At 52.6% G+C, this 56,324-nt stretch carries 58 protein-coding genes and 1 pseudogene (2 of these 59 only partly in view); 36 read left to right on the top strand and 23 right to left on the bottom strand.

Annotated elements, in window-relative coordinates; all coding sequences use genetic code 11:
- The 3 genes from FHW04_RS19390 to FHW04_RS19380 all read right to left on the bottom strand — a co-directional run.
- Positions 1–268 carry the start of an AAA family ATPase gene (locus tag FHW04_RS19390; protein WP_227021963.1) on the bottom strand. The gene continues 341 nt to the left of window position 1, outside the view, so the window shows 268 of its 609 coding nt (coding positions 1–268); its start codon is at positions 266–268; its stop codon lies off the left edge, out of view.
- A 366-nt stretch (positions 269–634) separates the two neighbouring features.
- Positions 635–913, bottom strand: coding sequence for a hypothetical protein (locus FHW04_RS19385; protein ID WP_227021964.1), 279 nt, complete (start codon positions 911–913; stop codon positions 635–637).
- Between the two features lie 613 nt (positions 914–1,526).
- Positions 1,527–2,393, bottom strand: coding sequence for a RepB family plasmid replication initiator protein (locus FHW04_RS19380; RefSeq protein WP_089562146.1), 867 nt, complete (start codon positions 2,391–2,393; stop codon positions 1,527–1,529).
- A 461-nt stretch (positions 2,394–2,854) separates the two neighbouring features.
- Between FHW04_RS19380 and FHW04_RS19375 the strand changes: the two genes are divergently transcribed.
- A protein-coding gene (locus tag FHW04_RS19375; RefSeq protein ID WP_089562147.1) for an IS3 family transposase occupies positions 2,855–3,975 on the top strand; the annotation gives its coding sequence in 2 pieces (ribosomal slippage) (positions 2,855–3,113 and positions 3,113–3,975; 1,122 coding nt in all).
- A 175-nt stretch (positions 3,976–4,150) separates the two neighbouring features.
- On the opposite strand, the gene FHW04_RS19370 is transcribed toward FHW04_RS19375, so the two are convergent.
- The 3 genes from FHW04_RS19370 to vapB are packed head-to-tail and all read right to left on the bottom strand — an operon-like array spanning position 4,151 to position 5,569.
- On the bottom strand, positions 4,151–4,894 hold the full coding sequence (locus FHW04_RS19370) for a hypothetical protein (protein ID WP_089562148.1): 744 nt from the start codon (positions 4,892–4,894) through the stop codon (positions 4,151–4,153).
- A gap of 34 nt (positions 4,895–4,928) precedes the next feature.
- A complete protein-coding gene (locus FHW04_RS19365) occupies positions 4,929–5,342 on the bottom strand; it encodes a type II toxin-antitoxin system VapC family toxin (protein WP_089562149.1) in 414 nt (137 codons plus the stop codon).
- Positions 5,339–5,569, bottom strand: a complete 231-nt coding sequence (gene vapB / locus FHW04_RS19360) for a type II toxin-antitoxin system VapB family antitoxin (protein ID WP_089562150.1) — start codon at positions 5,567–5,569, stop codon at positions 5,339–5,341. The genes FHW04_RS19365 and vapB overlap by 4 nt, the downstream gene beginning before the upstream one ends.
- A gap of 558 nt (positions 5,570–6,127) precedes the next feature.
- Between vapB and FHW04_RS19355 the strand changes: the two genes are divergently transcribed.
- The 4 genes from FHW04_RS19355 (at position 6,128) to FHW04_RS19340 (ending at position 9,067) form a co-directional block, all read left to right on the top strand.
- Entirely contained in the window at positions 6,128–7,087 is a 960-nt protein-coding gene (locus tag FHW04_RS19355) for a FitA-like ribbon-helix-helix domain-containing protein (RefSeq protein WP_089562152.1), read from the top strand.
- Positions 7,084–7,866 carry a site-specific integrase gene (locus FHW04_RS19350; protein WP_089562153.1) on the top strand — a complete coding sequence of 261 codons (783 nt, stop codon included), beginning with the start codon at positions 7,084–7,086 and terminating at the stop codon, positions 7,864–7,866. Before FHW04_RS19355 ends, FHW04_RS19350 begins: the two co-directional genes overlap by 4 nt.
- A gap of 306 nt (positions 7,867–8,172) precedes the next feature.
- Positions 8,173–8,793, top strand: coding sequence for a ParA family protein (locus FHW04_RS19345; protein ID WP_089562154.1), 621 nt, complete (start codon positions 8,173–8,175; stop codon positions 8,791–8,793).
- Between the two features lie 37 nt (positions 8,794–8,830).
- A complete protein-coding gene (locus FHW04_RS19340) occupies positions 8,831–9,067 on the top strand; it encodes a plasmid partition protein ParG (RefSeq protein ID WP_089562155.1) in 237 nt (78 codons plus the stop codon).
- Between the two features lie 379 nt (positions 9,068–9,446).
- Here the strand turns inward: FHW04_RS19340 and umuC (FHW04_RS19335) are convergent, their stop codons facing one another.
- Genes umuC (FHW04_RS19335) through umuD (FHW04_RS19325) form a run of 3 tightly spaced genes read right to left on the bottom strand, consistent with a single transcriptional unit; the run spans position 9,447 to position 12,266 of the window.
- Complete coding sequence (gene umuC / locus FHW04_RS19335) at positions 9,447–10,496, bottom strand: translesion error-prone DNA polymerase V subunit UmuC (protein ID WP_256387707.1); 1,050 nt, start codon at positions 10,494–10,496, stop codon at positions 9,447–9,449.
- Positions 10,497–10,533: 37 nt separating this feature from the next.
- Positions 10,534–11,808 carry a translesion error-prone DNA polymerase V subunit UmuC gene (gene umuC, locus FHW04_RS19330; protein WP_089562156.1) on the bottom strand — a complete coding sequence of 425 codons (1,275 nt, stop codon included), beginning with the start codon at positions 11,806–11,808 and terminating at the stop codon, positions 10,534–10,536.
- 8 nt (positions 11,809–11,816) lie between these two features.
- A complete protein-coding gene (gene umuD / locus FHW04_RS19325) occupies positions 11,817–12,266 on the bottom strand; it encodes a translesion error-prone DNA polymerase V autoproteolytic subunit (protein WP_089562067.1) in 450 nt (149 codons plus the stop codon).
- Positions 12,267–12,614: 348 nt separating this feature from the next.
- Between umuD (FHW04_RS19325) and FHW04_RS19320 the strand changes: the two genes are divergently transcribed.
- The gene (locus tag FHW04_RS19320; RefSeq protein WP_089562068.1) at positions 12,615–12,950 is read left to right on the top strand and encodes an ArsR/SmtB family transcription factor; all 336 of its coding nucleotides are present in this window, start codon (positions 12,615–12,617) and stop codon (positions 12,948–12,950) included.
- Positions 12,947–13,669 carry an arsenical resistance protein ArsH gene (gene arsH / locus FHW04_RS19315; RefSeq protein WP_094106415.1) on the top strand — a complete coding sequence of 241 codons (723 nt, stop codon included), beginning with the start codon at positions 12,947–12,949 and terminating at the stop codon, positions 13,667–13,669. The genes FHW04_RS19320 and arsH overlap by 4 nt, the downstream gene beginning before the upstream one ends.
- A gap of 57 nt (positions 13,670–13,726) precedes the next feature.
- Here the strand turns inward: arsH and arsC are convergent, their stop codons facing one another.
- The 4 genes from arsC to cadR all read right to left on the bottom strand — a co-directional run bounded on the left by arsC (position 13,727) and on the right by cadR (position 16,658).
- On the bottom strand, positions 13,727–14,155 hold the full coding sequence (arsC, locus tag FHW04_RS19310) for a glutaredoxin-dependent arsenate reductase (protein ID WP_089562069.1): 429 nt from the start codon (positions 14,153–14,155) through the stop codon (positions 13,727–13,729).
- Positions 14,156–14,204: 49 nt separating this feature from the next.
- Positions 14,205–15,488 (bottom strand): arsenic transporter, encoded by a 1,284-nt coding sequence (locus FHW04_RS19305; protein WP_006785992.1) that lies wholly within the window; start codon positions 15,486–15,488, stop codon positions 14,205–14,207.
- Positions 15,489–15,584: 96 nt separating this feature from the next.
- Entirely contained in the window at positions 15,585–15,938 is a 354-nt protein-coding gene (locus tag FHW04_RS19300) for a metalloregulator ArsR/SmtB family transcription factor (RefSeq protein ID WP_006785991.1), read from the bottom strand.
- A gap of 261 nt (positions 15,939–16,199) precedes the next feature.
- A complete protein-coding gene (gene cadR, locus FHW04_RS19295; RefSeq protein WP_006785990.1) occupies positions 16,200–16,658 on the bottom strand; it encodes a Cd(II)/Pb(II)-responsive transcriptional regulator in 459 nt (152 codons plus the stop codon).
- A 259-nt stretch (positions 16,659–16,917) separates the two neighbouring features.
- Here cadR and FHW04_RS19290 point away from each other — a divergent pair, with 259 nt between their 5' ends.
- Positions 16,918–19,368 (top strand): heavy metal translocating P-type ATPase, encoded by a 2,451-nt coding sequence (locus tag FHW04_RS19290; protein WP_061704436.1) that lies wholly within the window; start codon positions 16,918–16,920, stop codon positions 19,366–19,368.
- A 199-nt stretch (positions 19,369–19,567) separates the two neighbouring features.
- Here FHW04_RS19290 and silA read toward each other — a convergent pair whose 3' ends face one another.
- The 4 genes from silA to silC form a co-directional block, all read right to left on the bottom strand.
- On the bottom strand, positions 19,568–22,714 hold the full coding sequence (gene silA / locus FHW04_RS19285) for a Cu(+)/Ag(+) efflux RND transporter permease subunit SilA (RefSeq protein WP_094106414.1): 3,147 nt from the start codon (positions 22,712–22,714) through the stop codon (positions 19,568–19,570).
- A gap of 10 nt (positions 22,715–22,724) precedes the next feature.
- Positions 22,725–24,017, bottom strand: coding sequence for an efflux RND transporter periplasmic adaptor subunit (locus FHW04_RS19280; protein WP_039389862.1), 1,293 nt, complete (start codon positions 24,015–24,017; stop codon positions 22,725–22,727).
- Positions 24,018–24,130: 113 nt separating this feature from the next.
- Complete coding sequence (gene cusF / locus FHW04_RS19275) at positions 24,131–24,484, bottom strand: cation efflux system protein CusF (protein ID WP_039389861.1); 354 nt, start codon at positions 24,482–24,484, stop codon at positions 24,131–24,133.
- A 28-nt stretch (positions 24,485–24,512) separates the two neighbouring features.
- On the bottom strand, positions 24,513–25,898 hold the full coding sequence (silC, locus tag FHW04_RS19270) for a Cu(+)/Ag(+) efflux RND transporter outer membrane channel SilC (RefSeq protein WP_039389859.1): 1,386 nt from the start codon (positions 25,896–25,898) through the stop codon (positions 24,513–24,515).
- A gap of 194 nt (positions 25,899–26,092) precedes the next feature.
- On the opposite strand from silC, the gene FHW04_RS19265 reads away from it, so the two are divergent.
- The 3 genes from FHW04_RS19265 (at position 26,093) to FHW04_RS19255 (ending at position 28,913) form a co-directional block, all read left to right on the top strand.
- Positions 26,093–26,776, top strand: coding sequence for a copper/silver response regulator transcription factor (locus FHW04_RS19265; RefSeq protein WP_039389857.1), 684 nt, complete (start codon positions 26,093–26,095; stop codon positions 26,774–26,776).
- Positions 26,766–28,220: a Cu(+)/Ag(+) sensor histidine kinase gene (locus tag FHW04_RS19260; RefSeq protein WP_039389855.1), complete on the top strand. Its 1,455-nt coding sequence runs from the start codon at positions 26,766–26,768 to the stop codon at positions 28,218–28,220. The genes FHW04_RS19265 and FHW04_RS19260 overlap by 11 nt, the downstream gene beginning before the upstream one ends.
- A 270-nt stretch (positions 28,221–28,490) precedes the next feature.
- A complete protein-coding gene (locus FHW04_RS19255) occupies positions 28,491–28,913 on the top strand; it encodes a copper-binding protein (RefSeq protein ID WP_089562070.1) in 423 nt (140 codons plus the stop codon).
- Between the two features lie 853 nt (positions 28,914–29,766).
- On the opposite strand, the gene FHW04_RS19250 is transcribed toward FHW04_RS19255, so the two are convergent.
- Positions 29,767–29,997 carry a hypothetical protein gene (locus tag FHW04_RS19250; RefSeq protein WP_039389851.1) on the bottom strand — a complete coding sequence of 77 codons (231 nt, stop codon included), beginning with the start codon at positions 29,995–29,997 and terminating at the stop codon, positions 29,767–29,769.
- Positions 29,998–30,293: 296 nt separating this feature from the next.
- On the opposite strand from FHW04_RS19250, the gene FHW04_RS19245 reads away from it, so the two are divergent.
- The 7 genes from FHW04_RS19245 to copM all read left to right on the top strand — a co-directional run bounded on the left by FHW04_RS19245 (position 30,294) and on the right by copM (position 37,069).
- Positions 30,294–32,135, top strand: a complete 1,842-nt coding sequence (locus tag FHW04_RS19245) for a copper resistance system multicopper oxidase (protein WP_039389849.1) — start codon at positions 30,294–30,296, stop codon at positions 32,133–32,135.
- Positions 32,136–32,238: 103 nt separating this feature from the next.
- Positions 32,239–33,123: a copper resistance protein B gene (locus FHW04_RS19240; RefSeq protein ID WP_089562158.1), complete on the top strand. Its 885-nt coding sequence runs from the start codon at positions 32,239–32,241 to the stop codon at positions 33,121–33,123.
- Between the two features lie 31 nt (positions 33,124–33,154).
- The gene (gene copC / locus FHW04_RS19235; protein WP_039389843.1) at positions 33,155–33,535 is read left to right on the top strand and encodes a copper homeostasis periplasmic binding protein CopC; all 381 of its coding nucleotides are present in this window, start codon (positions 33,155–33,157) and stop codon (positions 33,533–33,535) included.
- A 4-nt stretch (positions 33,536–33,539) separates the two neighbouring features.
- The gene (gene copD / locus FHW04_RS19230) at positions 33,540–34,472 is read left to right on the top strand and encodes a copper homeostasis membrane protein CopD (protein ID WP_061716749.1); all 933 of its coding nucleotides are present in this window, start codon (positions 33,540–33,542) and stop codon (positions 34,470–34,472) included.
- 31 nt (positions 34,473–34,503) lie between these two features.
- Positions 34,504–35,184, top strand: a complete 681-nt coding sequence (locus FHW04_RS19225) for a heavy metal response regulator transcription factor (protein WP_039389839.1) — start codon at positions 34,504–34,506, stop codon at positions 35,182–35,184.
- A complete protein-coding gene (locus tag FHW04_RS19220; RefSeq protein WP_089562071.1) occupies positions 35,181–36,590 on the top strand; it encodes a heavy metal sensor histidine kinase in 1,410 nt (469 codons plus the stop codon). The genes FHW04_RS19225 and FHW04_RS19220 overlap by 4 nt, the downstream gene beginning before the upstream one ends.
- 128 nt (positions 36,591–36,718) lie before the next feature.
- The gene (copM, locus tag FHW04_RS19215) at positions 36,719–37,069 is read left to right on the top strand and encodes a CopM family metallochaperone (protein WP_039389835.1); all 351 of its coding nucleotides are present in this window, start codon (positions 36,719–36,721) and stop codon (positions 37,067–37,069) included.
- 149 nt (positions 37,070–37,218) lie between these two features.
- On the opposite strand, the gene FHW04_RS19210 is transcribed toward copM, so the two are convergent.
- From FHW04_RS19210 to umuD (FHW04_RS19195), 4 genes and pseudogenes are all read right to left on the bottom strand, one after another.
- Positions 37,219–39,324 (bottom strand): tyrosine-type recombinase/integrase, encoded by a 2,106-nt coding sequence (locus FHW04_RS19210; protein ID WP_089562072.1) that lies wholly within the window; start codon positions 39,322–39,324, stop codon positions 37,219–37,221.
- On the bottom strand, positions 39,324–40,310 hold the full coding sequence (locus FHW04_RS19205; protein WP_064740974.1) for a tyrosine-type recombinase/integrase: 987 nt from the start codon (positions 40,308–40,310) through the stop codon (positions 39,324–39,326). The genes FHW04_RS19210 and FHW04_RS19205 overlap by 1 nt, the downstream gene beginning before the upstream one ends.
- 73 nt (positions 40,311–40,383) lie before the next feature.
- Positions 40,384–40,611, bottom strand: a pseudogene (locus FHW04_RS19200) (DNA polymerase V subunit UmuC); the annotation flags it as partial.
- Positions 40,611–41,045, bottom strand: a complete 435-nt coding sequence (gene umuD, locus FHW04_RS19195; protein WP_089562074.1) for a translesion error-prone DNA polymerase V autoproteolytic subunit — start codon at positions 41,043–41,045, stop codon at positions 40,611–40,613. The gene umuD (FHW04_RS19195) and the pseudogene FHW04_RS19200, both read right to left, overlap by 1 nt.
- Before the next feature lie 463 nt (positions 41,046–41,508).
- Here umuD (FHW04_RS19195) and FHW04_RS19190 point away from each other — a divergent pair, with 463 nt between their 5' ends.
- The 16 genes from FHW04_RS19190 to FHW04_RS19115 all read left to right on the top strand — a co-directional run bounded on the left by FHW04_RS19190 (position 41,509) and on the right by FHW04_RS19115 (position 54,646).
- Positions 41,509–41,781, top strand: coding sequence for an antitoxin (locus tag FHW04_RS19190; RefSeq protein WP_089562075.1), 273 nt, complete (start codon positions 41,509–41,511; stop codon positions 41,779–41,781).
- Positions 41,781–42,146, top strand: coding sequence for a type II toxin-antitoxin system PemK/MazF family toxin (locus tag FHW04_RS19185; RefSeq protein WP_089562076.1), 366 nt, complete (start codon positions 41,781–41,783; stop codon positions 42,144–42,146). Before FHW04_RS19190 ends, FHW04_RS19185 begins: the two co-directional genes overlap by 1 nt.
- A gap of 85 nt (positions 42,147–42,231) precedes the next feature.
- Positions 42,232–42,516: a hypothetical protein gene (locus FHW04_RS19180; protein WP_089562077.1), complete on the top strand. Its 285-nt coding sequence runs from the start codon at positions 42,232–42,234 to the stop codon at positions 42,514–42,516.
- Between the two features lie 397 nt (positions 42,517–42,913).
- On the top strand, positions 42,914–43,558 hold the full coding sequence (locus FHW04_RS19175) for a DNA methyltransferase (protein WP_089562078.1): 645 nt from the start codon (positions 42,914–42,916) through the stop codon (positions 43,556–43,558).
- A gap of 374 nt (positions 43,559–43,932) precedes the next feature.
- Entirely contained in the window at positions 43,933–44,433 is a 501-nt protein-coding gene (locus FHW04_RS19170) for an antirestriction protein ArdA (protein ID WP_089562079.1), read from the top strand.
- A 40-nt stretch (positions 44,434–44,473) separates the two neighbouring features.
- Complete coding sequence (locus FHW04_RS19165; RefSeq protein ID WP_089562080.1) at positions 44,474–44,656, top strand: hypothetical protein; 183 nt, start codon at positions 44,474–44,476, stop codon at positions 44,654–44,656.
- Positions 44,657–45,439: 783 nt separating this feature from the next.
- Positions 45,440–45,673 (top strand): DUF905 domain-containing protein, encoded by a 234-nt coding sequence (locus tag FHW04_RS19160; protein WP_094106453.1) that lies wholly within the window; start codon positions 45,440–45,442, stop codon positions 45,671–45,673.
- Between the two features lie 73 nt (positions 45,674–45,746).
- On the top strand, positions 45,747–47,783 hold the full coding sequence (locus FHW04_RS19155) for a ParB/RepB/Spo0J family partition protein (protein ID WP_089562081.1): 2,037 nt from the start codon (positions 45,747–45,749) through the stop codon (positions 47,781–47,783).
- A gap of 38 nt (positions 47,784–47,821) precedes the next feature.
- Complete coding sequence (gene psiB, locus FHW04_RS19150) at positions 47,822–48,259, top strand: conjugation system SOS inhibitor PsiB (RefSeq protein ID WP_158215719.1); 438 nt, start codon at positions 47,822–47,824, stop codon at positions 48,257–48,259.
- Positions 48,256–48,987, top strand: a complete 732-nt coding sequence (locus FHW04_RS19145; protein WP_089562083.1) for a plasmid SOS inhibition protein A — start codon at positions 48,256–48,258, stop codon at positions 48,985–48,987. Before psiB ends, FHW04_RS19145 begins: the two co-directional genes overlap by 4 nt.
- Before the next feature lie 506 nt (positions 48,988–49,493).
- On the top strand, positions 49,494–49,910 hold the full coding sequence (locus FHW04_RS19140) for a hypothetical protein (RefSeq protein WP_314919930.1): 417 nt from the start codon (positions 49,494–49,496) through the stop codon (positions 49,908–49,910).
- An 89-nt stretch (positions 49,911–49,999) separates the two neighbouring features.
- On the top strand, positions 50,000–50,146 hold the full coding sequence (locus tag FHW04_RS19135; RefSeq protein WP_033766153.1) for a hypothetical protein: 147 nt from the start codon (positions 50,000–50,002) through the stop codon (positions 50,144–50,146).
- A 47-nt stretch (positions 50,147–50,193) separates the two neighbouring features.
- Entirely contained in the window at positions 50,194–51,012 is an 819-nt protein-coding gene (locus FHW04_RS19130) for an N-6 DNA methylase (RefSeq protein WP_089562084.1), read from the top strand.
- Positions 51,013–51,713: 701 nt separating this feature from the next.
- Complete coding sequence (locus FHW04_RS19125) at positions 51,714–52,682, top strand: hypothetical protein (protein WP_089562085.1); 969 nt, start codon at positions 51,714–51,716, stop codon at positions 52,680–52,682.
- Between the two features lie 786 nt (positions 52,683–53,468).
- On the top strand, positions 53,469–53,774 hold the full coding sequence (locus FHW04_RS19120) for a hypothetical protein (RefSeq protein WP_089562086.1): 306 nt from the start codon (positions 53,469–53,471) through the stop codon (positions 53,772–53,774).
- 50 nt (positions 53,775–53,824) lie between these two features.
- Positions 53,825–54,646 carry a DUF932 domain-containing protein gene (locus FHW04_RS19115; protein WP_089562087.1) on the top strand — a complete coding sequence of 274 codons (822 nt, stop codon included), beginning with the start codon at positions 53,825–53,827 and terminating at the stop codon, positions 54,644–54,646.
- 23 nt (positions 54,647–54,669) lie between these two features.
- Here the strand turns inward: FHW04_RS19115 and FHW04_RS19110 are convergent, their stop codons facing one another.
- Entirely contained in the window at positions 54,670–55,143 is a 474-nt protein-coding gene (locus FHW04_RS19110; protein ID WP_227021969.1) for a lytic transglycosylase domain-containing protein, read from the bottom strand.
- On the opposite strand from FHW04_RS19110, the gene FHW04_RS19105 reads away from it, so the two are divergent.
- Positions 55,084–55,251, top strand: a complete 168-nt coding sequence (locus FHW04_RS19105; protein ID WP_227021974.1) for a hypothetical protein — start codon at positions 55,084–55,086, stop codon at positions 55,249–55,251. The genes FHW04_RS19110 and FHW04_RS19105 overlap by 60 nt on opposite strands.
- Before the next feature lie 776 nt (positions 55,252–56,027).
- Positions 56,028–56,324 carry the 5' portion of a relaxosome protein TraM gene (locus FHW04_RS19100; RefSeq protein ID WP_089562089.1) on the top strand. Its footprint extends 93 nt past the window's final position, so the window shows 297 of its 390 coding nt (coding positions 1–297); it begins with the start codon at positions 56,028–56,030; its stop codon lies off the right edge, out of view.

Raw genomic sequence — 56,324 nt, 5'->3', positions numbered from 1 at the left:
TGAGTGAATTCACAGGATCGTCGAAAATCACTGCTGACCGTCGGCCATCAGCGCGCATTTCCGCAAAGAATGATGCCAGGGCAATACAGCGCTGTTCCCCTTCGCTGGCCACTTTTGATACGACGGGCTCGCCTGACTGTTCGAGAGCAAGCTTAAACTGCTGGTGACCGCTGCGGTTGCGGGTATCAACTTTCACCGTGAAGCGGTTAAATCCCAGAGCGCTGAGTTCAGCCTCAAACGCCTTAATGAAAGGATCCACAACGTCCATCTGATTTATCTGCGCTGACAGCGTCCGCCAGATTGGTCAGCAGATGGAGGCCGGCAGGATTTAAGCTCAGCGTGTCTTCTTTATTGACATAGTGTGCCGCAGAGGAGGTATCAAACACACGGATGGATTTCAGCACTGCTTCGCTTGCATCGCCAGGCTTCCAGAGAAATTCTGACGGAACGCTATTGCTGAGAACGGTCAGAGTCGCCTCTGGGGCGGGGTTTTCCGTGCGGAATACGTTCCCTCTGACGGGCGGGCATTCGCCGCGCGTCAGGCAGGCATTTTCAGGATGCCGGTATAGCTGGATTTTCCACTACCGTTGTCACCATAAATGATGACCAGCCCCTGATGAGTGAACATCAGATGTTACCCCTCAGCCAGCGCGTTAACCCCTTTTACGGCAGAAATGGAGGTCAGGGAAACTTCATGCAGTTCTTGACGATAACCCGTAATATCCAGAGCCTCAGCCCATGTATCAAACATATCAGTATGGGCTAAAAGCTCATGTTCCATACGGGCAACGTCCGCAATCTGGTTCAGTTCTTCATCAGTGAAACGACCATTACTCAGTGCCAGCCTGATGGCATGGCGCCACCAGACAGGCTTACTGCTGACCCAGCCGACTATCTTTTCTACCGGTGTCATATTCACTCCTTTGATTGTTTGCGGCCAGAGATCCGTTCAGTCGGCAGGAGCTCCGCTTCATCTGATTCATTTCATTATTATTGTGCAGAACCCTCAGGGGGTTGAATGCGCGGTGTCAAAGCAGTATTCGTTCTGCGCGTCAACACACTGAAATATTTCTGAAAGGTAAAACGAAACGGCCTTGGATGGCAATCGGTGTCGTTTGGCGATAGTAGCTTCCGGGTGAACATGCGCTTATCACGCGGGCCCATACAAGTACACATGCACACTACAGTGAATAAATGTGTGCTGACGGGATAACTCAGTACTGCCTGATTTATGATGAGGAGGGATTCTGACTTCTCATCTCTGTTGTCTGGAAAGCAGAGTTGGATTATGTGTGTCAGCGGGATAGCGGTCACAGAGGATGTGTGCTGGCGGGATCATTCCGTCCGAAAATGTGTACTGCCGGGAAAAACTAGCGTCAAATCCCTCCAGCACCCACTTTTATTACACACAGTAAGCTAAGATGCATGCGCATTCCCGCCAGCGCACACGTCATCATTAGCATAGCCCGCCTCCGGCAGTATACATGTTCATCCATTCCCTCTCAGGATCCCTCCAGCGCACACTTCTACATGCCTGCTGGCCTGAGTTTTGGGTTACGCTTATGAATTATAAGATAATTTTCACGCTCCTTCCGGACCAATGAAAATTCCAGATACCCTATTTTCTGCAACTGCTCCAGCGCCTTTTTGATAGTGCGGTTTTGTTCGCTCACGGTACTTGAGAGTGAAAGACGTTCACGCAGGCGCGCGAAAGCCACTGGTATAGGATTAGCAGGAAGACTCTCAATAAAGGTGTATATAGCCTGCGCCGCCTCTTTCTTTGGAAGCGCCTTAATAGCATGCTGCTGCAGGAGCACACGGTAATCCAGCTGAAAAAGTTCCCAAAGCTTTTCATCAGCTTCCAGCTGAACAACGTCTTTATCAGCGTCAAAATAGCCGGTTTTAAGCAGTCCCGTCTGGTAGCTCCCGCGTACGTCTTTTCCACGCTTAAAAGAGATGGACTTATTACGCAGCTTGCCCAGCGATTCGTGGATTGCACTGCGCAGACGACTGTCTATTCGCTTGGCCGAAAAGCCGCAACCTTTTGCAAAATCAGTAAATTTCAGCTCAATTTTATTGGAATTTAGGCCATATTTACTGAATGCATAGATGACGCCAATCCAGACCTTGAAGTCGCAGTCCATATCCAGACGCGGTCCCGCAATATTGATATTGTCGTAACCTTCCGCCTTGGCTATTTCCAGATGGGAAAACAGCTCGGAAGCATCAACAATATTATTCTCCCCCTGCGATTTGGTGGGCTTAGGAACAAAAACGCCAAGGCGCATTAGGGCTACGGGCTGCACAGTGTTATTGGAATTAACTGTGAGCTGTTTTTCCCTGCTGATCATATCACTGAACAGCGCATCACCTATAAATGTACTTTCTTTCATATGGTTAAGTCAGTTCCCTGAGTGTCAATGCAAGCTGTGTGCAGAAACAGGATGTATCCCGCCAGCACACACAATACATCCCGGCACAACACATTTCCATCCCACTGTCACACATATTCATCCCGTTAGCACACACAATCATCCCGACATGACACATCGGGATCTGAACTCAGACCAGAGATGACGGGCTTTACAGCAGGCCGGGATCTATTAGGAACTATAGGGATCTAAATGGAACTATAGTTGGATCGTGCCTGTGGATTTGTGGATAACACCCGGTGCGTTTTAAGTTAAGCTCCCGTAAGCTGACATCCGTACACGTCATACTAAACACTCTTTATCAGGCCTGACTGACTGCATTGGTTATCAATGTGATATGGCAAAGATGATTGACCTGCTCCCCGTTGATTAGTACACACCAATGTTAGTAATGTCTTCATAAGCCACATGAGGACATCCCCATGAAGAAGCGTTTTTCCGACGAACAGATCATCAGTATCCTCCGCGAGGCTGAAGCCGGGGTTTCTGCCCAAGAACTCTGCCGTAAGCATGCTATTTCAGACGCTACTTTCTGCACCTGGCGCAAGAAGTCTGGCGGCATGGAAGTCCCTGAAGTAAAGCGGCTTAAGTCACCTGAAGAGGAGAACGCCCGCCTTAAGAAGCTGCTCGCCGAAGCCATGCTGGATAAGGAGGCGCTTCAGGTGGCTCTGGGTCGAAAGTTCTGACGACAGACCCGAAGCGGGAAGCCGTGGAAGTCATGTGTGAGGTCGCCGGTCTGTCGCAACGTCGTGTCTGCAGGCTGGCAGGTCTGTCTCTTTCAACCTGCCGTTATTCAGCTCAGCGTCCGGCTGCTGACGCGCAGCTGCCTCTGCGCATCACTGAGCTGGCGCTTGAACGCCGTCGCTTTGGTTATCGCCGGATCTGGCAGTTATTGCGTCGTGAGGGCCTTCACGTCAACCACAAGCGGGTATACCGCATTTATCACCTTAACGGCCTGAGTGTGAAGCGCAGACGACGTCGTAAGGGTCTGGCGACTGAGCGGCTTCCGCTGCTTCGCCCGGATGCGCCCAATCTGACCTGGTCAATGGATTTCGTCATGGATGCACTGGCCACCGGTCGCAGGAGCAAGTGCCTTACCTGCGTCGATGACTTCACAAAGGAATGCCTGACTGTCACTGTTGCCTTTGGGATTTCAGGCGTGCAGGTCACGCGTATTCTGGACAGTATTGCGCTGTTTCACGGCTATCCGGCTACGATAAGAACTGACCAGGGGCCGGAATTTACCTGTAGAGCACTTGACCAGTGGGCCTTTGAGCATTGCGTGGAGCTGCAGCTTATTCAGCCCGGTAAACCGACACAGAACGGATTTATTGAGAGTTTTAACGGACGCTTTCGCGATGAATGCCTGAATGAACACTGGTTTAGCGACATCAGCCATGCCAGGAAAACCATCAGTGAATGGCGTCAGGATTATAACGAATGTCGCCCACACTCCACGCTGAATTATCAGACGCCGTCTGAATTTGCGGCGGGCTGGAGAAAGGGTAATTCTGAGAGTGAAGGATCCGACATTACTAACTGAGCCTTGTATCTAATACTGGGGGCAGGTCAACTTCTTTCTTCACTCTTCACTGTATGCTGCACACAGGCTTCACTCTCCTTAACCGGGATCCGGAAAAAGGAAATGTCGGAAATCTGATTGGGCTGGTAATGAGTAACGACTAAAAATAAGGCACCTGTGGAAAGGTGCCTGAGGATCACTGGCCGATATAGGTCAGGGCGGTGTTTACAGCAACGGTTAATGCAGGCAGCGCGCCTGCGACGGTGACAACATTCGCCACGTCGCTCAGTAGATCGGAAATTTTCTCACCGAACCTGCTGTTTGTCCCCTTACTGATTTCTTTGCGGTACTCCGGATTCAGAACGGCCAGGCCAAGGGTTGACTGCACGGCATCCATTACCGGCTCAACGCCGGAAATACCGTATGTTTCCAGTGCCTCCTGGATTTGTGAAAGCTGTTTAAGCAGCAGGGTCTTCATCGTGGCAGGCAGATCAGCCTCCCGGATATCGTTACGCAGTTCGGTTAACCTCTCCAGCAGAGCTTCAATTTCTTCTGACTGCATAGCCGCGTGCGCCCCACGGGTTTCAAAAAGGTCTGACAGCATGCTGAGTTCTGAGAATGTGCGGTCATCAATATGCTGCATGAACGACTGCCAGGTACTGTTGAGAGTCTGCGAAACAAATGCCTTATCAACGCATGTTTTCCAGTGCGTGGATTTTCCCCTGAGAGCGGAGAAATGATCCTCTCTGACCTGCACTATTCGCCCTGGCAATTCCATGACCCGGGCCAGGCGGGAAAGAAGATGCTGCTCATTATTTTTCTGAGCCTGCAGGAGAAAGACCCATACCGAGCGACAGTTTTGGTCCCGATTTTGTGTTTTTCCTGCTTCAAGAATATCCAGTAATCGCTGAGCCGGATTGTCAATTTTCAATTCATTCATTCTTTTAATATCCTGCAATTCATACCCGGCTTTATTATACCCAGTCTTCCAGAGCCAGGTCCGGAACACGCGCAAATTCCCGCGTATTGTTCGTCACCAGCACGGCGCCAGCCGAGATGGCGTGCCCGGCAATCGCCGTGTCGTTCGGACCGATCGGCGTGCCGGCGAGGCGCAGCGCGACTCGGATGTCCGTGGTGGCATCCACCGCGGCGCGGTCCCAGGGCAGGACGGCACCGAGCCGGGCGCAGAATTCATCGACCAGATGAACGTGACGCGGTGAAGCCTTCGGGCCAGTGGCACCGAAGCGCATTTCAGAGTAGGTGATGGCCGAGACCACGATACGGTGGCCGCGCAGCACCGCCTGCTCCAGACGCTTCAGTACGGCTTCCGGCTGCTCGCGCATGATGAACGAGCAGATACAGGTGTCGAGCATATACATTTTGTTCACAGGGCAAATCGTCCTTCGTCGCTGACAACGTCCTCACGCTCCGTCATAAAATCCGGATCGGCATTTTCCAGCTGCGCGAACGAGCTCCAGGTCGGCCTGACGGGGCGCAGGATGATGCTGTCTCCTTCCCGGACGATCTCCAGCTCGCTCACCCCCTCAAAATCCAGATCGCGGGGAAGACGGATGGCGCGGTTGTTGCCGTTTTTAAAAATAGAAACTGTGCGCATGGTTTTTCCTCATATGCTGAGTGTGCCAGGGAGTATTCCTGCATAGGTAAAGTATATGCCTCTGAGATTGTTTTGTATAGGTTATACATATGCAGATGTTAAGTATATGCAGATGCAAAGCATATGGATATGCCAAGCATATGCTTTCTTCTCCTTTTCCAGCTGAGATCCGAAAAAAGGCAGAACCGGATCTTCGAGTGAGGATGGCGGTTTTCTGCGCAGCTCACTATATGTAGTGGTTCAGTCAGCTGATCCGGCTACCAGATGTAGGGTTTTGATTGCGGAGAACCTCTGACAACGCGGGCTTTTCCCCGCCCCGCCACCGTACTGTGCTTCCGGAAACTGCCATATGGGGAAAAAGTCGGATCGTGCTGGGATAGGGGGACGGTAATTGCGGAATGAAACAGTTTCAGTGGTTAGTAACGCATCATTTCCAGGAACGTATCCTTATTGACTCATTATGAATACACTGATAATTAATAGCCTTTAATTTGACGCACGCTGTCCTTTCCGTTCAGCCTGTTGTCACCTGCCTGCAAAAAGAAGAAAGGTTGAGTCATGGCGAAAATTCAGGCCCGTAACGTGGACGACGCGCTCTATCAGTGCATCGAGCAGTCAGCTATGAAAAACGAACGATCGCTGGAAGGCGAAATACGGACTGCCCTGCGGGAGTATTATCAGCCTGTCATCAGTCAGGAGCCCATGATGTCAGAACGGGAACGCTGGCAGCACGAAACGGGCCAGCGACTCAGGTGGCTGTTTGACCGTCTGATAGAGGATAACTATTACCGAACGTCCGGACGAGCGAATAAAGCAGGGGTGCCTGAACTCGTCCAGCTGGCCCGGCAGCTGGATACGTCGCCCGGCCTTCTGATGGATATCATGGAGGGGAATGAGGAACTGCCGTTCAGTCTTGCCGATGCGATCGCCGAAAATTTTGATGCCGGTGCCGGCTGGTTGCTGGGTGGCAGAGGTGAACCATTTCCGACAATCAGCCTGGGAATGGGCTATCACGAATTTTTCCTGCCGCCCGGCGATGACACGCACTATATTTTTGAGTTTATCAGGATAAGTAAGGGCCGCCATGAGGGGACACTGCTTTGTCTGCGTATTCATCCCACTTCAGGGCGCATGCTCCTCGGAGTCGTGACTGCAGAGTTTAAGCTCTGCAATGATGGAAGCGGCGGAACCGGGCACGGCAAGCTGCTGGCATTCCTGCTCTTTCTTAAAGAAAGCTGTGCTCATCGCGGCATGAATTCGTTCGACTGGGAGCCTGACGAATCCGGCTTTGATTTCTGGTCTGTGGCCGGACAGCATCACCCTGTGTGGTTCCAGGATTTCCGCCGCCGCAGCACTGCGGGCTGGCTCCAGCAGCTCCTGACCGGTCAGGATCCGGACGGCTGGTTCAAAGGCTGGGAAGGAGACCTTGAGAAAGTACGGGACATGCCTTTCGGCGGACGGGAGCATACCAGAACAGACATAGAGCCGTTAATCAGTGACGGAGCTGAGACTAAATGAACCTGCCTGTGCTGCCTCCATTTACCGGCTCAGCCGCGTTAAATCAGCTACCGGTTCCCATTGACTATCCTGCTGCCCTCGCGCTGCGCCAGATGGCCGCGCAGCATGACGAATATCCTCAGTACCTGCTGGCTCCGGAGGTGAGTGCCCTTCTCCATTACGTGCCGGATCTGCACCGCAAAATGCTGTTCACCACCCTCTGGAATACGGGCGCGCGCATTAACGAAGCGCTGGCGCTGACCCGGGGAGATTTCAGCCTGGCGCCGCCCTACCCTTACGTGCAGCTGGCCACGCTCAAGCAGCGAGGTGAGAAGGCCGCCCGCGGTCCGGGACGCGCTCCCGCCGGTATCGTGCCGCACCGCCTGGTGCCGCTGTCCGATCCGCAGTATGTAGTCCAGCTGGAGATGATGGTCGCCACGCTGAAAATTCCGCTGGAGCGGCGCAACCCGGAAACCGGGCGGACCGAAAAGGTCCGGCTCTGGACGGTAACCGACAGGACGGTGCGTACCTGGCTGAACGAGGCCGTCGACGCCGCTGCAGGTGACGGAGTCACGTTCTCCGTGCCGGTGACGCCGCACACCTTCCGCCACAGTTACGCCATGCACATGCTTTATGCGGGGATTCCGCTGAAGGCGCTGCAGAGCCTGATGGGGCACAAAAGCATGAAGTCAACAGAGGTCTACACGAAGGTTTTTGCCCTCGACGTGGCAGCCCGGCACCGGGTGCAGTTTCATATGCCTGGGACGGATGCGGTGGCCATGCTTAAAAATAATACCTGAGCACGTGTCATAACTTACATATCAGGCTCCTACTGAACAAACGTAATTTGTACAGTTAACTCACAAGTAGTCGGCAGTGAATTGGCCCGAAATGAATCTGGTTCTTTAATTCCGATATCCCAATAAGCTTAAATTCTGTGGTCAGCCTGCAATGAAATGCAATCCAAACACTTTACAATCAACGGTTTGAGCGATATATGTTAAAATGAGTATTTGAGTTTAAGCTCTTTAGCTCCTTTACACATATACTCATTTGTGTTTTACTCTTTTGTGTTATAACTCAAATGAGTAAATGAGGTTCTACGCATGAAGATCATTTCGTTTCTAAATCCTAAAGGTGGATCTGGCAAAACCACTGCAACAATCAATGTCAGCTCTTCCATTGCCAGTAGTGGTAAAAAAGTCGCAGTAGTTGATACAGACCCACAGATGAGTCTTACAAACTGGAATAGCGCTGGAAAAGCCAGGTTTGATGTTTTTACTGCCTCATCAGAGAAAGACGTATATCAGGTTCGTAAAGAACTCAGCGATTACGATTATGTGATTATTGATGGTGCTGGCTCGCTCTCTGTTATCACTTCTGCAGCCGTTATGGTGAGTGATCTCATTATCATTCCTGTAACACCGAGCCCGCTTGATTTTTCAGCTGCGGGTTCAGTGGTAACAGTCCTAGAGGCTCAGGCCTACAACCGCCCTGTTGAGGCCCGTTTTCTCATCACCCGTAAAATTGAACAGGCGATGATGCTCAGCGTTTTAAAAGACAGCATTGCTCAAACGGGGATTAAGTCATTCAAAACAGCTATCACTCAGCGCCAGAGTTATGTGAGATCGGTGCTTGAAGGAGAAAGTGTATTTAACACTTCTGATAGAGCGGCACAGGGAGAGATTCAGATCCTGACTAAAGAAATACTGTCAGTGTTTGAGTAGATACTCATATACTTACACACTCATTTAAGGGGGGGTTATGGCACTTGAAAAAAAACATTCGTCATCAATGATGACGTTCGGCGCACATCGTGATTTGGAAAAAATTGTTCAAGCACCAGAGGCGAAATCGTCTTCTGGGAAACAGAAACGAGTAAACGTAAATTTTGATGAAGACAAGCATTCACGTTTCAAAGTTGCCTGTGCCAAACGCGGCACCACCATCACGGATGTTATCAATGAACTCGTTGAGGAATGGCTGCGGAAGAATGAGTGATTACTCAGTTGAGTAAATAGGGTTGGTTTAAATTTTTTTAAATTTGCGTACATCGAATTCAGACATGCGTGCAATTCGTTGAATTAATGAAGAAACTCAAATGAGTGCATGAGTGCATGAGTGCATGAGTGCATGAGTGCATGAGTGCATGAGTGTTGTGGTTTTTTATCTTTTGAAATATAAATGTTTTTAAGTGAACGTCGGGTTATCTGGCTGCGTAAAATGGTACGGTTCTTGAAATAACTATGAGTATATACTCATGTGAGTGAAGGTGGTTAACTACATTAGCATGCGGTATAGCTTTGAGTTTATACTCATATGAGTAAAGGAGTGAAAACTCAAAGGAGCATAGGGTGGAGGTCTGAAATTAGAGTGAAAATTAAAGAACGCGGGCTACCGGGATGTCTTTCCAGCGCGTTGTATAGGCAGGTGAAAGCATTTCCCGCTTCATCTGCCATGCCTGATCAACGCCTTTTCCGGCAAACCATATCTGTCCCAATCCCGTAGTGTTTATGCTGTCGATGATTTTCATCAGCGCTTCGCTGTTCTCCCGGGGCTGTTCGTCAGAAAACAGATTCAGCTGCGCCACGCCAGTCGGAAAAAAATCATCCAGCATGATTCCTGCTTTGGCGTAGCGATGCCCGTCAATCCAGATGCGATCCAGCGCCTTCATAGCTGCACTGATAATGTCCCGCGTATCCCGTGTAGGCAGCAACAGCCTCTCGCTGGCCACATTACAGTAATAAACTTCACCTTCTACAAACGGCGAAGTCTTAATAAATACGCCGATATGGCGAGTAAACTGCCTTTCCTGACGTAGTTTTTCACCTGCCCGCTGAGCGTACTGACAGATCGCCTGCCGCATAGACTCATAGTCCGTAATTCGTGAGCCAAAGCTGCGGCTTACCACGATTTGCTGCTTCGTAGGCGGAGCCTCTTCCAGATCAATGCAGGATTCGCCGTTGAGTTCACGAACAGTTCGCTCAAGGACTACGCTGAAGTTTTTACGGATGAAGGCGGGGGAGGAACGGGCCAGATCGAGCGCAGTTACTATGCCCATTGCGTTCAGTTTTTTAGACAACCGGCGGCCGACTCCCCAAAGCTCTTCAACAGGCTGCAGACTGAGCAGTTTGAGAGTGCGTGTCGGATTGGCAGTAGTCAGGGCCAGTACCCCTCCGAATTGAGGCCATTCTTTAGACGCCCACTGAGCCGATTTGGCCAAGGTCTTAGTGGGCCCCATACCGACACCTATTGTAAGGCCCGTATAGGCCCTGACCTGAGTTCGCAGCTGGCGCCCGAAATCCTCAAATCCCATGCAGTGATCAATCCCCCGGATATCCAGAAACATCTCATCGATAGAATACTGCTCCACGCGAGGTGCCAGTGCTTCGAGGACAGCCATGACGCGCTGCGACATGGACTGGTTTATGTGGAATACAGATTCAACAGCTTAATTAATAACCGTCTCAGAGCACACGTGCTTTAGGAATGTCTGACCAGCGCGTGGTCCAGGCAGGGCTAAGCATTTCACGCTTCATTTTCCATTCCATGCTAATCCCCTGTCCGGCAAACCACACATTTCCCAGTCCTGACTGGTTAATGCCGTCCAATACCTTCATCAGCTGTGCGCTGTTAGCCCGTGGCCGATTATCGTCAAACAGATTTAGCTGGCTTACGCCGTTCGGCGTGAAGTTATCAAGCATAATGCCGGCTTTCATGTACCGGCGCCCCTCAAGCCAGATACGATCGAGTGACCGCATCGCAGACTCAATGATGTCCCGCGTGTCCTGTGTTGGTAGTATCAGCTTCTCACCAGTGCTGTTTCCGTAAAACATCTCACCGCTTGCATGTGGTGACGTCCGGATAAACACGCCGATGTTGCGACAGTACTGACGTTCCCCGCGCAGCTTTTCCGCTGCGCATGCAGCATACTGACACAGTGCCTGCTGCATGGCTGTTTTTGTAGTAATGCGCTCTCCGAAGCTGCGGCTACAGACTATCTGCTGTTTTGCCGGCGGAAGCTCTTCCAGCGGAATACATGACTCACCGTTCAGCTCGCGTACGGTGCGCTCCAGCACCACGGAAAAGCTATCGCGAATGAACTTAGGACGCGCGAGTGACAGCTGCAGAGCAGTTTCAATGCCCATAAGGTTAAGTCGCTTACCTATACGCCGTCCCACACCCCATATTTCCTCAACGGGCTGGTTAGCCAGCAGGGTTTCAGTACGCTTCGGATTATCCGGAGTCAGCGCCAGCACGCCGCGAAACTGCTTCCACTCCTTACTCGCCCACTGGGCCGATTTTGCCAGCGTTTTAGTGGGCCCCATGCCGACACCGACGGTAAGACCGGTTGTGGTAAACACGTGCGTACGCAGGCGGCGGCCAAAAGTTTCGAAGTTCTCACAGCCGTCAATACCGGTGAGATCCAGGAACATCTCATCAATGCTGTACTGCTCGACGCGTGGTGTTACCTCCTCAAGCGCGGTCATTACTCTCTGGCTGAGGCTGTGATACAGCGCATAGTTTGAGCTGAACACGTGTATCTTTTCCGGATAGTCCTGCGTTTTTATCTGGAACCACGGTGCACCCATTTTTATGCCCAGAGCTTTTGCGCCAGCAGAGCGCGCAATAACGCAGCCATCGTTGTTACTGAGCACGACTACCGGCCTTCCACGCAGGTCCGGACGGAAAAGCGTCTCACAGCTGGCATAGAAAGAGTTGACGTCAGCCAGTCCGAACATGGGCATAATTATCTCCGACGGGCACGGGTACTGTTAAAGAACCAGGTGACAACGCCGAGCAGCTGCAGCTCTTCCGGATAGATGGCGGCGTAAGCAGGATTCATTGGCAGCAGTGCCACCCTCGGGATCAGCTGCAGGCGCTTAACTGTGAACTCACCGCCAACCTCGGCAATGACGATGTCGCCATGCGTGGGTGGCTCCGCGCGATCGACCACCATAACATCACCGTCATAAAGCCCCAGCTCCTGCATGCTGTTGCCACTGGCCCGTACGAAGAATGTGGACGCCCGTCTGCGAATACAGAGTTCATTCAGGTCCAGCTCTTTCTCTACATAATCCTGAGCAGGGGAGGGAAAGCCGGCTGAGCAGGGATCTGCGTACAGCGGTACCTTTACCTTTGGGGTAAAAATCGGCGGCCATAACAGTGTCAGACCCTGAGCGTAACAGACCGCTTTCATAACGCGGCGTCCCGGAGGTGCTGCCGTGTACGGATTAGAAAAAAAAATGTAAAGCACATAAAAATCCCCCTTTAAATTATACTGGTTATATGAACAGTATTATTGAGTCAGGAATTTCTGGCAAGAGGAAGCGAAACGGTTATGGCTAAAGCTGTTGTCAGAGCGCTGGAATTTTACCGAAATGCTGAGCTATGGCCGCTTTATATGCTCTGCCACTGCAGCCGGATTAGCAGGGTATAAAAGGCTTTCTTTTTGAGCGCAGCACTTTTATGGCGGGAAGAGGCTTGACCATTCAGTCCGCTTTAAATTATATTTCCATTATTCTGGAAATATAGATTTGGTGATGATGTGGACATACAAAATGCTGCGGCTGCTCTCAGGGAACTGGGACACGTGACGCGACTGGGAATTTACCGTGAACTGGTGAAAGCCGGGCCAGAAGGACTGCCCGTGGGTGACATCCAGAAAAGACTGGCTATTCCTGCCTCCACGCTCAGCCATCATCTTTCAGCGCTGATGTCCGCTGGACTCATAAGCCAGGAACGGCAGAGTCGTACCTTGTTCTGCAGACCTTGCTATGCGCAGCTTGAGCAGCTGATGGCTTTTCTCACTGAAGAGTGCTGCGCCGGTGGCAGTAGCTGCAGCCTGTCTACCGAGATTTCCCATAAAGAGACTCCATTGTGAATAACGTGAATGATGCCCTGAACAATATCGATCTGACACTCCTGGATACGCTCCTTTCGGAAGAGAAATTAAAGGCCGAAGAGGTGGCGCATCCGCCCCGCATACTGATGCTCTACGGTTCGCTTCGGGAGCGCTCTTACAGCCGACTCACCACGGAAGAGGCCGCACGGCTGCTGACGGCCATGGGCGCGGAGGTGAAGTTATTCAATCCGTCCGGCCTGCCGCTGCCGGATGATGCACCTGAGACGCATCCGAAGGTCGCAGAGCTGCGCCAGCTAGTGCTCTGGTCTGAAGGGATGGTCTGGTGCTCTCCTGAGCGTCACGGTGCCATGACCGGCATCATGAAGACGCAGATTGACTGGATACCGCTGACGTCCGGGGCGGTCCGGCCCTCGCAGGGGAAAACCCTTGCTGTCATGCAGGTCAGCGGAGGCTCACAGTCTTTCAACGCCGTAAACCAGATGCGTATTCTTGGGCGCTGGATGCGGATGATCACTATCCCGAACCAGTCATCCGTTGCAAAAGCCTGGGCCGAGTTTGATGAGGACGGCCGCATGAAGCCTTCTCCGTATTATGACCGCATAGTGGACGTCATGGAGGAACTGATGAAGTTCACCCTGCTGACGCGCGGTCGTAGTGGTTATCTCACCGACCGCTACAGCGAAAGGAAGGAGAGTGCTGCGCAGCTCTCTGAGCGGGTAAACCAGCGCAGCATATAAAAAAGCCGGCATCTGCCGGCTTTTTCACATTTGCTATGCCCGCAGCCTGGTGAAACATCAGTGGCTGACGCGGTTTCCGTGCTCATCAATGACGGCTTCGCCGTCCTCTTTGGTAAACGCTCCCTTCTGCGGGTCCGGCAGTATGTCCAGAACCACTTCGGAGGGGCGGCAGAGCTTCGTTCCCAGCGGCGTTACCACCACCGGACGATTAATGAGGATCGGATGAGCCAGCATCGCATCGAGCAGTTCTTCATCGCTGAACCGGTCTTCAGCCAGGCCGAGCTGCTCGTAGGGATCGGTATTTTTACGCAGCAGGGCACGCACGCTAATGCCCATGTCCGTAATCAGCTTTTTCAGCTCGTCGCGCGACGGCGGTGTTTCCAGATACAGAATCACCGTGGGCTCGGTGCCGCTGTTGCGGATAAGCGCCAGGGTATTGCGGGACGTCCCGCAGGCCGGATTGTGATAAATGGTAATGTCAGTCATGAGCGTTACTCCATAAAGGCGCTGCACAGGCACAGCTCCGGGGTTAAGGTTAAACAGACAGGCGCAGGGCCAGCGCAGCCAGCGTCACAAACAGTACCGGCAGGGTCATCACGATGCCCACGCGGAAGTAGTAGCCCCAGCTGACGGTAATGTTTTTCTGTGCCAGGACGTGCAGCCACAGCAGGGTAGCGAGGCTACCGATAGGGGTGATTTTCGGACCGAGGTCGCAGCCGATGATGTTGGCGTAAATCATCGCCTCCTTCACCACGCCCTGAGCGGTGCTGCCGTCAATGGAGAGCGCGCCAACCAGCACGGTAGGCATGTTGTTCATGACTGATGAAAGCGCCGCCGTCAGAAAGCCGGTGCCGAGCGTTGCGCCCCAGACGCCATGCTCTGCAAACCGGTTCAGGGCGGCAGAAAGGTAATCAGTTAGCCCGGCATTGCGTAGTCCGTATACCACCAGGTACATGCCCAGCGAGAAGATAACGATCTGCCAGGGCGCACCTTTCAGTACCTTTCCGGTATCAATCACATTGCCTTTCCGGGCTACCAGCCAGAGAATAAACGCCGCCACCGCGGCCACAAGGCTGACCGGCACGCCGAGTGGTTCGAGGGCAAAGAAGCCGATCAGCAGCAGGATGAGAACAATCCAGCCGGTTTTAAAGGTACGCGCATCGCGAATGGCCTCACGCGGCGCCTTCAGCTTCGCCAGGTCGTAAGTGTCCGGGATGTCCCTGCGGAAAAACAGGTGCAGCATCACCAGCGTGGCGGCCACGGACGCGATATTCACCGGCACCATCACCGAGGCATACTCGCTGAAACCCAGTTTAAAGAAGTCTGCCGTGACGATGTTGACCAGGTTTGACACGATGAGCGGCAGGCTGGAGGTATCGGCGATAAACCCGGCCGCCATCACAAACGCCAGCGTGGCCCCGGGGCTGAAGCCCAGCGCCAGCAGCATGGCGATAACGATCGGCGTCAGAATTAGCGCGGCTCCGTCATTGGCAAACAGCGCCGCCACTGCCGCACCCAGCAGAACGATATACGTGAACAGCAGCCGGCCCCTGCCGCCTCCCCAGCGGGAAACGTGCAGCGCGGCCCATTCAAAAAAGCCGGACTCATCGAGCAGCAGGCTGATAATGATGACCGCAATAAACGTGGCCGTGGCGTTCCAGACAATCTGCCAGACCACCGGAATATCCCCGATTTGTACTACGCCGGTCAGCAACGCCAGCGCGGCGCCGATAACGGCACTCCAGCCAATACTGAGTCCTTTCGGCTGCCAGATAACCAGTACCAGCGTCAGAATAAAAATCGCACCCGCCAGAAACATACCCTCTCCTTCTTAATTATAACTGCCCGTTGAAGCGGGCTGCTAACTGTACCCTGTAAATATATGCGTTTAATCGAATGTGTTTAGATAAAATTTTTACATGCAGACAGCTTTGCCGTTGGTGGTTGCGTTATCACGCTCAGCCTGCTGACTGAGATGAAGAATTTCATCCCGCTGACACAGATATGCCTGCTCAATGACCGCTGCTGCCCACGCAGGCATGTGTGGCGATAACCGGTAATGGATCCACTTGCCGTCGCGCCTGTCGATAAGCAGTCCACTCTCTCTGAGCAGGGCCAGGTGCCGCGATATTTTTGGCTGTGTTTCTTTCAGGATAGATACAAGCTCGCAGACGCAAAGCTCCCCTTTTTCGCGCAACAACAGCACCAGGCTGAGCCGGGTTTCGTCAGAAAGATTCTTAAAAAGTTGCAGGGGCAGAAGTGACGGCATAATTTCTCCTTCGTGGCGGACAGCAACAAGTCTCGTCTGCTGCAGACGAAAGGTCAACTTTATATTTATAAATTCATATATGTTTTGACGTGCTTACAGGCTTTTCAGTACAGCTTAATGAGGGAATAGCGGTTAAACGATATCACACAGATTTTAACGGCAGCACACTTTCAGCTGCCTTAATGGTCGGGCATGACGAAGTAACATCACAAAAAAGCCTGTTTCTTTAGTGAACCGTTCTACTTATGGCAGAAAGCAGCATCAGTAAGAGTGGCTTCCGGCCAGATGACCTGCAGTGATAACCGGCACGATATCCTCAGGCTCTTCTGCCTGCTCCAGTTCGCGCAGAATACCGCAGTCCCGTGTTGCCCGGTTGGCATTGCAGTGGCTGTGGAGCTCAAATAGTTGTTTTTCCAGCATATTCAGTTCACGAATACGGGCCTGAACGTGGTTCAGATGTTCATTTATCAGGGCATTAACCGTACCGCAGTCTGCGTCTGGCTGGCTGCGCGCCTGCAGCAACACCCGGATTTCTTCATGGGTCATATCGAGCGCCCGGCAGCGCCGGATAAACATAAGCCTTTCGAGATGTGCGCTATCGTAATGGCGGTAGTTATTAGTCTGGTCCCGCAATGCGGCCTGCAGAAGCCCCTCTCGCTCATAATAACGTACCGTCTCTACAGGACATCCCGCCTGGCGGGCCAGTTCACCAATTTTCATATCACACCTCTTCTGAGCTTGACCCTGTAGTTACATCAGGGTCTTTAATGCCAGTATACGTTATGAACGGGATAAAAAAATGAGTGACTGCTGCAGTAATAAAAAATGTGGATCAGCCGCAACCGGAGAGGAGGCGTCTGTTAAAAATACCGCCACTGCCCCGACTGAGGCTTCAGGGAAAATGCCACCAAAAACGACTCAGACCACACCGGCCTGTTGCAGCACCGGGAGCTGCTGCTCAACGGACGGCCTGAGCCAGATGTCCGAACCGGTTGCAGAGCTTCCCCGCAACGATGACGTTCAGACGCGTCTGCGCATCATGCAGATGGACTGCCCGACGGAGGAGACGCTCCTCCGAAAAAAACTGGCAAAATTACCTGCCGTCAGCAATCTTGAATTCAATCTGATACAGAGGGTGCTTACCGTGACCCATACACCGCAGGCGCTGGAACCGGTTCTGCAGGCGGTGCGCTCGCTGGGTTTTGACCCGGAACCGATTGATAAAGCAATGCAGCCTGAAGGCAGCTGCTGCTCAGGCCGTGAGGCGGAAAATACCGGCGGTTCCTGCTGCTCGCCTGCCCCTGTCACATTCGGTGAGCTGCAGACGCAGCAGGTGACCGCTGACGGGGTGCGTACCAGTATCAGGATCATGCAGATGGACTGCCCGGTTGAAGAGGGCATGATCCGTAAAAAGCTGGACGGCATGTCAGCCGTCAAGGAACTGGATTTCAATCTTATGCAGCGTGTACTGACGGTGGTTCACGCACCGGATACGCTGGAGCCGGTTCTGGCCGCCATTCGTTCTCTGGGCTTTGAACCTGAACTTCCTGACAGTAATGGCCGGCACGCGGTCACTGAGGAAAAGAAAAAACACTGGTGGCCGCTCGCGCTTGCCGGTGTGGCGGCAATCGCCGCCGAAGCCATGCACTGGGCGGGCATGCCGGAATGGCTGGAAGCGGCTCTTGCTCTGGCTGCCGTTGCGGCCTGTGGCCTGTCCACGTACAAAAAAGGCTGGATTGCTCTTCGCAACGGCAACCTGAATATCAACGCCCTGATGAGTATTGCCGTCACCGGGGCGCTGGCGCTCGGACAGTGGCCTGAAGCCGCCATGGTAATGGTGCTGTTCACGATTGCGGAACTGATTGAAGCGAAATCTCTTGATCGCGCCCGCAATGCCATCGGCTCTCTGATGAAGCTGACGCCTGAAACGGCCACGGTTCAGCAACCGGACGGCTCCTGGAAAGAAACTGAGGCCAGGTCTGTATCCCTTAACAGCGTGGTCAGGGTAAAACCGGGCGAGCGTATCGCTCTCGACGGCACGGTGGTCCGGGGCAGGACCGCCATTAATCAGGCACCTATTACCGGCGAAAGTCTGCCGGTGGATAAAGGGGAAGGTGACCCGGTCTTCGCCGGGACGGTCAACGGCTCCGGTGGCTTTGAGTACCGTGTAACGGCCGCTGCCGGAAATACCACGCTGGCGCGTATCATTCATGCCGTGGAGGAAGCGCAGGGGGCAAAAGCCCCTACGCAGCGCTTTGTTGATCGCTTTGCACAAATTTATACCCCTGTGGTGTTTGCTATTGCCGTCGCAGTTGCCGTTCTCCCACCGCTGATTGCAGGTGAAAGCTGGCAGGAGTGGATTTACAAGGCGCTGGTGATGCTGGTTATCGCCTGCCCCTGTGCGCTGGTCATTTCCACGCCAGTGACCATTGTCAGTGGCCTGACGGCAGCAGCCCGCCGGGGGATATTGATCAAGGGCGGCGTTTATCTTGAAGAAGGCCGAAAGCTGAAGTGGCTGGCGCTCGACAAGACCGGCACCCTGACGCACGGTAAGCCGGTACAGACGGATGTGATTATCTATACCGGGGTGGCAGAAGATGAGGGGCGCAGTCTGGCTGTGAGCCTGGCAGGTTACTCCGATCATCCGGTTTCGCAGGCTGTATCGGCGGCATCAGATGGCATTCAGCGTTATGAAGTGGAAAACTTTGAGGCTCTGCCAGGCCGCGGCGTGCGCGGCGTCATCAACGGTCAAACCTACAGTCTGGGCAATCTGAGGCTGGCTGAAGAAACGGTGCGCTGTCCGGAAGCGGTCAGGGCTGCACTAACGGAACTGGAGACCGGGGGTAAAACGGTCATCATGCTCTGTGACACTCATCAGGTGCTAGGGCTGTTTGCGGTGGCTGATACGGTGAAGGAAAGCAGCCGCGAGGCGATAAGTCAGTTGCATAGTCTGGGTGTTAAAACGCTCATGCTGACCGGAGACAATGCGCACACTGCGCAGGCCATTGCCGGTCAGGTTGGTATCGATGAGGCGCGGGGGGATCAACTGCCGGAAGATAAACTGCGTGCTGTAGAAACATTTACGGCGCAGGGCACGACCGGCATGGTGGGCGACGGCATCAATGATGCACCGGCGCTGGCCCGCGCCGATATCGGCTTTGCCATGGGTGCAATGGGCACGGATACCGCCATCGAGACTGCCGATGTGGCCCTCATGGATGATGATTTGCGTAAAATTCCGGCTTTTGTCCGACTCTCCCGGCAGACGTATAACATTCTGGTTCAGAATATCGTTATGGCTATTGGGATCAAGGCAGTGTTCCTGGCCCTGACCATTGCAGGTATGGGGACCATGTGGATGGCGGTATTCGCGGATGTGGGAGCAAGCCTGCTTGTTGTAGCAAACGGCCTGCGCCTGTTGCGTAATTAGCAGGGCTGCTGCCTATCGGATTAGGGCGGGCAGTGACAGGAGACGTAGTTGGCTTATATTGTCTGCGTTATGCTACCAAGGTCGGCTCTGAAAAAGAGAGGGACAGCATCACTGACACCGCTCTTTTCATAATGGCCATAGTGCAGTTTTGATACCTATCCTGATATAAAGGCCCTCTCTGACAGAGGGCCTTTTGATATCATAATATCCTTGCTTTATGCCTACGCAGCCAGATTAATTTGTAGGCAGCAGGAATAATGAACAGTGATAGAAGCGGAGCTGTGATCATCCCCCCAATCATGGGTGCTGCAATCCGACTCATGACTTCTGAGCCTGCTCCCGTTCCCCAGAGAATGGGTAGCAGACCCGCAATGATCACTGCCACGGTCATGGCTTTTGGCCGGACACGCAGAACTGCACCATGGTAGAGGGCTTCATCAAGACTTTCAGATGTGAATGTCTCGCGGTGGGACAATTCCGGGTGTGCTTCAATGGCATGACGCAGATACATCAGCATGACCACTCCAAATTCTGCCGCCACCCCAGCCAGGGCGATAAATCCGGTTCCGGTCGCCACAGACATGTGGAAGTCCTGCCAGTAGAGGAACCATATTCCTCCGACCAGGGCAAACGGAAGACTCATCAGGATCAGCAGGGCTTCATCAGCCCGGCGGAAGGCGAGGTATAACAGAATGAAAATGATCATCACCGTCATCGGTACCATCAGTTTCAGTTTCTTGTTGGCGTGCTCAAGTAACTCAAATTGACCGGAGAATGACACACTGGTACCCGGTCTAAGTTTCACTTTCTTGCTGATGGCCGTCTTAATATCGTTTACCACCGAAACCATATCCCTGCCGCGCGCATCAATATAAATCCAGCTGGCAGGTCGGGCATTTTCCGTTTTCAGCATGGTTGGTCCGGAAACGACCTTAACGTCAGTCACATCCCCCAGCGTGATTTGCTGCTTCATCGGTGTCAGGATCGGCATCTGTTTCAGCGCCTGCGGACTGTTCCGGTAATCCTGCGGGTAGCGGATATTAATCGGATACCGGGCCACGCCCTCAACCGTTTCCCCAACCGTCGCGCCGCCGATAGCTGAGGAGACGAACAGCTGGACATCACCCACCGTCATCCCGTAGCGGGAGGCTTTTTCACGGTTAATATCGATGTCAATGTAGCGCCCGCCCTCCAGTCGCTCAGCCAGAGCAGATACCACACCCGGCACGGTTTTGGCTACCGCCTCAATACTCTGCGCCGTTGCATCGATATCGGACAGAACAGTACCTGACACCTTGATACCTATCGGACTTTTGATCCCGGTAGAGAGCATATCAATACGGTTACGAATGGGGGGCACCCAGAGGTTAGCCAGTCCGGGTAAACGGACCGTTTGATCGAGTTCGTCAATAATCTTGTCAATCGTCATGCCGGGCCGCCACTGATCCTCTGGTTTGAGCTGGATTGTGGTTTCCATCATTTCGAGCGGCGCGGAATCCGTCGCGGTCTCGGCCTTCCCGGTCTTGCCAAAAACAGAAACTACTTCAGGTACGGTTTTGATGAGCTTATCCGTGGTCTGTAAGAGCGCAGCGGCCTCTGCCGGCGATACGCCCGGCAATGTTGAGGGCATATACAACAGGTCGCCCTCATTTATCTTCGGCAAAAACTCGCCGCCCACCTGACTCAGGGGCCAGATAACCGTGAAGATGGATAAGGTCGCAACCAGCAGGGTTGTTTTTGGCCAGTGAAGTACTCGCAGCAGCAAAGGATGATACGCTTTGATCAGCAGCCGGTTCAGGGGATTGCTGGTCTCGGCAGGAATTTTCCCCCGGATCCAGAATCCCATCAGAATCGGGATGACGATGATGGCCAGCGCGGCCGCGCCCGCCATGGAGTAGGTTTTCGTAAAGGCCAGCGGACCAAACAGACGACCTTCCTGTCCTTCAAGGGTAAAAATAGGAATAAAGGACAGGGTAATGATCAGCAGACTGATAAACAGCGCGGGTCCCACTTCAACGGAGGCATCGGTGATAACCTTCCAGCGCGTTGCGTTGTCAATCTGCTCATCCGGATGCTGATGATCCCACTCTTCCAGCCGTTTATGCGCATTTTCAATCATCACGATGGCGGCATCTACCATCGCCCCTACTGCAATGGCGATCCCTCCCAGCGACATTATATTGGCGTTCAGCCCCTGGAAATGCATGACAATAAAGGCGATACACAGACCAAGGGGCAGAGAAATGATCGCCACCAGGGCAGAACGAACATGCCACAGGAACAGGGCGCAGACGATGGCCACCACGATAAACTCTTCCAGGAGTTTGTAGCTGAGGTTGTCAATGGCCCGCTCAATTAACTGGCTGCGATCGTAGGTACTCACAATATCAACGCCCTCAGGCAAACTTGCCTTCAGGGTCTCCAGTTTATCTTTCACTGCCGTGATAACGTCGCGCGCATTTTTACCCGACCGCAGGATCACGACGCCGCCGGCGACTTCTCCCTGACCGTTAAGCTCTGCTATACCACGCCGCATTTCAGGCCCGGTCTGCACGCGGGCCACGTCCCGCAGATAAATCGGTACACCGTTTTCTCCGGTTTTCAGGACGATGTTATTGAAATCGTCTATGGACTGGAGGTAACCGCTGGCCCGGACCATGTACTCCGCTTCGGCGATTTCAACGGATGAGCCACCGGCTTCCTGATTAGATGACTCAAGGGCCTGTTTTACTTCAGGCAGGCTGATGCTGTACTGGGTTAGTTTCTCCGGGTTAACCTGGATTTGGTACTGCTTGACCACACCGCCTACTGATGCCACTTCCGCGACGTTAGGGATAGTTTTCAGTTCAAATTTCAGGAACCAGTCCTGCAGGGAGCGCAGTTCGGAAAGGTCGTGTTTGCCGCTGTGATCAACCAGAGCATATTCAAATATCCAGCCTACACCTGTGGCATCAGGCCCGATTTCCGAGCTTACACCGGCAGGCAGTTTCCCCTGAACCTGATTTAGGTATTCCAGCACACGCGAGCGGGCCCAGTACAGATCGGTCCCGTCCTCAAAAATGACATAAACGTAGGAATCGCCAAACTGGGAAAAACCGCGCACGGTCTTGGCACCGGGTACCGACAGCATGGTGGTCGTGAGCGGATACGTAACCTGGTTTTCAACAATCTGCGGAGCCTGACCAGGATAGCTGGTTTTGATAATCACCTGTACATCGGACAGATCGGGTAGCGCATCCACAGGGGTGTTGATGATAGTCCAGGTGCCCCAGACACTGAGAAACAGAGCGGCCATCATAACGAGGAAACGGTTGGCAACCGATCGCCGTATAATCCATTCAATCATCGTCGTCTCCTCAATGACCGGAATGTGTATTTGCAGACGGAGCGGACATTGCCGGCATTGTGCCGTCCGTTGTTTCCGGATGACGCATACGTTCCAGTGCGCCCGTAATGTTGGCTTCGGAGTCAATCAGGAACATGCCGCTGACTACTACCGTATCACCTTCATTGAGACCGGTGCCGATACCGGACTGTTGCTGAGATTCGTGGAGAACATGGACCCTTTTTGGCACAAACCGACCTTCTGCATCGACAGTAATCACGCGCTGTTCTTTACCGGTGTCAATAACGGCCTGGGACGGGATCAGCAACATTTCCTGGCTCCGGGTATTCAGTTTCAGATAAGCATTCATGCCCGGTTTAAGGCGTTCGTCCTTGTTTAATACCTGCAGACGTACCTGAAGGGTCCGGGTGGTTTGATCGACGCTGGGAAGAATGTTCCATTTTTCCACATGGAACGATTTATCCGGATAGGCCGGTACTGAAATTTCAAATTGAGAGGTGTCTTTCAAGAGATAGGCGATGGATTCGGGTACTGCTGCACTGATCCAGACCGGATCCATCCCCTGAATCTGTGCCACCACTTTATCTTTTGAGATATTCATACCAGTGCGCAGGTCAAACGCCGTAATGACACCGTCTATCGGTGCCGTAATGGTAAACCGGGTCTGAATACTTCGGGTTGACCGCAGTCTCTGGATATCCTTTTCCGGCATTCCGGCCAGACGAAGTCGTTCAAGCACACCTTTAATTTGCGTTGGTGTTCCTCCGGTACCAGATAACAGGAGAAACTCACTTTGTGCTTCCACCCATTCCGGAATGGTGATATCGATAAGCGGTGTACCTTTCTTCACATGATCGCCAATCGTCAGGGGATACACTTTTTCGACGAAACCGTCAGAGCGCGCCTGCACAATGACAAACTGATATTCGTTGTAACTAACATTGGCCGGTATTGTCTGTGAATAATTCAGCATTCCGCGCATGACTTTTTGCGTTTTTAATCCCAGGTTCTGAACCTGAGTTGGATCAATACGGATCCCATCGCTGATTTTCTCGCCGCTTTCATCTGCATATTTTGGCACCAGGTCCATGTCCATAAAGGGAGATTTTCCGGGTTTATCAAATTTGGTATCCGGTTTCATCGGGTCATACCAGAAAAGTACCTTTCGCTCGGGTGCCTTTTGTTCCGTTTGTACTGTTTTTTTTCCTGGGTTTATATACTGCAAGGCAGTAACCGATATCAGCCCTCCTGCTATCAGGCTGCTGATAATTATTGCAGCATATTTTATCTTTAAAGAAGCCATACAATTTCTCGCTGAAAAATCAAAACACCTGACATATGCGCCTGATCATTAATTCACAGAAATCTCTTTTTAAATGTTCAGGCACACTGGATGTATTCGCTCCGGGCTGACAGTCAGGATTGCGTAACGTTAATGCTTTTGAGTAAGGAGATATTTCCCTGCTGAATAAACGAGAAATCAACGTGGTTACCGGTTTTCAGCGCATTAATGGTGTCGTCTGCATTCATAAAGGTGAAGCGCATGGTCATTGCAGGCCAGCCCACCTCAGGGATAGCTTCGTGCGAAATGGTGATTTTTTTACTGTTCATATCAATGTCTTTAACGACACCGTTGCTATTAATAATTTGCTGTGACGAAGCATCACTGGCAGCATTCATATCGCCATGGTGATGTATTTCAGCATGAAGACCGGCAGAAAACATGACAGAGAAGGCGCCCAATAAAACGGCTTTAAGTGAATTACGCATTTTTTATTTCCTGATTAATTAAATAAATTTACTGTACCCAACCGCCACCCAGTGCGGTGAATAGATTGATTTCGTTAACCTGCCGGGAATATGTAAGATCGAGAATGGTTTGCTGTGTCGTGAACAGGGAGCGTTCTGCGTCCAGCACTTCAATGTAGCTGACAGCACCACTTGAATATAATCCTCTGGCACGCTGGAGGGTTATCTGAAGTGAATCGAGATAACGCTGCTGTGCCTCAAGTTGCTGGTTAAGGCTGTCCCGCAGCGCAAGCGTATCGGATACATCCTTAAAGGCGGACTGAATTTTTTGTTCGTAGTTAACCACCGACTGTTGCTGGCGAATTTCGGCCAATTTCAAATTGGCTTTGTTCCTGCCAGCATTAAAAACAGGAATTTCAATTTTGGGAATAAAATTCCACATTCCGCTTCCTGGCGTAAAGAGGCTGGACAGCTCCGTACTGCTTGCGGAAAGACTACTGGTCAGGGTAATAGATGGGAAAAACGCCGCTCGCGCTGCGCCAATATTGGCATCAGCTGCTTTGAGCTGGTATTCCGCTTCCATGATATCCGGGCGCTGCAGTAAAATTTGTGACGACAGGTTTGGTGGCAGTTTTACTGGTGCGATCTCACCACCTTTCATCGTTTTTTCTGACGGAAGTGCGCGGTAGGTTCCCACCAGCAGTCGCAGGGCATTGTTTGCCTGCGCCAGATCGCCTTCTCGTTTGGCTATCTCAGCGCGGGTACTTTCGATTTGTCCCCTGGCCTGTTCAAGCGCCAGAACGTTCGTACTCCCGGTCACCAGCTGTTGCTCAACGAAAGCATAAGACTGTTGATAATTTTTCAGCGTTTCCCGCGCAATACGGAGTTGTTCGTACGCCAGTTGCTGGCTGAAATAGCTCTGTGAAACGTTGGATACCAGCAGGATGTGTACGGCCCGACGGGCTTCTTCGCTGGCAAAATAGTTCTGGCGGTCAGCTTCACTCATGTTCTTAAGCTTGCCGAAAAAATCGAGTTCATAGCTGAGCTCCAGACCCGCGTCGTACTCCTGTGCGGTCGGCTTGTCATCTTTCAGACCAACGCGGTAGGTGATCCCGGATGAGGCATTCAACTGGGGATAACGGTCTGCATCCGTGACGTTGAACTGGGCCCGGGCCTCTTCAACCTTCAGGGCGGCCATTCTCAAATCACGGTTGTTTGTCAGGGCTTCATCGATCAGCCGGGTAACCTGGGGATCGACAAAAAAAATACGCCAGCCCGTATCCTGATAGCCATTTACCGCTGGCGTCAGGCTGTTGCGTGACAAAGAAAACTGCTGTGGTACTGGCGCTGCCGGCCGCTGATAGTCAGGTGCCAGCGAAACGCAGCCAGCCAGTATAAAAATCATGCTGATGCTTAATAGTTTTAATTTGAACATAACGCTTCTCTTCCAGGCAGGCCTGGTAAATGGTTCAAATGAAGTCCAGAGTATTGATAGGGGGATGTTACAGAATGCTCTCTGTTTGCCAGGTGACTGGATAATGACAATGCTGTCATTTTTAACGTAAGCCGTTGATTACATGCTTAGGCTAAATAGAATGAATGGCACGGGTAGTCAGCCAGGGGAGCAAGATGAAAATACTGATCGTTGAAGATGAAGTAAAAACTGGTGAGTACCTCAGTAAAGGGCTTACTGAAGCGGGATTTGTAGTTGATCACGCCGATAATGGTCTGACCGGATATCATCTCGCCATAACAGCCGAATATGATTTACTGATTCTGGATATCATGCTCCCGGATGTAAACGGCTGGGATATTATTCGTATGCTTCGTGCCGCAGGTAAAGGTATGCCTGTTTTGCTGCTTACGGCTCTCGGCACCATTGAGCACCGGGTTAAAGGACTTGAGCTGGGCGCGGACGATTACCTGATCAAACCATTTGCGTTTGCTGAGCTTCTTGCCCGAGTCAGGACACTTTTACGACGGGGTAACACAGTCATCACGGAAAGCCAGTTTAAGGTGGCTGATCTGATGGTAGACCTTGTTTCAAGAAAGGTTAGCCGCGCAGGGAAACGTATCTTGCTGACGAGTAAGGAGTTCTCTCTACTGGAATTCTTCATTCGTCATCAGGGAGAGGTGCTGCCCCGTTCGCTGATTGCATCGCAGGTCTGGGATATGAACTTTGACAGCGATACTAATGCTATAGACGTGGCAGTAAAACGCCTCAGGGCAAAGATAGACAACGATTATGAGCCTAAGCTGATCCAGACGGTCCGCGGCGTGGGATATATCCTGGAGGTTCCGGATGCGTTTTAATTTCTCAGGGCGCCCTTACTCTCTCGCACTGAGACTAACCTTCTTTATCAGCCTGTCCACCATAATTGCGTTTTTTGCTTTTACCTGGTTTATGCTGCATTCCGTTGAAAAACACTTTGCAGAGCAGGATGTGCGGGATCTGAAACAAATCAGTATCGCGATGAACAGAATACTGCAGACACCTGTAGCTCCGGACCAAAAAAAAATAAGTAAAATCAAAGAATCCATATCAGATTACCGCAACGTCGCTGTTCTTATTTTGACTGATGGGGGTGACGTGTTGTTCAGTTCACCACAAGGAGCGACGTTACGTTCTGTGGTCAATGCATCAAACTTTACAGCGCATAGTCGGGCCAGGGAAATATTCCTCTGGACAGTAAAAGAGCCAACTTTACTTATGCGCAACGGCTCTGACATGAAAATGGAGACTTACAGAATCGTTGCATCTTCAGGCAAAGCAACGCTTAACGGAAAACCACAGACGTATCAGATGATAATTGGGCTCTCGATTGACTTTCATCTTCATTACCTTGAAGCACTAAAAAAGAATTTAATTGCCATTGCCTTCGTAATCAGCCTGTTGATAATTTTCATTATCCGCATAGCGGTTCGCCAGGGTCATCTTCCTCTCCGCAACGTCAGCAAGGCCATTAAAAATATTACCTCGGAGAACCTGGACATGAGACTGGAACCGTCCAAAGTTCCCATCGAACTGGAGCAACTGGTAATATCGTTTAACCATATGATTGCAAAGATTGAGGATGTATTTACGCGACAGGCAAATTTCTCTGCTGATATCGCCCATGAAATCAGAACGCCCATAACCAACCTGGTTACACAGACTGAAATCGCGCTAAGTCAGCACAGGACGCAGAAAGAGCTGGAAGATGTGTTGTATTCCAGCCTGGAAGAGTATAACAGAATGACAAAAATGGTCAGCGACATGCTTTTTCTGGCACAGGCTGATAATAATCAATTGATCCCCGAGCGGATAATGTTTGATCTCCGCACAGAAGTGGTCAAAGTGTTTGATTTTTTCGAAGCCTGGGCAGAAGAACTCAATGTTTCTCTGCAATTAAACGGGTCGGGCTGCCTTATTAAAGGAGACCCACTTATGTACCGAAGGGCATTAAATAATCTTCTGTCTAACGCTCTGCGTTATACGCAGTCAGGGAAGACAGTTACTGTAACCATTGCGGGAAGTGAGAATAGTGTTCAGCTTATAGTTGAAAATCCAGGAAAACTGATACCTGCAGAACACCTGCCACGTTTGTTTGATCGGTTTTATCGCGTCGATCCATCGCGGCAAAGGAAGGGGGAAGGCAGTGGGATTGGTCTGGCGATTGTAAAGTCAATCGTGAACGCACATCACGGAAAAGTGTGGGTCGAATCAGATACAGTTTCGACACGATTCATATTGCTATTACCACGAATGGCTACATAGTTTCCCGAACGCCTCCAGTTTTTTCGATGAATAATAAATATATTACAGAGGTGTCATTAAGCTGTCACGCCTTCAACAGAATGCAGCTGGTAGAATCGTCCTCACTAAGCAGGCGGAACAGTCTTTATGGATCAATATCAGCAGAAATCGCAGGCACTGAGTTACGCATATTATCTTTTTTAAGATGAAATCAGTCTGGCTTGTAAGTTCTTTAGTTGATGACATCTTTGACAGTCCGTTATTTATTCCATTATCAACGGGAAACTTATTATGAAAAGTTTAATCTTCGCTTCCTCTGTCGGACTTAGCTTAATTCCTTCAGCCTGGGCGGATGGAATTATCAACATTCATGAGCATGTTAATAATGCCCAGGCGGCAGCGCATCAGCAACAGTTTTCATCCGTTCCTGAATCTGTCAGGGGGGAAGTATTACAAATGAAGAGTATGGATCAGCATGAACAGGCCCTTAATGTTCATAATTCCATGAAAAATGGTGCTTCTGATGCCCATCAGAAAATGGCGAAGAACCATCAGAAAATGTCAGATGATATGGCCGACATGAAATCAAGTACCGCGCCATCTTTTGCAGAAATGGATGAACATGAAAGGGCCGCCGTTGTCCACGAAAATATGAGTAACGGCCAGTCAGAAGCACACCAGTCAATGGCTGCAATACATCGCGGTATGAAGTAAAACTGACGGAAGCGGGTTGCTATATCAGTCCTTAATGTTTTTGCAGATGTAGATATACTTACCTTAAAGATACGATCCCTTTATTCAAAAAAGCCCCTATATGGGGCTTTTTTGCAACGCTTACAAAAAATAAACATCTTTTTTATAAGATTTAATTTTTATTTTCCTGCTGCAATTGAAGATGTTATCGCTTTGAACTAATGGCGAGGAGTTCTGTTGAAGCTGTTTCAACCAGCTTAGTATTTTTACATGGCTGAGTGTGATGTTTCTCAATAAATAATTTGCTTAATGTCGCTTTTTTTTTGAGTGATGCCAAATCACATTAATCAATTCCTCTGGCAATTATTTTAAATATTCACGGCTAAAGCAAGAGCACACCTTTCTGAACGGTTTAGAGTTTTTCATTATACATAATAGCGGCGTATACGACATGAAATGTAAAAAACTGACTTACAAAATCTATAGGCTCTGATGATATCCTGTAAGCGGTTGTATATTCATTGTGATGCTTTCTACCGTTTCAACATGAGGCCTTTCAGGCATAACCTGAAGATAAATCGCAGATTGCAGTGCAGGTTAGGGCGATTAGCTGGCAGACAAGACCTGAACCGGGTGAAAAAAGGGAACTATAGTTACACCTTAATGCACGTTGAGCAAACTGGGGGTTACGTTAAACAGAATGTTTAAAATATAAAAAAGTAGCCCGCCACATTCAGCGGGCCGGCTGAAATCAGCCTGAAAGAAGATTTACCGGGAATACATTAATGATGAGGGTAATACACAACACATCCCGGATGCAGTGGCAAAGAAGAACAGAAAACTCCGGGCGAATTTTCTGTCCACATACTATCCGTTATTTCTCTTCCAGCATCATTTTACGGTGCATATCGATAATGCTCTGATGCGCAGCTGAGTTTGCATTATCCATGCTCTCATGCGCAAGAATGGCACGTTCATGCTCATTCATCGCAGAGACAGAAACACGGTTATCAGTGTTATCTAGTGCTGTTTCAGGATGCTGCTGTGCCCATGCAGACGAAGCGGAAATCAGGATCACAAGAGGGATAAGCTTTACTTTTTTCATGGTGGCAGTCCTTAACGTTGAATGTAAAATAAGAATAAACAATTACCGGCCGAGTTTACCTGTGGCCTTAGTGATGTTCATCGTACAGAAGAAAAAACGTTACGGCGAAAAATGACAGAAATGTAATTTATAAACAGTGCGTTCCAACATTACACAATTGTAATCACACAAAGTCTGTAGCTGTGGTAGCTTTCCGGTAACAAAAAATTTTTCATCCTGAACGGTAAGCACGGCTTGTGCTTCCGGAGCGGAGAGAGCCATTCTCCCGGGATAACAGAAATTGCCGGAGTTCAGTCATGCAGCTTAAAAGTTCACGACGTAATTTCATTAAAGGGATCACTGCCGCTGGCATTGTGGGCGGACTGGGCCTGCGAACATTCGATGCATTCTCGGCGGTAAGCCTGATGCAGTCCCGCACACTTACCGGCACAGACTTTGATCTGTTTATTGGCGAGACGCCGCTAAATATCACCGGTAAAACCCGGTATGCAAAAACCATTAATGCCGGCCTGCCAGGCCCTCTGTTGCGCTGGAAAGAAGGCGATACCGTTACATTAAGAGTTAAAAATCGCCTTTCTGAACCGACATCAATTCACTGGCATGGCATTCTTCTGCCGGCGAATATGGATGGCGTACCGGGACTGAGTTTTCATGGTATTGAGCCGGACGATACCTATGTTTACTCCTTTAAGATAAAGCAGAACGGTACATACTGGTATCACAGCCATTCCGGCCTGCAGGAGCAGGAAGGTGTCTATGGCCCGATTATTATTGATGCAGCTGAACCAGAACCGTTTGTCTGGGACAGCGAACACATAGTCATGCTTACCGACTGGTCTGATGAAAAAGCATCAGACATTCTCGCCAAACTGAAAAAGCAGTCCGATTATTACAACTTTGCGAAACCTACCGTTTCTGACTTTTTCCGTGACGCCAGGGAAAAAGGTCTAGGCAGTACGTTGTCCGATCGGAAAATGTGGGCGGAAATGAAGATGAATCCGACGGATCTGGCTGACGTCAGTGGTGCCACATATACCTATCTCATGAACGGGCAGGGCCCTGGAAAAAACTGGACAGGGCTGTTCCGTAAAGGCGAGAAGGTACGCCTGCGTTTCATTAACGGTTCCGCCATGACCTACTTTGATGTGCGCATTCCGGGGCTGAAAATGACGGTCGTGGCGGCTGATGGCCAGTATGTCACGCCTGTTGCTGTTGACGAGTTCCGCATCGCTGTGGCCGAAACTTACGATGTAATCGTGGAGCCGGCTGAAGATGCCTACACTATTTTCGCGCAGTCTATGGACAGAAGCGGCTACGCTCGCGGCACGCTGGCTGTCCGTGAAGGGCTTTATGCTCCGGTACCGGCTCCCGATCCTCGCCCCTGGCTGACTATGGACGATATGGGTATGGGCGGCATGGATCATGGCAGCATGGGCGATATGGATCACAGCCAGATGCAGAGCATGAATAACGACACCATGACGGGCATGGATGGTAATGCTATGCAGGCTATGGATGGCTCTGGTGTCTCCGGAGCAGCAGAAAGTATGCCGGAAATGGACCATAGCGCCATGGCCGGGATGGATCACGGCAGTATGAGTGGCATGGGGGACATGCAGAAACATCCTGCATCTGAAACAGACAATCCTCTGGTTGATATGCAGGCCATGATGCCGGCGCCTAAATTAAGTGACCCGGGCATTGGTCTGCGCAATAACGGCAGAAAAGTCCTTACGTATGCCGATCTGAAAAGCACATTTGACGATCCGGACGGGCGTGAGCCATCGCGTACCATCGAGCTACATCTCACCGGACATATGGAAAAATTCGCCTGGTCATTCAACGGTATTAAATTCTCCGATTCAGAACCGGTTACGTTGCGATATGGCGAACGCGTGCGTGTGGTGCTGGTTAACGACACGATGATGACGCACCCCATTCACCTGCATGGTATGTGGAGCGATCTGGAGGATGAGGACGGTAATTTCCTGGTACGCAAACACACTATCGATATGCCTCCGGGTACCCGCCGAAGCTATCGGGTGACTGCCGATGCACTCGGGCGGTGGGCTTATCACTGTCATCTTCTTTTCCATATGGAAACCGGCATGTTTCGTGAAGTCCGGGTTACAGAGTGAGGTAGCGATAATGTCAGTTTCAGGATGGAATGATATGACAAAGTATTTTTCACGTTCCGCTGCAGGTTTGCTGGCCTGCACTGCGTTTGCCGGAGCGATCGTGATGCCCGCGTTTGCAGCACCTACGGGACCATCTGACAATTTACAACAGCATGATATGTCAGGCATGGACCATTCTGCTATGCAGGGAATGGATCATGCGTCTATGGAAGGAATGACGCCTGGGACATCCGGTATGGAGGGTATGGAATCCATGCAGCCCGCGGCGCCAGCAGAAAGCCGTACACCCATTCCGCCGGTTACGGAGGCGGACCGTAAGGCAGCATTCCCGGACGTACATGGGCATAAGGTTCATGACAACAGCATAAATTACTTTGTGCTTGCCGATCAGCTTGAATGGCAAAAAAACAACGATCCGGGTGGCTTCAGCTGGGATGTAAGCGGCTGGGCTGGCGGGGATATCAATCGACTCTGGTTACGTAGCGAAGGTGAAACCACCCGAGGTAAAGCCGAATCCGCAGAAGTTCAGGCTTTATGGGGACATGCTCTGACACCCTGGTGGGACGTGGTTGCCGGTGCCCGGCAGGATTTCAGGCCCGGAAAACCGCAAACCTGGCTGGCTGCTGGTTTTCAGGGCATGGCGTTGTACAACTTTGAAAGTGAGCTGACTGCGTTTGCCGGCGAGCAGGGACGGACAGCGCTCAGGCTGGAAGCCGAATACGATGTGCTGCTGACCAATCGCCTGATCCTGCAACCTTCCTTTGAGGCGAATATTTACGGGAAAGATGATGAGGCACGGGAAACCGGTAAAGGCCTTTCCAGTACCGAACTTGCTCTTCGCCTTCGCTATGAAGTGAAAAGAGAATTTGCACCTTACGTGGGGGTTTCGTGGAGCCAGCTCTATGGCAATACTGCTGATATGGCTGCCCGTGAAGGTGAAAAAGATAATGAAGTGCGCTTCCTCCTCGGGGCTCGCATGTGGTTCTGATGCAGTTAATTCAAACAAAACAGGTATTATTATGAAACATTCATCTGCCAAATATTTCTTCGCTTTAATTGCTTCTGGCGCGGCTTTTGCTGCACAGGCGCATCCGGAACTGGCGTCTGCTGTCCCTGCTGATAAGTCTCAGATAACGGCACCGTCTAAACTGGAACTGCATTTCACCGAAAATCTGGTAACGAAATTTTCCGGTGCCCGTCTTGTAATGACCGCCATGCCGGGCATGTCTTCTCATGCGCCAATGCCGGTTGCGGCTAAAGTCTCAGCGGGCAGCGATCCGAAAACGATGATTATCACACCGGCAAAAACTCTGCCTGCAGGAACCTATAAAGTGGAATGGCGGGCGGTATCTTCTGATACTCACCCCCGGACCGGCAACTACAGTTTCAGCGTGAAGTAATACCATGAACGATCAGACTTTTATTATCATCCGTTTTTTTCTTTACCTTGATCTTATGCTTCTTTTTGGCCTGCCTTTATTCGAAATTTATGGGGTAAAGGGAGTATTGAAGAAATCGGTATCGTTGTTCAGCGTCTGGTCGTTCTTTTTTACGCTCATCTCTGCTGGCATGGTTTTGTCCCTTGCAAATATGCTGCTTGTCGCTCAGGCCATGAGTGGCGTCAGTGATCCCGGCGAACTGACTCTCCATATTATGGAGATGGTTGTCGGGGAAACTGCAGTGGGCATGAGCTGGGTTATCCGCTTCGCTGCACTGGTCATGGCGTTTATCGGGCTTGGCCTGCGGCTCAGGCATGTCGGGCTGTCACGTTATGTGCTTACCCTGTCCGGCGGTATAGCACTTGCTACACTGGCATGGGGCGGGCATGCGGCAATGAATGACGGCATCAGCTACTATCTTCATCTTCTGAGCGATATCATTCATCTGACAGCGGCCGGGGCCTGGATCGGTGCACTGGCGGCTTTTACTCTGCTCTTATGCATCAAAAAGGCTGAAAAGGCTGTCTATGCCAGCCAGCTGGCCGCAGCGTTGTCGGGTTTTGCCCGTGCCGGCACGATCATTGTGCTGAGCATTGTCATCACCGCCGTAGTTAACTTCGTATTTATCGTTGAAAAGCCTCTGAGTACCCTACCGGGCAGTGACTATGGTCTGCTGCTGCTGGTAAAAACTGTTCTGTTTTTTCTTATGCTGCTGCTGGCCGCCGCCAATCGCTTCCGGCTTACACCGCGACTGGAAACGGCCCTGCTTCAGGGCCAATATAAGATGGGTATTTACCTGATGCGTAAAAGCATTATCACGGAATTTACTGTTTCGGTACTGATACTGGCAACCGTCGCCTGGCTGGGCACGCTATCGCCGGGTACCGGTATGGAATAACGACTAACCGTAGCCTGCAGGAAAGCTGCCCATGACCACTATGCTGATCGTTGAGGATGAACTGAAAACCGGTACCTACCTGAAACAGGGGCTTCTGGAAGCGGGATATGATGTAACCCTTGTAAACGACGGGCGTCAGGGACTGGAGCATATCCTGCGACAGCATTATGATCTCATTATTCTGGATGTAATGCTGCCCTCAATGGACGGCTGGGATATTCTTCAGCAGATGCGTATGGCCCGGCACGAAGAGCCCGTGCTGTTTCTGACTGCCCGGGATAACGTCAGTGAAAAGATTAAAGGTCTCGATCTTGGCGCGGATGACTATCTGCTCAAACCCTTTGATTTTGCCGAGCTCCTGGCGCGTATCCGCACCCTGCTCAGACGCAACCGTACGCAAACGTCCGGTACGCACCGCATTGCTGATTTGGTTATGGATGTCACCCGCCGGAGTGTGAGCCGTTCCGGCAAAAAGATACACTTGTCTGCTAAAGAATTTGTGCTGCTTGAGCTACTGTTACAGCGGACCGGAGAGGTGCTGCCAAGGAGCCTGCTTTCATCTCTGGTCTGGAATATCAATTTTGAAAGCGATACCAATGTGATTGATGTGGCCGTCAGACGACTTCGCAGTAAGGTGGATGATGACTTTACACCAAAGCTTATTCACACGGTACGGGGTATCGGATATGTGCTGGAGATACGGGAAGAGTGAAGCGTAACTGGTCCCTGACATCACGACTGAGCATAATCTTTGCCGGCGTGATGATGTCCGTCTGGCTTCTTTCGAGTGTGCTGCTTGTAGCCGCCCTCAGCAGTTATTTTCGTCATCAGGATGCCACATTGCTGACCGGAAAGCTTGAACTTGCCACAGAGCTTCTTGAGGGCGAGGTGCACGCCGGAAAGCTCGACAGCGCATCGCTTGCACGAAAGCTTTCGGATGCCATGGTTGGTCACAGCGGACTTTATCTTTCCGTTAAAACAACCGATAACCAGATGCTGGCCGACTATTCATCACCCGGTTTTTTGGTGCCTTATGAGCGCTTTAGCGACGAAGCTACCCGTCCGGGTATTATGCAGACGGTAGAGGAAGATAGCTGGCGTTATAACGTTATGGTCAGAAAAATTAATGCTAAGAGCGCAGGAAAACTAAACGATGTACTGATTACGGCCGCCTATGATACCAGCCTTCATGATGAGTTTATCGGTCAGCTTAAAAGATGGCTGGTCTGGTTTAATGTCGCCCTGATATTTATCTCCGTTTTTCTGGGATGGCTCGTCACCCGGATGGGACTCAGGCCTCTGAATGAAATAAACCGGCTTGCCTCAGCAATTACGATTAACAGCCTGAGCAAACGTCTCCCTGGCCATAATCTGCCAGCCGAACTAAAGGTAACAGTAGCTGAATTTAACAGCATGCTTGAACGGCTGGAAGATTCATTCTGTCGTCTGTCTGAGTTCTCTTCGGATATCGCGCATGAACTGCGTACCCCTGTCAGTAATCTGATGATGCAGACTCAGGTTGCGCTGTCCCGTGAACGTGATGCCGAAAGTTACCGTGAGGTACTTTTTTCAAATCTGGAAGAGCTGAGCCGGCTCGCCAGAATGAGCAGTGATATGCTTTTCCTGGCTAAATCTGAAAACGGGCTGATGCCTCTGGAGAAACAGGACGTTTCGTTAAACGCAGAGCTGGAAGAACTCCTCGATTTTTTTGAACCGCTTGCCGGTGACAGCGGTAAAACGCTTTCTCTGCAGGGGGAGGCAGTTGTCAGAGGCGATCGCCTGATGCTGCGTCGTGCAATGAGTAATCTGATAACTAACGCCATAAAATATTCATTACCGGGATCAGCTATTAATGTGCTGGCTGAACACCACGCCGGCAGGGTTTTTATACATATCTCTAACCCCACAGAAAATATCAACCGGGATAGTCTGAACCGGCTTTTTGACCGCTTTTACCGGGGCGACGCTTCCCGTCAGCATAATACGGACGGTGCCGGACTGGGGCTGTCCATCACCCGTTCTGTTTTACTGGCTCATGAGGGCGATCTGCAGGTTTCCATGAACGATAATGTAATTACGTTCACGGCAATGATGCCGGCTCCCCGGGAGGTGTTTTAACGTTTTACCGGCAGGTCGGCAATTTTCATGGTCTTGTACTGCCTTAGTATCAGTAATAGGTTTCCCGGCACATTAAAGGATATCGGGAAAATCTGAAGTCTGAATCCAATACATGAAGGAGTGACGTTATGAAAAAAACGCAATTTGTTTTTGCTTCACTGATTTTTGCCCTGCCGGCTGCCGTTATAGCACAGCAGCCGGACTCAAAGATGTCCCAGGATATGAATATGTCCCCGGCTTCAAAAGAGTACATGTCTGGTATGCAAAAGATGCACAGCGGCATGATGAATGCCATGAAGGAGCAGGATGCTGACAGAGCGTTTGCCAGGGGCATGATTGAGCACCACAAAGGGGCTATTGCCATGGCCGAAACGGAACTGAAATACGGGAAAGATCCGGAAATGAAGAAGATGGCAGAGGACATTATCAAAGCGCAAAAAGGTGAAATTGAGCATATGGAAACGTGGCTGAAAAAATAATCATCTTCCGCTTTGGGGTCTGTTAACGTAAAGCAGGTTTCTGGCGGAGGACCTCTGGGAATCTTTAATGAGAAAGTAATATAACCTGTCTGAACCTTCGCCCCGGGTCCATTCAGGCAAAATGCTTCTCCGGGGCGAAACAGGGTGCCTTACTGTTTTTTCAATGCATAATCCAGTTTTTCCATATCGTTAACGACAATTTCTTGCTCGTCAGCAGTCAGAGGAACTTCCTCCAGATAACGCTTCACTGAAGCCTTACTTTCCAGCAGCAGGCCTCTGGCGCTTTCTTTAGGTAGGTTAAAATCGCACCCGATACAGGCCATACGGTGAGGGCAGCTGCTCCAGAATGGGTTCGTACAGAAAGAATCCCCTAAATCGTAATAGGTTGCCGGTCCGGTCAGGCTGACAGCCTCCGGATCATGATCGATTAGCACGCTCATCATATGCGCCACCCGGTCCGCCTTCACAAAAGACGCAGCCAGCTGGGTAGGACGTATACGAATATAATGCATGGTGGACTGAGGCGTAGAATGACCTGACCACTGCATCAGCTCATACAAAGTCATGCCCTGTGGAACACTGGCCAGGGCTGTAACTGCTGAAGCGCGCCCCCGATGGCTGGTAATTGGCCCCCGGCTGTCTTGCGCAGGCACACCCGCTCTGGCACAGAGAACCGGGATGACAGTCCGGTTTATGACATCCCTGCCGACAGGTTTGCCCCGAAACTGAAACAGGAAGCGGACTTTTTCACCGGTACGCTCATCCGTAAGAGCTGCCTGTTCCTGTGGACGTTCGCTGAGCCAGATATCAACGTACTTTTTCACGACGGCAGAGATAGGTTTTACAAAGGCTTTAGACGTTTTTCCTGCCGGTACGCTGAGGTAGCAAAGCGTTCCTGCCGGAATGATGTTGCCATCCTCCCGCCTGATATCATCCACCTGCAGAGTGATGCAGCCAGCAGTAAGACGCATTAACTCGTTCTGGCGCAGCCCGGCATGTGTCCAGATAACGGCCATCGCCTGCAACATGGACAGAGGATAGTGAATGTCACTCAGGAGATCTTCATGGCGCAGATTGAGGCTTGCCCAGATCAGCTTCAGCCAGACCGGATCATCAATGACGCGGGGATTTACACTCTGACGGAACAGTGGAGTGCCAGGCGTAGAGAGATGTCGTGCCGGACTGAATTTCAGTCGCCCCCAGCCCCAGTTTTCATAATCGATCATGAAACGGAGAACCGCATAAACAAATCCACTACGGGAATTCGGCAGCAAGGGCTCACCTATCCGGGCAGATTGCCGGGCACCTCCTTCAGTGCCCAGTGACAGCTCGCCCACCTTCATTCGTCCAACTGCCGCAATAAAGCTGGCACAGGTTTCCATTGTCCAGTCGGCCGGTTCGTGGATATCCGGATATTCACGGGCAAGCCACAGCCCACAGCGGAGAATAAAACTGTACTGGTTCTCCCGCGATCGGGGGCGAAGCACTGACGTATCCCTCCATTTCCGGCACCACCTGACCCAGTCTGCCGCGATACCTTGCGTGGGTTTTTCATGCCATTCTTTATAATTCCGCATACGCACAGAATTTTTTATGATGCCCATTGCGGCAAGTGCGTGTGAAACCCTGCCAGCTGTTTTTGCTATTCCCCGGTCGTGATAATTCTGCGCCCGCCACAGCAGATCGATCGTAAAGCTTTCAAGTTGAGGATTGTTATTAATCAGCATCAGTACGCCGAGTATGGCTGACAGAGCATTTTTCTGGTTCTGACTTTTATAACCAAGCGAAACCAGAACTTCAGTCAGACGGCTGAGCTCCTGACTGAAAATGTTCTGTCCAAAAATGGCTCGGGCATACAGCGACGGCGTGCCCTGATGCGGCAAACTGAACGGAGAAGAAAATGGGCCAAGATGAAAGGCAAAAGCGGCAAGCAGCGGCCTGCCTGATTCATGCTGCTGTAACAGAGAGATCCATTTTTCCTGCGGCCACTGCCAGCAGGGTTTCCCTGTCCGGTGTGTTTCTGCCAGAACGGAAAGAATTATGATTCTGATCAGCCTGTCACTGGTTCCACTGCGAGTGGCAATATCCTGCAAAGGCATCAGTAACAATGACAAAGAATCCGGCTGTTCGAGAGCGGCTGATCTGCGATGGCCTGTACTTAGCGCTGCCCGTTCTTCAGCAGTGAGCACATCATTCAGCTGATAATCTGTACGTTCAAAGGGGCTATAAGTACAAATGATTACTTCTTCTTTCATCAGCGAGTCTCCGTCTGAAAAATAAGGCCGGCAACTTTTCGATCAATTTCAGCTACTGCAGCGGCCATCCGACCAGCCAAATCAGAACCTGAAAGATGGATGTAAATCTGGGTAGTACGCGGATCGCGGTGTCCTGCGTATGCGGCTAGTTCATGGAGTTTCCATCCAAAGCGTGCCAGGTGCGTCAGACGAAGATGGCGGAAGGTATGTGTGGTGATTTGTGGAAGGCCGGCATCAAGTGCCCATTTCCGGACGGTTTTACTCCAGTTCCAGAAAGACAGGGGGGCACCGTGGTTACGATCAGAAGCCGAGCGAAACAATGCACCTTCTCGGTAACCCGCGAGCCGTAACTGCCGGAAATGATTTGCCAGCACCGGTGTTACGGCGGAACTGTAGCAGACTATCCTTTCCCGCCTGTTTTTCGTCGTTTCGGCGCGAACACGAATCAGACGATGAGCAGGATCAATATCTTCAAGCATGAGGGAGGCTACTTCTGCGCGACGAAGCGCACCGTAATACGCCAGGGCTAGCATCAATCTGTCACGCAGGGAGGCGGCAGAGACATGCATCAGGAATCTGAGCCATTGCTCATCATCAGGAATAACGGGCAGACGTGTGATACGGGGAACCAGACCGCGTCCCGTATAAGCGCTCCCCGGCAAACCCGAACGGGGTAACGGGTTGAGACTGCAGATATCCTGATAAACCAGAAAGTCATACCAGAGACGGATCGCAGAAAGGCGCAGCTGGAGCGTGGCGCTGGCCGCGGGAAAAGGCATGCCGGGTAGCTGAGGGCTGATGTAGGCGGCCAGGTCTTCAAACCGGGCCTTTTCAGGTTCAATGCTGTTCTGGCTGCAGAACGCAAAATAATGGCTGAGGGCACTGCGGTAGGCGGAGAGTGTGGCCTGAGCCCTGCCCAGGTCGGACAGCAGTTTCAGCCAGCGCTCCGCCAGTACCAGAACGTCCTCATTTGGTGGAATCATCATTGTGTTTACCTCTGACAGCAGCATTGCTACTCAAAGTTTACCCAGTCAATGTTGCATTCCACTTAACTTACTAGAGCGCGTAATTACTTGAAAAACAATGAACCTTACTTGAAAATCCTCTTTCACGCAGTTTGAACCAGGGCTCTCCCATTTTTATACCCAGCGCCTTAGCCTCTTTGTTTCTGGCGATAACGCAACCATCATTATTTGAAGCAACTACCACAGGCTGCCCTTTAAGATCCGGGCGGAAAACCTGTTCGCAGGAGGCATAGAAGCTGTTCACGTCAGCCAGGGCAAACATCATTTTCCCCGGGTGCTATGAATGAAATGGGTGACTACGCCAAAGACATCAAGCTCGTCCGGGTTAACATAAATGGCCTGATGGGGAGGATTGAGCGATCGCAGCGCAAGGCGGGGCCGCAGCTGCAGCTGCCGGACAATAAACTCACCATCAGCTGTGGCCACAATGATGTCACCATGGTCAGGCGTGACTGCACGATCGATTACCAGCAGGTCGCCATCCTTCATGCCGGCGCTGGCCATACTGCTTCCGGAGGCCCGGAGAAAAAATGTTGCTGCAGGATGTCTTACGCAGTACTGGTGCAGGTTGAGTTCTGACTCAACATAGTCCTGAGCAGGGGAAGGGAAACCAGCCGGGACCCGCTCAAGAAAGAGTGGTAGTGACATTTCCTGCGGCTCATCAGCCGCTAACTGTATTGTGAAAGAAGCGCTCATAGGTATGCCTGAAAATTATAACTGTTTTTATATACAGTAATCTGGCTGCGGCAATTTTACCAGTCGCCCGCTGTAAAGATGCGGGCGGGAGAACCTGCAGCATCAAATAAGCCGGCCCGGAGGGGCCTTCAGGGGGCTAAATGCCGGGAGTGGAGTGAACGCAGATCATGTTGGCTACCGATGCCATTACGCTTCCTCGGCGCTGCTGTTCGTTCCTCGCTACGCTGCGGTACGCCTCAGCCGCGCCTGCGGCGAGCGTTACGGTTGCACGTTCAGGGCAGAAAGATGTGTGGCTTGGCCTGTTTTACTCCGGGCAGTACCGCAACTGGTCATGAGCATGACGATCACGCGACAGTTTTGTGCTCCTGACGGTAAAGAAAGAGGAATAAATAACAGCTTAAAGTGTGACTTAGTGTCACTCTGTGATAAAGTATGTGTAACTAAGTGACACTCCGGAGGAACTATGGCATCAACAAGACTTCGTCAGCAGGGCGGGGCAGTCGTGCTGACTATCCCGAGCGAGATTGCAGTAAGGGCTGGCTGGACGGTCGGCATCGAGCTTGACGTGACTGCAGAGGGCGAAACCGTAAACATAGCACCTGTCGCGCGAGTGCCTCGCGGTCGACGGACCGTTTCGCAGTTGCTGGCTGGTATCGAGCAGGAGGAAATCCAGAGCTACAACGAAGAAACAGCTGACGGCCTGAGAGATGCGCCGCAGGGCAGGGAGCTTATCTGATGGTTTCAAGAAGGGTGCCGCAGAAGGGCGAAATCTGGCATGTTAATGGTGATCCGGTGGAAGGTCGCGAGTTTAAGGGACCGCATTACTACCTGGTTATTTCGCCGCGGGAGCTGGTCGCGGCACTCGGAACGGCTGTCTGCGTGCCGGTGACAAGTGGTGGCGGCGCATCACGCTCGAAGGGTGTAACCGTCTACCTGGACGGTAACAGCACGGACACCGGCAAGGTTACCGGCGTGGCATTATGCTATCAGCTGCGCTCACTTGATCTGGCGGCGCGCAGGGCGAGCTATGCCGCCACGGTTGAGCCACACATTATGGACGAGATACTGTCCATGGTGGTCGATCTGATCGACCCGCGTTAATTGTTCCCCGGGCGGGCTGCAGATGCTGCCCGAGATGGGCACTGAAAGCACTCACCTGTGTTCCGAAGACAAAAAAGGAAAGTCTATGGATCAGGCTGCAACTATGTTTGAAAATATCCGCATAGCAATCCCGATAATAATCGCTGTGATTTTGTGGATTTATTTACTTTTCATTAAAAACGATATAAGGCTTACGGAAGAGCTGCTCCGTGACAAGTTGTGGATTGATGATCCATCAGCATCTCCAGAAACGGATATGGAAACCAACCTGAAAGCTAGCATCGCTGCGAAAGAACAGCAGGCACGTACGGCTATTAAAGTAGCACTTATGTTTTCAGGGGTAGCAATATTCTTTGCGGTATGGATTTAAGGCATAAATCAGACAAGTCGCCGCAAGGCGGTTTTTTTACGCCCTTCTCCGGGCATTCGGTAAAATCATTGTCGGCCAAATCGGCCCACTTAGATGAGGCCGGACGTCGTTATGCACACTCAATAAGGTTTTCGCTGCGCTCAGCTTTTACCGTGTCCGCTCTCCGGGCGTACACGATTGAAATCCCCGCCGTGTCCTCACTGTAGCCGGGCTGCGCGCCGGTCAAGGGTAACGCTACGCCTGCATGCTCACCCGTTCCCCTCCGGGCGCGGGGCATTCAGCCCGCCCCGGCGGCGCGTGCGGCTTCCGCTGCCGCCCGTGTCCGTCACGCTTTGCGCCCGTCTGTGTGATGGCCACGGCGCCACTTCCGGCGCCTCCATCAGATGAGGAGCTGCATATGTCACGTTTTATCCTGGGCGATTCCACCACAGTAATGGCCGGTTTCCCCTCCTGTGCTGTGGATTTTATCCTGACCGATCCGCCATACCTGGTCGGGTTTAAGGATCGGTCAGGGCGCTCAATTGCCAACGATAAAACGGACGAGTGGGTGCTGCCGGCAAGCCGCGAAATGTACCGGGTACTGAAAAATGACAGTCTGGCCGTAAGCTTTTACGGCTGGAACCGCGTGGATGTATTTATGCCGGCATGGAAAGCGGCCGGCTTCCGTGTGGTCGGGCACCTTGTATTTACCAAACCCTATTCGTCCAAATCCGCGTTCGTGGGCTATCAGCACGAAAATGCGTATCTGCTGGCCAAAGGCCGTCCCGAGCTGCCGGCACAGCCGTTATCCGATGTTATACCCTGGCAGTACACGGGAAACCGTCATCATCCGACCGAAAAGCCGGTCAGTATTCTCCGCCCGCTCATTGAATCATTCACGCGGCCGCGCGCCATTGTGCTTGATCCCTTTGCAGGCAGCGGCTCAACCTGTGTCGCGGCAGAAGAATCCGGCCGTCGATGGATAGGCATCGAGCTGCTCGAAGAGTACCACGCGGCAGGGTTACGCAGATTAAGCGCAATGCGCCCGGCACGCGCAGCATAAACCGTTCCGTCCGGGCAGATCGGCCCGGAATTTACCCGCCCAATGAATAATGATGTCGCCGCGCTCCGCCGTTTATGCACGCCGGCGGCGTGCGGACGATAAGGCTCCTTGCGCGTAACGGCCAGTGCCGTGCCTTCACTTTAGCCCGGCCGCTGCGTGTTCAAGAGATCGCTGCGCTCGCCGTCCTCGCCCGTTCGCACTCTCTCCGTCGCGCTTCCGCTCATTCTTCGCGTCACCGCCGTGCGTAATTCCGCCTCCGATCGCTTGCGCTGCGGCCTGCGGCGTCGCTCCTGAACACTCCGCTGTCCGCCGGGCTGTCATGCAGGCACGGCACAGGCCGGAACTGTGATTACTTTGACTGTGGAGGATTTCTTATGACATTTAGCGGACCAGCGGTATACGTCGGTACTTACCATAAATACAACTGCGGCAGCATTTTCGGGAAGTGGTTTGATCTCACAGACTTTGAGGAAAAGAACGCGTTTCACGACGCGTGTCGCGAACTCCACGCCTCTGAAGAAGATCCTGAATTTATGTTTCAGGACTGGGAGGGTATTCCGTCTAAATTCGTGTCTGAATCGTTTATCGACTGGGATTTCATCGCGGCGTGGAAGCGGGCGAAAAAAGAGGGCAGGGAAGACGCCTTTGTTGCCTGGGCGGATTATTCCGGCGGGTGCGATTTCGACGCGTTTGATGATGCGTACAGGGGGAGGGCGGAAAGTGAGGAAGATTATGCATATGAGCAGATTGAAGATAGCGGCCTGCTGAATGACGTACCGGAGCCGCTGCGCTTTTATTTCGACTATGAGGCCTATGCCCGTGACCTGTTCAGCAGCGGGTATGTGCTGCACGACGGCTTTGTATTCAGCAACTGATGACGCCGGCAGGGTATAGCCCTGCCGTAAAGGAGAAAAAATGAAACTGACACCGCAAACCCGCGACATCCTTCGCCAGTATAAAGCCGTGATTAACGACCGCCGCCGTAGCAGTGGCCAGAGAGAGCTAAGAACGGAAGAGATCGTAGACGAAATTTGTTATTTCATGACCTGTCAGAGTGCTGTTTATCTCGGCAGCCATTTTATTTTGCAGAGGGGGTAGAGGTCAGCCGAAAGATTCAGGCGGTTCCGGCCGCCTGTCAGCCCGCCGAAAAACCTTCGCCTGCGGCGGCGGGGCGGCAGGACCTGCGCCTGACGGCGCAGCCACCGCTCCGCCTTTGATTACGTGATTCATCAAACCGGCTTTCACTGCCATTTTTTCAGGACTTTTCCGCATAGTTTGCACGCAGTGCTTCTGGTTTCACCCGTTACTTGCAGACAGTTCTTTGTCTCACCGGGCGTCCTGTCGGCTGTCATGCTTCGCACAGAGCCGGCAAACCGTCTCTGCCCGGCCCCGTTCCGGGGCAACGGGTTTCCATCCTGACGCAACACCTTCCGCTCGCAGCAGCCGTTCCGGCTGCGCCGCTCAGTCTCGCCGTAAACGGCGCTCCCTGCATCCCGCCACCACACACGGCGGGATGTAAGGGGCAACGCTGTTTCGCGCCCGCGCGTCACACCGTTGCGGCGGGTTCCTGCTTTCCTCATGGGTTGTTTCGCCCGTCTGAGTCCTTTCGCCGGGGCTGAGACAAGCACAAACCGCCTGGCTGTCCAGGGACGGCTGAAGCCTCTCGCCGGAAAATTTTTTATGTGGCCAAAAATTTTTCCGCTCGCTCCCGGACATCTGCACCGGCCCGTGCTCGTTACGCCCTTTGCGGCGAACGGCTCTCAAACGGGTGAAGGTTACAACCTGGGGAGAAAGCAGCAGTTCCCCGCAAAACGTCAAGACCGCGGCCCCGGCAACTCAACGGGTGAGGGTTTTAAGGGCAAACACAATCAGGAGATTTCAGTGGAACAGCCAGCAGTTGTGCGCTTACCGGATGACACCTATACGCGTGAGCAGGCGACGGCAGTCGCCGCGCAGTACACCAATGTTGCTATCGAAGACGATCAGGGTACGCATTTTCGCCTTGTCGTGCGCAGGGACGGCGATTTGGTCTGGCGGGCATGGAATTTTGAATCAAATGCGGGTTACTGGCTGAACCGTTATATCGGTGATTACGGTATTCGCAAAGCGCAGTAAGCAGTTAAAAGGTGCCCTGCGGAGCAGTCACTCCGCAGGGCGTGACAGCCATTAATCCAATGAGGAACTAACGATGTCAGTAACAGAGTCTAAATCAAAAGCAGCAAAGAAAACCAGCACCGCAAAAGTGACCGGGGCCGATCAGGCGGCAGTAAAAGCGGCGCTTGAAGCCGCGCCGGTTGAACACGCGCCCCTGTCAGCGTTTGTGATGTCGCTGCTTAATGTCCGCACCATCCCCTATTCAGCTGAAAGCGTTGAAAGCATGGCGGCAACCATTAAGTCGGTCGGCCTGTTACAGAATCTGGTCGCCCATGAACTGCCGGACGGCGAACTGGCGGTGGCCGCAGGAGGCAAACGCCTTACCGCCCTGAATCTGCTGCTTTCACAGCAGTTTCTGACCCCCGATTACCCGGTGCCTTTCAAGCGCGTCTCCGCAGAGATGGCCGTACTGGTTTCCTACATCGAGAATGCGCAGCGCAGCGATATGCATGCTGCAGAACAGATTGCCAGCTTCGTTACCCTCGCTTATCAGGGTAAAACCCCCGAGCAGATTGGTGCCGAAATGGGCTACAGCACCCGCCATGTTCAGCGCATGCTGAAACTCGCAAACCTTGCACCATCACTGCTTAAGCTGCTGGCAGACGATCAGCTGACTGTTGAGCAGTGCCAGACGCTCTGCCTTGAAGACGATCAGGCCCGTCAGGTGCGTATCTACGAAGAGGTGAAAGCTTCCTGGCCTAACCTGCCGGTCACCATGCTGCGAAAACTCATTACCGATAAAGAAATCTCGATCACTGATAAGCGCTTTCTTTTCGTAGGTCGTGAGGCGTATGAGGCAGCAGGCGGTGTCGTGCGTGAAGACCTCTTCAGTCAGCAGGAGGGTGAGGGAACGGCTGACTCGGTGCTGCTGGAAATTCTGACCGTGCAGAAGCTGACCGCAATGGCGCAGGACATTCAGGAAAGCGAAGGCTGGAAATGGAGCATGGGCCAGCTGAGTTCGCTTTACCCGCACAGGGATGCACTGACGTATCAGCTGACTGACGAGCCAGAGCCTGTGTACATCGGTGATGAAGAAAGCCGCATCGATGATCTGTATCAGAAGGCCGACGAATGTGCGCAAAGCGCCGACGACGAGGGCTACAGCGCCGCCAGTGATGAAATTGACATTATCGAAAAAGCTGCGCTGATCCGCGCCTGGACCCCGGAAATCCGCGCCATGTCGGGCGTGGTGGCCGGGTTCGATAAATACGGTGAACTCTGTGTGCAGCGCGGTGTTGTGCGGGTTGCCGATCTGCAGGATGAAGAAAGCAGCGAAACAGAGCAGGGCGCACAGTCTGCCGCCCCTGAAGTCAGCCCGATTTGGATGGATAAAAAGCCGGATGCGGCTGAGGGTATCAGTCTGCCGCTGCTCACCAAAATGTCCTCTGAACGCACCCTTGCCGTGCAGGCTGCGCTGATGCAGCAGCAGAAAAAGGCCGTTTCCCTTCTGGTCTGGCAGCTTTGCACTGACGTATTCACCTCCGGCTCACATTATGGCAACCCGTTTGGCATCCGCGTAACCGTACCGCACTACAGCCTGACGCAGAATGCCCCGTCCGGTGACAAAGGCCCGGGCTTTACTGCCCTGATGCAGGAAAAGGCCCGTCTGGCAGCCCTGCTGCCGCCTGAGTGGAAAAAAGACTTCACTGCCTTTTTCAATCTGAGCGGTGAAACGCTTATGTCACTGATGGCGTTCTGTGTCGCCTGTTCGGTTGACGGGGTACAGACGCGTGAATATCAGCGCACCTCTGATAGCCGCCTGGACTCACTGGAAAACGCCATTGGCTTCCACATGCGTGACTGGTGGCAACCGACAAAGGCGAATTTCTTCGCTGACCTGAAGCATACACAGATTATCGATGCACTGACTGAGGCCGGGTTTACAGGCGCGGCTGCTGACGCGGCGAAAATGAAGAAGGGGGATGCTGCTGAACTGGCTGAGGGAAAAATGCGGGATACGCGCTGGGTGCCAGCCTGGATGAAAGGGCCGGAGCCTGAAACGACCGGCGGGGCCGGATCTGCTGAGGCTGACAGCGACACTGACAACAACGATCCCGCTCACGCGGCCTGATAAGGAGCGCCGCCCTTCGGGGCGGCATGGAGATAAACATGAAAAATAACAATGCTCTGAATCTGACCGTGCTGACCGGAATGCACCCCTGCGAATTTGAGGAGTGGCGCGAAAGAGGAGAGAACGATCGCCATATTCTGACCTGTGCCGTCGCGCAGCTGCTGCACGTGCCAGCAGGCTGGAATGTCAACGGGGAATACCGAGCCGAATTTGGCGGCTTCTTTCCGGTGCAGCTGCGCTACACGCCGCCCGGAGAGGCTTTTAGTCTCTGCGTTTGCAGTCCGGGAGACGTGTCCGGGGAGTGGCTGATTGTACTCATGTCAGCTGAGGGTAACTGCGTGCGCGAGGTGCTCAGGCTGACGCCGTTCGACCCGCAGCGCATCAGCGACCTGATCGCTGCAGCGGCACAGGCATCCCTGCTGGAACACTGCGCAGCCGGCATGGCGGAATATCTGGCAGAAGGAGAGTTCGCATGATCCCGGTCAGCCGTTCACTGGTTCCGCTTTCACCTGCACGCCGTGCAGCGATGCAGGCCATCGCCTTCGTTGAAAACAGGCATGAACGTAACGTGTACTGTGCAGACTATCCGTATGCACACGCCTTTTTCCGCCTGCTCAGGGGCAGCAGGCGGGTAACCCTGAAAGAAATCCGCTTTTTCCGTCCCTCGATGCCTGAGGCCGAATTCAGGGGTAACAGACAGTCATGGCTGGCAGCGATTGACCGGATGATTGCCAGTGCCGGTGAGGACTGCCCGCATCCGTTGAGCAGTTATGACGTTCACGATCTGTTTCCGGGATGGCGGTTTCAGGGCGCAGAGCGGCAGCGGCGAAAAACGGCGCTGCGCGATGAGAAGTATTCCCGCCAGTTCCGCCGGGAGCAAGAGGAGAAAACGCGGACTCATCAGGCGGTAAAAGGGCAGGCTGAGATTGACCTCGCATTCCACACGCCAGCCAGTGTCAGCAGCTGGATATCACGCTGGTCTGACTCGCAACTGCATCATACAGAGCTGGAGATCTTGTTTTATCGGTGGAGTGAGAGATTCCCTTCACTGAAATCTCTGGATCGCTGGGAAATGGAAGGTCAGCCTTTGTGGAAACTGGGAGCAGAGGCCCGGTTACTGTCAGAAGAATCGACCGCGATGACGCAGGAGCTGGAATGCTGGATGGTACCAAACAAGCTGATGTTCAGGGCGGTGGCGGTATGAGCCAGGGCGATTACAGCACTGAACTGAAAACGGCACGGAGTCATGGCCCCCTTCGGCTCCCCGGCGTTGCCGGGTCGTCAGTCCTACTGCGCTAACCGGCTTTGCCGGTAAGCTCCGCCGAACCCCTTCGGGTTTCGGACATAGGGCCTGATGGCTGAGGTCAAAGGCTGCAATCGGCTGTCGCCGGTGCTTCAACCGGGCGCGCTGCGCCCTTTTCGGGCGTCACGCCGTTCCGTCGTGACGAATGTGTTCATGCTCACCCCTGCGCTGACACCCTTTTCCGGCTGGTACGGAGCGGAGGGCTGGTCGTAGCACCGTCATCCGTTCGCCCGCAAGGGTCCGCTTCGCCGTTCCTCGCCCGTTCGCACTCGCCATAAGGCCGGCTCGCTTGCGCTGCGGCCTGCGGTGACGCCCCTGCGTTCGCCCGCCTGCCGTTGCTACTTATGCCCTTCGCCGCGCCATACCAACCGAAACAAGGTTTTAGCAACCATCAGAGGAGAACCAGCATGAACACACAGAACGTCAAAACCGCCGCAACCAAAACCACCGAAACCTGGGCTGAAGGGCAAAACATCAACGGCTCAGATCTGCGCTTTGCCGATGGTCTTATCAGCGCAGGCGGTTACGCCGAAGAAGCGCGGAATTACTGGCTCAGTCGCGAAGCGGCGGCGGTAAAAGCGCCAGCGGAGATCGACGTACACCGCTTTCACGATGCGCTGGGGACGCTCTATCCGCTGAACTGGGAGTGCAGTGAAAACGGAGACAGTGAATCGTTCATGTTTGCAGAAATGTACTGCGGCGAGGTAACGGACATTTATGCCCGTATCGGTGTGCGTTACTTCCGCCTGCGTAATTACACCCACATGAGGCACGCCCAAATCATAGCGAGCGTTAAGGAGGCATTTGAACTGAACCAGAAATGAAAAAAGCAGGCATAAGCCTGCTCATTCACCGCCGGAACCACGCTACCAACGACCGTTCCGGCGCTATCAAACTTAACGGAGATAAACCCATGCAATTCGACCCGCAAATCGTGTCACACGCACAGGCATTTGTAAATGCCCTTCGCAAAGGGAAACGCGCGCGCGTTCCGGCTATTCGCCTGGAGCACTGGCAGCAGTTTATGACGCTGGTTTATGCCGGACTCGGCCTCGCGTGATGTGAAAAGCCGCCCCCGATCGGGGCGGCTGTTAGAGGAACAGAGTGATGTCTCAGATAAGTTTTTCGGAATTTTTTGACCAGGCACAGGACGCGGCACCGGCTGTTCAGCGTCCTGTACCGGCACTGCCTGTAAGACTGCCTGCGGTTTCCGCGCCAGTGTTCAGCCTTGCCGCCGCCAGAAAACAGTTTATCAGCGTCTTCCGGCAGACCGGGTATAACCTGCGCCGCTGGGAGGTGTTCAGCGATTTTATTATCCTGGCAGCCAGTGGGCTGGATATAGCCCGGATCAGAACGCCGGAAAGCATTGAACGCTGCCGGAAAATCAGCGAACGCTACAGCGCCGCCGACATGCGTAATATGCATGAACTGTTCGCGCTGATGGTATGTGCGCTTCAGGCTCAGTTTCATGATTTTCTGGGCGCTGTATTTATGGAGCTGGAGCTGGGCGACGATCGCCGGGGGCAGTATTTTACGCCTTACAGCGTTCAGTCAATGATGGCCCGCCTGATGATGCCAGGCGTGATTGATACCATCCGGCGGGAAGGGATGTTTACCCTGTCAGAGCCGACCTGCGGAGCCGGGGGAATGGTTATCGCTTACGCCGAGTACCTGATTGAAGCCGGGTTAAACCCTTCCGTTCAGATGTTCGTCAGTTGCATTGATATCGATCCTGTCGCGGCGGATATGGCGTTTATACAGCTTTCGCTGCTCGGCATAGCAGCCGAGGTTGTCACCGGTAATACGCTGACGCTGGAGTTTAACCGGGTGCGCTATACACCGGCTTACTATCTCAATGATTTTGAAGAACGTCTCAAAAGCCAGCGCCGGATCAAAGCGATGCTGGCTTTTATCAGGGCAATGTAGGTCACGGATAAAACAGCAGGGAACCAGAGGCAGCGTAAGCTGCCCTTTTGCCCCGCGCTGACTGCCAGAGCGCCAGCCCCTGCGGGGCAGGTTAAACCCGGTGCTGACGCACCGGCTATCCCCTTTCACCTGTCCGCATTCACACGACAGCCCCGTCTCCTGCTGATAGCCTGCCGTTTCTGCTCTCCGGGCTGATTCTGCTACTGCTACTGCTACTGCCAGGACATGGCCCCCTTCGGCTCCTGCCCTGCGGGCAGTCGTCAAGCCTCACTCCGCTAAGCGGCAAGCCGCTAAGCTCCGCCGAACCCGCAGGCGGGTTCGTGCCTGACGGCTAGAGTCTGATGGCTGAGGTCAACGGCTGCAACCGGCTGTCGCCGGTGCGTTCACCGGGCGCGCTGCGCCCTTTAAAGGCGTCACGCCGTTCCGCCGTGCCGGAGGTGTTCATGCTCATTTCATTTCCGTGCGGCTGTTCTGTTCCGGTGGTTCCCCGCGGAGGGCTGGTCGTAGCACCGTCATCCGTTCGCCCGCAAGGGTTCGCTTCGCCGTTCCTCGCCCGTTCGCACTCGCCATAAGGCCGGCTCGCTTGCGCTGCGGCCTCCGGTGACGCCCCCGCGTTCGCCCGTCTGCCGTTGCTCCTTTGCCCTCTGCCGCGATGAACTCACCGAAACATGGTCAACAGCAACCGACAGAGGAGAACCAGCATGAACACCCACAACGTCAAAACCGCCGCTTCTGAATCTACCGAAACATGGGTAAAACAAAACTTCGACGTGCACCTGTCCGTGCGCACAAACCGCCGGTTAAGCCTGGCGAAGCTGGAAGGCGATCTGATGAAGCACCGCGCCATGAAGGCGCTGGGTGTTGAAGCTGAAGACCTCTTCGATGACCTGCAGTACGCGGCTGAGTTTGTCACCACGATGATCGCCATGGGAGATATTGTCACGCCGTCCGGGTATGAGCTGGCGTCGTCCGTCCGGTCGCTGGCCATCGGACTGTATCCTGAAGCGTGGAAAGGGCTGGACCTGGCATGGCTGCAGGCTGATGCTCCGGAACGCCGGGAGGCTGTGCGTCAGTCATATATCGAGAGCGCCCGCCCTTTTGGCGTCACCGTATGTGGCCGCATGGAATTCCACGAAGATGATCAGAATTTCGGCACGTACTGGCAGGAAAGGGAAGTCTGCCTGGGCCGGGCTGATACCATCCAGGAGGCGATGGAGTTGCTGGTTACGGCTGACCAGACGGGCGACTGGAAAATGCGTGACACCGGCGAGGATTACTGGGATGAGGATTTCGGGCGCGATATGGGGCCGATCGGCTTTTCACCTGAAATTGCTGTCATCACTGACCTGGCAAACCGGGTCGTGCTGCGGGGTAATGCCCGCACGCTGGAATGGTCAGTGCCGGAAGCCGATCCTGCTGCGTCAGAGCGTATTGCCGCACAGAAAGCAGAACTGCTAAGTCAGGCAGCCCTTGAATCCGGCTGGGACAACTATGAAACCGCTCGCCAGTTACGCCGCCAGGCCGCCATGCTGGATCTGACCGGCGTTCATGCCGTCTGGCAGGACAGCCCTGAAGTTGCTGATGCACTCAAACGCTACATGCATCCCGGCTTTCGTCCGGATGAGACAGAGATCATTGAAGGGGGCGATCAGATTGAATCAATGAGCTGAGGTAAATGGGGGCCCGGGACAGAAAATCCCGGGCCTTCAGCCAGCACTGGCGGACAGTAATTTTGCGGGCTGCTTCTCTGCGCCGATGAAAATTTCAGTCGTGAAACGGCCGCAGAATCCGTGCCGAGCAGGGCGCAAACCCTGCAGGCCCTGCGGGCCAGGCAAAACCCGGTGCTGACGCACCGGTTCTCCCCTTACGCGTTCTCTGTAGCCTGCAACAGATGTCCGCTGTCTGAGAGTTGTCTGTATGCCGGTGCCGGTTGTGCAGATCATTGTCCGATTACTGCCTTTACTGACTAAACCTCAACATCAGGGTCCCGGGCATGGCCCCCTTCGGCTCCTGCCCTGGCGGGCAGTCGTCAAGCCTCACTCCGCTAAGCGGCAAAGCCGCTAAGCTCCGCCGAACCCGCAGGCGGGTTCGTGCCTGACGGCTAGCGTCTGATGGCTGAGGTCAACGGCTGCAACCGGCTATCGCCGGTGCGTTCACTGGCCACGAAAAGCCGTGGCCGCTGAAGGCCGGACCGGCATAGCCGTCCGGGGTGTGTTCATGCCCGTTTTCGCGCGCGGCGGGCCTGTTCCGTTCAGTCCAGGCGCGGAGGGCTGGTCGTAGCACCGCCGGCTCGGCCAGAAAGGGGTGAAATGCACGCCACCAGAAACTTTTTGCCTGGGGCCGCAAAAACTTTCCGTCGTCGCCCCTTTCTGCCCTCCCTTCGGCGATGCTCCTTTGCCCTCTGCCGCGACTGGATCGACCGAAACATGACAACCCACCTGAGCAGGAGAAATGCCATGAACACACAGAACGTCAACGTCAAAACCGCCACGCCAGAATCTCCCAAAACATGTGCTGAAGGGCACGGCGATGCGCTCAGCCCGGCGCATTTTCGCGATCTGTATGACCACCTGCACACAAATGCCGTGTTTACGGGCATCAGCGGGGTTAACAGCGCGCAGCTGGCTGAGCTCGACGCGCTGGAGGAGCCCACTGAGGAGCCTGAAGCGGCGATCATTTACCTGCATAACGGGTGGCCACTGGCGCTGTATGAGTACGACACCGGCTATCTGATATTCCGCGAAGCGCTGGCCGCTTTATAAACCGGCCTTTATTTCAGAGATAACACTAAATTATTCAGAGGAAATTAATTATGGTCCGTTTTGCTTCCCGCTATGCCGCCCCGACTGCTATCCGTAAAAACAGCCCGCTGAATAATGATGAGCTGATGCGCATTGTTCCGAGCGCATTTTCAGCCGAAAAGCATGATTCACGCTCTGAGCGTTATACCTATATTCCGACTATTACCCTGCTGGATAAACTGCGCGAAGAAGGGTTCGAACCTTTTTATGCCAGCCAGTCGCGCGTGCGCGATCCGGAGCGCCGTGAATTTACCAAGCACATGATCCGCCTGCGCCGGGTAAATAATAACGGCGGCGAAGAGGTGCCGGAAATTGTATTACTGAACAGCCATGACGGCTCCAGCAGTTATAAAATGATCCCCGGTATTTTCCGGCAGGTTTGCACCAATGGCCTGGTATGCTGGAAATCGTTTGGTGAAATCAGCGTGCCACACAAGGGAGATATTGTGTCGCAGGTTATCGAAGGCGCTTATGAGGTGCTGGGCGTGTTCGACAAGGTGGAAAATAATATCAGCATGATGAAATCCATTCAGGTTAACAGTGAAGAACGTCGCCTGTTGGGGCAGCTGGCGCTGGAGTATAAATATGACGGAAAAGAGCCGCCGGTGTCAGCTGAGCGTATTATTCAGCCGCGCGCCTGGTATGACAAAGGCACCGACCTGTGGACCGCGTTTAATATCGTGCAGGAAAACCTGATTAAGGGAGGCGTGCCCGGCAGAACGGCGAAGGGAAAAAGAACCACCACCCGGCCGGTAACAGGCATCGACGGCGATATAAAGCTGAATCAGGCGCTGTGGAAAATGGCGGAGGAGTTCGCAAAACTCAAGTCTTAAAAAATAACCCCGGCGCGCCGGAGTTATTTTTTCTCAGGCATCTCGTCCGCGGTGAGGAACGTTTCTGGCGCGGGCGTTTTTTTATTCTGCTGCACCATTGCGGTGTAAACTTCATCCCGTGCAATCAGCACGCGGTAAATACTTTTAATAATGGCCGCATATTCACGACGCTGTTTGATCAGCTTCGGGCTCGGGCCGGTGTTGTACATCCCGACACTGTCCCAGTTCCGGCCGTACTGCCTGAAGTTTCTCGCCTCGATCCACGCACCGGTATAAATGCAGATGCACGGATCTTTCAGCAGCCTTTCCCGTGTAATATCAAACTTTTTCAGCTTACTGAAGTGAGAGCTGTTTATCTGCATGTTACAGACGTCATGCGTGCCGCCGCTGCTTTTGGTGTTCAGCGCATTATTACGCATGCGTGATTCCTGTATTGAATGGGCCATCAGCAGGCGCGGATCAATACCGAAATCCTGACCGGCTTTCGTGAAGCACATTTCCGGCGCGGCCTGCGCGCTGAATACAGCGGCAAGCGCGAGAGCAGCAAATCCTTTCATTCTGATAATCTCACGTGCGTGCGCATAATGCGCCAGGCGGGTTCGTGAGAAAAATACTCGCTCGGATCATCCCTTGCAATATAATTCGTTACAGACGCGCACGTTGCGCTGGCTGGCAGATAACGAACTTCACCCGGGATATAAAGAATTCAGCAGGACAGGGTTATTTAACAAGCCGCTCCTCGGGGGTAAACTTTCATCACACCCCACGCAAGATGTAATCTTGCAGTTTAGTTGTTTAAAAACAGGTGCTTAATGTAAATTATTGGCTATTTTCTGGCTGCGTGAACAAAATTGTGTGTTAATTACCACACATTGCAGTGCCTGATTGTGTGGTAATGAAGTGCCTGATTGTGTGTTGTTGCAGTGCCGAATTGTGTGTTCATCAGGCACTGTAAACGGCACTGTTATGTGTGCTAATTGTGGCTAAATAACAAAATCAGGTGCTTATGTAGGATGTTTTCAAGCATGGTGCCGGATTGACACACATCAAAAATGCCAGTGGTGCCTGATTAACACACATTGAAAACAGCTGCAGTGCCGGATTGACACACATAAAATGCAGTCAGAATGCGCGATTTATGCGTGACAGGTGGTTGCAGCGCCGGGTTAAAACACATTAAAGGCAGGTATAGTGCCTGATTAGCACACCTCCCGGATTAAATGAACAGTGCCGGATTGACACACACTGAGTCGGAGGTAAATAATACCGGGATGGTGAGTTTATCCGAACGCGGCAGTCAGGCTGGCGCCGTAAAGACGGTTATTATAAATAAATCAAAAAGGCAGGTTTAAATAAACTCTGCCTCACAGGGAATACCAGAATGGCGCGCAGAAATATTTACTTCAAAGAAAAAACTGAAAGGGAAGTGCAGGGGTTGGTGCAGATAGAGCTGCAGAACGGCGCAAGCCACGGCGAAGTTAACTTTTCCTCTGTGGTGAATGAACTGGTAGGCATCGGTCTGATGGTCAAGAAACATCAGGGGGAAGGGAATAAGTTTGATGTGGAAGAATTCAACCGTGACTTAATACGTCGCGTTGCGGGAACACGGGAAGGAACAAGTATCATGATGGCTATGCTGACGGAAATGTATCTGCATATCCGCGGTGAGTCCGGGCCG

The organism is Pantoea sp. AN62, assembly GCF_050432985.1.
GTDB classification, from domain to species: Bacteria; Pseudomonadota; Gammaproteobacteria; order Enterobacterales; family Enterobacteriaceae; genus Pantoea; species Pantoea brenneri.
This window is presented reverse-complemented; position numbering and strand designations above follow the sequence as displayed.

Excerpts from the sequence above, each read along its gene's own strand:
- umuD (WP_089562067.1), bottom strand. The coding sequence starts at position 12,266 with ATGAAAGCGGTCTGTTACGCTCAGGGTCTGACACTGTTATGGCCGCCG.
- FHW04_RS19280 (WP_039389862.1), bottom strand. The coding sequence starts at position 24,017 with ATGGCTTCTTTAAAGATAAAATATGCTGCAATAATTATCAGCAGCCTG.
- cusF (WP_039389861.1), bottom strand. The coding sequence starts at position 24,484 with ATGCGTAATTCACTTAAAGCCGTTTTATTGGGCGCCTTCTCTGTCATG.
- FHW04_RS19250 (WP_039389851.1), bottom strand. The coding sequence starts at position 29,997 with ATGAAAAAAGTAAAGCTTATCCCTCTTGTGATCCTGATTTCCGCTTCG.
- FHW04_RS19370 (WP_089562148.1), bottom strand. The coding sequence starts at position 4,894 with ATGAATGAATTGAAAATTGACAATCCGGCTCAGCGATTACTGGATATT.
- copD (WP_061716749.1), top strand. The coding sequence starts at position 33,540 with ATGAACGATCAGACTTTTATTATCATCCGTTTTTTTCTTTACCTTGAT.
- silA (WP_094106414.1), bottom strand. The coding sequence starts at position 22,714 with ATGATTGAATGGATTATACGGCGATCGGTTGCCAACCGTTTCCTCGTT.
- FHW04_RS19115 (WP_089562087.1), top strand. The coding sequence starts at position 53,825 with ATGGTCCGTTTTGCTTCCCGCTATGCCGCCCCGACTGCTATCCGTAAA.
- FHW04_RS19185 (WP_089562076.1), top strand. The coding sequence starts at position 41,781 with ATGGTTTCAAGAAGGGTGCCGCAGAAGGGCGAAATCTGGCATGTTAAT.
- FHW04_RS19155 (WP_089562081.1), top strand. The coding sequence starts at position 45,747 with ATGTCAGTAACAGAGTCTAAATCAAAAGCAGCAAAGAAAACCAGCACC.
- silC (WP_039389859.1), bottom strand. The coding sequence starts at position 25,898 with ATGTTCAAATTAAAACTATTAAGCATCAGCATGATTTTTATACTGGCT.
- FHW04_RS19110 (WP_227021969.1), bottom strand. The coding sequence starts at position 55,143 with ATGTGCTTCACGAAAGCCGGTCAGGATTTCGGTATTGATCCGCGCCTG.
- FHW04_RS19345 (WP_089562154.1), top strand. The coding sequence starts at position 8,173 with ATGAAGATCATTTCGTTTCTAAATCCTAAAGGTGGATCTGGCAAAACC.
- FHW04_RS19130 (WP_089562084.1), top strand. The coding sequence starts at position 50,194 with ATGTCTCAGATAAGTTTTTCGGAATTTTTTGACCAGGCACAGGACGCG.
- FHW04_RS19175 (WP_089562078.1), top strand. The coding sequence starts at position 42,914 with ATGTCACGTTTTATCCTGGGCGATTCCACCACAGTAATGGCCGGTTTC.
- FHW04_RS19290 (WP_061704436.1), top strand. The coding sequence starts at position 16,918 with ATGTCCGAACCGGTTGCAGAGCTTCCCCGCAACGATGACGTTCAGACG.
- FHW04_RS19380 (WP_089562146.1), bottom strand. The coding sequence starts at position 2,393 with ATGAAAGAAAGTACATTTATAGGTGATGCGCTGTTCAGTGATATGATC.
- FHW04_RS19385 (WP_227021964.1), bottom strand. The coding sequence starts at position 913 with ATGACACCGGTAGAAAAGATAGTCGGCTGGGTCAGCAGTAAGCCTGTC.
- FHW04_RS19265 (WP_039389857.1), top strand. The coding sequence starts at position 26,093 with ATGAAAATACTGATCGTTGAAGATGAAGTAAAAACTGGTGAGTACCTC.
- FHW04_RS19190 (WP_089562075.1), top strand. The coding sequence starts at position 41,509 with ATGGCATCAACAAGACTTCGTCAGCAGGGCGGGGCAGTCGTGCTGACT.
- FHW04_RS19135 (WP_033766153.1), top strand. The coding sequence starts at position 50,000 with ATGCAATTCGACCCGCAAATCGTGTCACACGCACAGGCATTTGTAAAT.
- copM (WP_039389835.1), top strand. The coding sequence starts at position 36,719 with ATGAAAAAAACGCAATTTGTTTTTGCTTCACTGATTTTTGCCCTGCCG.
- FHW04_RS19180 (WP_089562077.1), top strand. The coding sequence starts at position 42,232 with ATGGATCAGGCTGCAACTATGTTTGAAAATATCCGCATAGCAATCCCG.
- copC (WP_039389843.1), top strand. The coding sequence starts at position 33,155 with ATGAAACATTCATCTGCCAAATATTTCTTCGCTTTAATTGCTTCTGGC.
- FHW04_RS19170 (WP_089562079.1), top strand. The coding sequence starts at position 43,933 with ATGACATTTAGCGGACCAGCGGTATACGTCGGTACTTACCATAAATAC.
- FHW04_RS19245 (WP_039389849.1), top strand. The coding sequence starts at position 30,294 with ATGCAGCTTAAAAGTTCACGACGTAATTTCATTAAAGGGATCACTGCC.
- FHW04_RS19355 (WP_089562152.1), top strand. The coding sequence starts at position 6,128 with ATGGCGAAAATTCAGGCCCGTAACGTGGACGACGCGCTCTATCAGTGC.
- FHW04_RS19145 (WP_089562083.1), top strand. The coding sequence starts at position 48,256 with ATGATCCCGGTCAGCCGTTCACTGGTTCCGCTTTCACCTGCACGCCGT.
- FHW04_RS19255 (WP_089562070.1), top strand. The coding sequence starts at position 28,491 with ATGAAAAGTTTAATCTTCGCTTCCTCTGTCGGACTTAGCTTAATTCCT.
- FHW04_RS19165 (WP_089562080.1), top strand. The coding sequence starts at position 44,474 with ATGAAACTGACACCGCAAACCCGCGACATCCTTCGCCAGTATAAAGCC.
- vapB (WP_089562150.1), bottom strand. The coding sequence starts at position 5,569 with ATGCGCACAGTTTCTATTTTTAAAAACGGCAACAACCGCGCCATCCGT.
- FHW04_RS19305 (WP_006785992.1), bottom strand. The coding sequence starts at position 15,488 with ATGTTTCTGGCGGGTGCGATTTTTATTCTGACGCTGGTACTGGTTATC.
- FHW04_RS19210 (WP_089562072.1), bottom strand. The coding sequence starts at position 39,324 with ATGAAAGAAGAAGTAATCATTTGTACTTATAGCCCCTTTGAACGTACA.
- FHW04_RS19205 (WP_064740974.1), bottom strand. The coding sequence starts at position 40,310 with ATGATGATTCCACCAAATGAGGACGTTCTGGTACTGGCGGAGCGCTGG.
- cadR (WP_006785990.1), bottom strand. The coding sequence starts at position 16,658 with ATGAAAATTGGTGAACTGGCCCGCCAGGCGGGATGTCCTGTAGAGACG.
- FHW04_RS19340 (WP_089562155.1), top strand. The coding sequence starts at position 8,831 with ATGGCACTTGAAAAAAAACATTCGTCATCAATGATGACGTTCGGCGCA.
- FHW04_RS19140 (WP_314919930.1), top strand. The coding sequence starts at position 49,494 with ATGAACACACAGAACGTCAAAACCGCCGCAACCAAAACCACCGAAACC.
- FHW04_RS19120 (WP_089562086.1), top strand. The coding sequence starts at position 53,469 with ATGAACACACAGAACGTCAACGTCAAAACCGCCACGCCAGAATCTCCC.
- umuC (WP_089562156.1), bottom strand. The coding sequence starts at position 11,808 with ATGTTCGGACTGGCTGACGTCAACTCTTTCTATGCCAGCTGTGAGACG.
- psiB (WP_158215719.1), top strand. The coding sequence starts at position 47,822 with ATGAAAAATAACAATGCTCTGAATCTGACCGTGCTGACCGGAATGCAC.
- FHW04_RS19125 (WP_089562085.1), top strand. The coding sequence starts at position 51,714 with ATGAACACCCACAACGTCAAAACCGCCGCTTCTGAATCTACCGAAACA.
- FHW04_RS19260 (WP_039389855.1), top strand. The coding sequence starts at position 26,766 with ATGCGTTTTAATTTCTCAGGGCGCCCTTACTCTCTCGCACTGAGACTA.
- FHW04_RS19225 (WP_039389839.1), top strand. The coding sequence starts at position 34,504 with ATGACCACTATGCTGATCGTTGAGGATGAACTGAAAACCGGTACCTAC.
- arsC (WP_089562069.1), bottom strand. The coding sequence starts at position 14,155 with ATGACTGACATTACCATTTATCACAATCCGGCCTGCGGGACGTCCCGC.
- umuD (WP_089562074.1), bottom strand. The coding sequence starts at position 41,045 with ATGAGCGCTTCTTTCACAATACAGTTAGCGGCTGATGAGCCGCAGGAA.
- FHW04_RS19240 (WP_089562158.1), top strand. The coding sequence starts at position 32,239 with ATGCCCGCGTTTGCAGCACCTACGGGACCATCTGACAATTTACAACAG.
- FHW04_RS19300 (WP_006785991.1), bottom strand. The coding sequence starts at position 15,938 with ATGCCGTCACTTCTGCCCCTGCAACTTTTTAAGAATCTTTCTGACGAA.
- FHW04_RS19105 (WP_227021974.1), top strand. The coding sequence starts at position 55,084 with ATGGGCCATCAGCAGGCGCGGATCAATACCGAAATCCTGACCGGCTTT.
- FHW04_RS19350 (WP_089562153.1), top strand. The coding sequence starts at position 7,084 with ATGAACCTGCCTGTGCTGCCTCCATTTACCGGCTCAGCCGCGTTAAAT.